This window comes from Streptomyces sp. NPDC006385 (assembly GCF_040612485.1).
GTDB lineage: Bacteria > Actinomycetota > Actinomycetes > Streptomycetales > Streptomycetaceae > Streptomyces.
On record NZ_JBEXQG010000016.1, the window covers coordinates 57,672 to 112,989 of the forward strand.

A 55,318-nucleotide genomic window follows, 5' to 3' on the forward strand; every position below is an offset into this window, starting at 1 on the left:
GGCGACGAGCTGGACGAGCGTCGACAGCCCGGCGGCCGTCGTGGTCACCGGCGCGTCCTCGCGCCCGGCCTCCCGGCAGATGTCGAGGGCCTGGTCGCGCAGGCAGTGCCCCTCGTCGAGGAGCAGCAGGTTGAGCTCCTTGAGGGCCTCGCGGGGGATGCCCTCACGGCCCCCGAGCCAGTGGTCGAGCGGGGTGACGAGCACGAAGTCCTCATCGAAGAGGGGGAGTTCGGCGACTCCGGGCACGCCGAGCGGAACAGCGAGCAGAAGCAGGTCCAGGCGGCCGCTGGTGAGTCCCTCGACGAGGTTGGCGGTCTGCTCCTCGTGCACCTGGAGGTCGAGGTGCGGGTACCGGTCGTGGACGAGCCGCAGCACGGTCGGCAGCAGATACGGCGCCACCGTCGGGATGACACCGAGCCGCAGCGCGCCGGTGAACGGCGCCCGGACCGCCTCCGCCTCCTCCATCAGCGCCCCGACCTCCGCCAGCACCGCCTTCGCCCGTACGGCGAGCCGCTCGCCGGCCGGCGAGAGCAGCACCTTGCGGGTCGTCCGCTCCAGCAGCGTGACCCCGAGGGTCTCCTCCAGGGCGGACACCGCACCCGAGAGCGCGGGCTGGCTCATGCCGATCGCGGCCGCGGCGTCCCGGAAGTGGAGGTGCTCGGCGACGGCGGTGAAGGCCCGGAGCTGGGCGAGGCTGGGCTGTCTCCGCTTACCCACGGTCATCAATAGGCACCTCCGATCAACCTGACGGAGTGTAGCCATTTCCCGTATCAATGCACCGGGGAGGGACGGATGGGAGCCGCTTTAAACGGCACCCCCAAGGCAGAGGGGGATCATGACGGTGAGGATGCAGTGGTCGGCGTCGGCGGGGCTGCTGATCGAGCTCGACTGACCAGCCACGGCCTGCGTGACGACGCGGGTGGCGGGGACCGCGGCCGCGGCGGATGCAGCTGTCGTCAGCCCTGTCGCAAGGGCGATGCCCAGGACAGCACTGACCGCGCGCATTCGGAGAACAGGTCTACTCTGTCGATCCACTCGGGTGTCCATAGGGACACAGTGCATGCCTTTGCGGCAAACCTCGCCCCGAGGAGAGCTGATCGGACGACTCATGGCTTCTCGCCGTGGACCGGCGGCCGGGTGCGGCTCACCGCGGCCCGCGTTCTCGAACCGCATGGTGAACTTCATGAAGTCGCCGCCCCTGATCACTTCGCGCACGTCCCGCAGCGTCAGATGGGCCTTGCCCTGCTCCAGCTCCACGAGCTCGTTCTCCGGCAGTTCCACCCCGTCCGTGAGCGGCTTGCCGTCCGAGTCGGCGAGGGCGAGAGCGGCGGCGGCGCGCTCTGGGGCACCGAGTGCCCCGCGTGACGCGTTCGTAGACTGACTTGCGAGAGCCCTTTCCCGCTGTGCGCAGCCAGGCGCCCGACCGGCGCCACACTGATCGGCTTCACTGATCACTTTGACCAGATTGATCGATTTTACCTGCGACAGGAGCGTCTGACAGGGTTACACCTGTCCAACCCAAGCACCACCTGAAGGGCCTGTACGTGCTCACTGTCGGTGACAAGTTCCCCGAGTTCGAACTGACCGCCTGCGTCTCGCTGGAGAAGGGCAAGGAGTTCGAGACGATCAACCACAAGACCTACGAGGGCAAGTGGAAGATCGTCTTCGCCTGGCCGAAGGATTTCACCTTCGTGTGCCCGACCGAGATCGCGGCCTTCGGCAAGCTGAACGAGGAGTTCGCCGATCGCGACGCCCAGATCCTCGGCTTCTCCGGTGACTCCGAGTTCGTCCACCACGCCTGGCGCAAGGACCACGACGACCTGCGCGACCTGCCGTTCCCGATGATGGCCGACTCCAAGCACGAGCTGATGCGCGACCTCGGCATCGAGGGCGAGGACGGCTTCGCCAAGCGCGCGGTGTTCATCGTCGACCAGAACAACGAGATCCAGTTCTCCATGGTGACCGCCGGCTCCGTCGGCCGTAACCCCAAGGAGGTCCTGCGGGTTCTGGACGCCCTCCAGACGGACGAGCTGTGCCCGTGCAACTGGACCAAGGGCGAGGACACCCTGGACCCGGTCAAGCTGCTGGCTGGAGAGTGACTGACATGTCACTCGACTCCCTCAAGTCCCGCATACCGGACTACGCCAAGGACCTGAAGCTCAACCTGGGCTCGGTCATCGGCAACTCGGACCTCCCGGCGCAGCGGCTGTGGGGCACGGTCCTCGCCACCGCGATCGCCGCGCGCTCCCCGATCGTGCTGCGCGAGCTGGAGCCGGAGGCGAAGGCGAACCTCACGCCGGAGGCGTACAACGCGGCGAAGTCCGCGGCCGCGGTGATGGCGATGAACAACGTCTTCTACCGCACCCGGCACCTGCTGTCCGACCACGAGTACGGCAACCTGCGCGCGGGTCTGCGGATGAACGTCATCGGCAACCCCGGTGTCGACAAGGCCGACTTCGAGCTGTGGTCGTTCGCGGTGTCCGCCATCAACGGCTGTGGCATGTGCCTCGACTCGCACGAGCAGGTGCTGCGCAAGGCGGGCGTGGACCGTGAGGTCGTCCAGGAGGCGTTCAAGATCGCGTCCGTGATCCAGGCGGTCGCTGTCACGCTGGATGCCGAGGCCGTGCTCTCCGAGTAGGCCGAGCTGCGCTCAGGGCCTCGCTCACCGTGGGTGGGCGAGGCCCTCGGCGTTTTCGCCCCCGTCGCTGAGCGCTGCGCCCCCGGACCCCCCTTCGGCCGCAACGGCCTCGCCCTCGATCGCCGGACGGGCTGGAGACGCTGGGGACGCTGAGGACGCGTACCTCAGGTCCTGCTCCCGCGAGTACGCTCGCAGATACCCCACGATCGTGTTCGACACCGCCACCAGCGGTACGGCCACCACCGCGCCGCCGATTCCCGCCACCATGCCGCCGGCCGCCACCGACAGCACCACCGCCAGCGGGTGGACGCGGACCGCGCGCCCGAGGATGAACGGCTGCAGCACGTGGCCCTCGATCTGCTGGACGGCCAGGACGACGGCGAGCGTCATGACCGCGGTGAACACGCCCTGCGTCACCAGGGCCACCACCACCGCCAGCGCGCCGGAGGCCACGGCGCCGACGAGCGGGATGAACGAGAACAGGAAGATGAAGACGGCCAGCGGGACGGCCATCGGCACGTCCAGGAAGTAGATGCCGATGCCGATGAAGACGGCGTCGATGAGGGCGACGAGGACCGTGCCGCGCACGTACGCCGTGAGCGTCGCCCACGCGCGCGGGCCGGCGCCGGCGACGCCCGGCCGGGCCGCGGCGGGCACCAGCTTCAGCGTCCACTCCCAGACGCGCTTGCCGTCGTAGAGCAGGAACAGGGTCGAGAAGGCGGCCAGCAGGATGCCGGTGAGGGCCTCGACGACGACCGTGACGCCTTCCAGACCGGCCGAGGTGATCGCGTCGGTGTTGGCGCCGATCGCTTCCCGGAGGTTCTCGGCGATCTCGTTGATCTGCTTGTCGGTGACGTGGAAGGGGCTGTTGAGCAGCCAGTTGCGCAGCTCGTCGATGCCGTCCTGGATCTGGTCGGAGAGGTTGTCGATGTTCTCCATGACCTGCCAGGTCACGAACCAGCCCATCAGCCCGATGACGACGAACCCGAGGATCGCGGTCAGGGCGGTGGCGGGCCCGCGCGGCACACCGCGCCGCCTCAGCCACGCCACCGAGGGCTGCATCAGCGCGGTGAGCAGCAGGGCGATGACGAACGCGAGCACGACGAGCTGTACGGCGCTGATGACCCGCATCAGCACCCAGACCGTGCCGGCGAGCACCAGCAGCCGCCAGCCGGCCTCCGCCGCGACGCGCATGCCCCACGGCACGACCTGCGCGGGGTCGGGGCGGGGCGGCGGAACCGCGGGCGCGTAGTCGGGGGGCCGGGGGACGTGGTCGGCGGGCGACGACGGGGCGTCGGCGGAGGAGGACCCGGACACGGCGGACCGCCGTACCGGCTGGAGCTCGGAGCTCTCCCGTTCCACCGCGGCGCGGCGCTCGTTCAACCGCTCGCTCATCTCCGTCAGTCCGGCGCCGAGCCGACCGAGCCACCCTGGCACTCGCGACATGATTCGTCCTCTTCCCCCGTCTCTCCCCACCACTCCCCCTGGAGTCGTCGCGTCCGACCGTACAGGGCGCTGGACGCGGACAAGCGAAAGCCCCTCACCCGAAGACGGTGAGGGGCTGCGCGAGGGTTGAGCGGCGGCTCAGTACCAGTGGTTCGCCTGCCAGAAGTTCCAGGCGTCGCACGGGCTGCCGTAGCGGTCGTTCATGTAGTTCAGGCCCCACTTGATCTGGGTGGCCGGGTTCGTCTGCCAGTCGGAGCCGACGGACGACATCTTGGAGCCGGGCAGGGCCTGGAAGAGGCCGTAGGCACCGGACGAGGGGTTGACCGCCTTGTAGTTCCAGTCGGACTCGTGGTCCACGATGTTGCTGAAGCACTGGAACTGGCCGCTCGGCACCATCTGGCGTGCCATCGCCTGGATCTGCGCGATGCTGTACGAGCCGTAGACCGGGAAGTCGGAGGCGTCCCTGGAGGCCTTCGCCTCGGCCTCTTCACGCTCCTTGGCCTCCTGGGCAGCCTTCGCCGCCTTCTCGGCGGCTTCCTTCTTCTTCTCGATCGCCGTCTGGGCGGCCGCCTTGCGGGCCGATTCCTCAGCGTCCTTCTTGGCGCTCACGTCCGCGGCGATCGCCTGGACATCGGCCTGGGCCGTCAGGGAATCGGTGTGTACCTGGGCCTGCTGGCCCGCGGGTATGTCCGCGAGGAGCGTCGAATCGGCTGCCGTCGCCTCGGCGTCGTTGTTCTGCGCGGTGCTGCCCGAGGCAACGCCGACGACGCTTCCGACAGCGGTGACCGCGGTGGCCGACGCCACTGCGAATCCCCTGACCGAAATCGGACTCACACGGTTTCCTTCCAGCATCGCCCGCTTCGGTGACCCTGGCGGACGCAATCGTGCCCCTGGCGCTGGCCTCCCAACTGCGGGGTCACGGGAGGCACGGACCCGGTGGGCAACTCCCGTGCGGGGAGCGCCGCGTGGTGAACTCGGGCGGCATACGACGGCGCTATGCAGTTTGTGGTGGTGTTGCTGTGGTTCCGTACCGCTGGGGGTACGGGTGTGTCGTATGCGGGGCCTGACAGGAGTGAGACTCTGCCGTACCCCGACGCCGCAAGGCAATTCTGCGTTGCGTGTGAAAGCTCACACCTCGTTTGTTCCAGGGGATTTGCGGAAAGTCGCAGACACCGAGGCGCCGCCCGACTAGGCTTTTCGCCTTTTCGGACGGCGCCAACTACTGCGTAACCGGGTCTGATTGGGCGGTGCTTCTCAGATCTGCCCGTCTTCGAGCATTTCGGTCACAAGGGCGGCGATCTGGGACCTCTCGGACCGCGTCAGCGTGACGTGGGCGAAGAGCGGATGCCCCTTCAGCTTCTCCACGACGGCGACGACACCGTCGTAGCGCCCGACCCTGAGGTTGTCCCGCTGGGCCACGTCATGGGTCAGAACCACCCGTGAGTCAGCCCCGATTCGGGACAGAACGGTCAGCAGGACATTCCTTTCCAGTGACTGCGCCTCGTCCACGATCACGAACGCGTCGTGCAGCGAACGGCCGCGGATGTGGGTGAGGGGCAGCACCTCCAGCATGCCGCGCGCGGTGACCTCCTCGATGACCTCGCGGCTGGTGACCGCCGACAGCGTGTCGAAGACCGCCTGCGCCCAGGGGCTCATCTTCTCGGCCTCGCTGCCGGGCAGATAGCCGAGCTCCTGCCCGCCCACCGCGTACAGCGGCCGGAAGACCATCACCTTCTGGTGCTGGCGGCGCTCCAGCACGGCCTCCAGACCCGCGCACAGCGCGAGCGCCGACTTGCCCGTGCCGGCCCGGCCGCCCATGGACACGATCCCGACGTCCGGGTCGAGCAGCAGGTCGAGCGCGATCCGCTGTTCCGCGCTGCGCCCCTTGATGCCGAAGGCCTCCCGATCGCCGCGCACGAGACGGACGTTGCCCTCGGGCGTGATCCGGCCCAGCGCCCTGCCGCGCTCGGAGTGGATCGTCAGTCCGGTGTGCACGGGCATGCCGGTGGCCTCGGGGACGTGGATGTGTCCTTCCTCGAAGAGGATGTCCACCTGCTCGCCCGACAGCGTCAGTTCGGACATTCCGGTCCAGCCGGAGGAGTCCGTGATGGCGAGTTCGGCGCGGTACTCCTCGGCGAGGAGACCGACGGACGAGGCCTTGATCCTGAGCGGCAGGTCCTTCGACACGACGGTGACGTCGAACCCCTCGGCCTGCAGATTGCGGGCGACCGCGAGGATACGGGAGTCGTTGTCCCCCAGGCGGTAGCCGGAAGGCAGCACGCTGGGGTCCGAGTGGTTGAGCTCGACACGCACGGTCCCGCCGAGGTCCCCGGTCGGGATGGGGGCGTCGAGACGGCCGTACCGCACCCGGAGGTCGTCGAGCAGGCGCAGTGCCTGCCGGGCGAAGTAGCCGAGTTCGGGATGGTGCCGCTTCGCCTCCAGTTCCGTCACCACAACGATGGGGAGCACCACCTCGTGCTCGTCGAAGCGGCTCAGGGCGTTCGGGTCGGCCAGCAGGACGCTGGTGTCGAGGACGTAGGTGCGCCGGTCTGGCTTGTGGCGCTTTGTGCTGGTCACCACGGAAGGACGTACCCCCTCGGATGAGGTCGGGGAGCGACGGAGTGGGAGCTGGGCCGGGAGGATGGGAATCCCGACCGGGCGGGTGGGAAGATCCCGACCGGTCGTCGGCCGCCCTGCACGGGCCGAAAACCGGCCCTCCACGTCTTCTTCCGTGCTGTGACCGCACGGTCGGGCTGGTGCAAAGGGCCTCCCGGGCGGACGACTCCGGCGCCGTCCGCTGAGATACGACACCCGTGGTTCGGGTGTCGACCTGCTTGGCTTATGCCCTCGAACATGCGGAGCCATGCCGACGCATATGACGGCGCGCTGGTGAACTCCTTGTTACTTCTGCCCCCGACCGCCCCCGTCGAGAGGTGTGTCAGCCGCCGTAACGCCGGTGCCGGGCCGCGTAGTCGCGCAGGGCCCGCAGGAAGTCGACCTTGCGGAAGGCCGGCCAGAAGACGTCACAGAAGTAGTACTCGGAGTGGGCCGTCTGCCAGAGCATGAATCCGGACAGCCGCTGCTCGCCGCTGGTACGGATCACGAGGTCCGGGTCGGGCTGGTCGCCGGTGTAGAGATGCCGGCCGATCATGTCGATGTCGACGGCCTCGGCGAGGTCCTCGAGCGAGGTGCCCTGGTCCTGGGCGTCGAGCAGCATCGAGCGCACCGCGTCGGCGATCTCCTGGCGGCCGCCGTAGCCGATGGCGACGTTGACCAGTATCCCGTCGACGTGCGCGGTGGCCTCCTCGGCCTCCTTGAGGGTGGTCTGCATCCCGGACGGCAGCAGGTCGGACGTGCCGACGTGGTGCACCCGCCAGCGGCCGTCGGCGGCCAGGGAGCGGACGACGTCCTCGATGATTCCGAGGAGCGGGACGAGTTCGTCCTGCGGCCGGTCGAAGTTGTCCGTCGACAGCAGCCAGAGGGTGACGACCTCGACGTCCGTCTCGCTGCACCAGCCGAGGAACTCCCCGATCTTCTCCGCGCCGGCCCGGTGACCGTGCACCGTGGAGGAGCCCGCCGCCTTCGCCCAGCGCCGGTTGCCGTCCATGATCACGCCGATGTGCTTGGGCACCTGAGCGTGGTCCAGGTGGCCCTCCACCCGGCGTGCGTACACCCTGACCAGCAGGTTACGCAGCATGTCGCGCAGGTTCACGTGATTGTCAGCCCCTCCGTACGGATCGGACAGGCGCGGCCCCGGCATGGTCGCGGTGGTCGCGGTGATCGGTGCGCGGCGGTGGTCGCGGCGCGGCGAGGGCGGTCCCTGTCCGTATGGCGGTCCCCGGAGGCGAAGCCTACCCCTGCGGGGCTCGGGCCGTGTTGTGGGGTGCGCGGAGTCGGGCGGGCGCCTTGTGCGGACGACGCCTGGTGCGCGTCGGCGCCTGCGCGTGGTTCGCGGCTCGGTGCGGGCAAAAAAACGGGCCGGTCCGTGGGGGGGAGACGGACCGGCCCGAGGGGGGGTTTCCACCATAACCCTTCGTAAGTGATGCTGCGCGCATCGGCGTGCCACAACTACTCTCCGAAACCGTCCGACGACGACGCGGTGACCGTCGGAGGGTCGGCTCGTGGCGCATTCATGGCCAGGTGGCGGCCGATTTCCAGGGGAATCGCGGGGGATGCGGCCGGATCCAGCCGGTTTGCCGCAGCTTGCGGGCTGCTCGGTGACTTGTCCGCGCGTCCCTCCCCCGGGTGACCCGGACCGCGAACGTCCACTTGACGCCGCTCATGACTTCGCGGAGCGGATGCGCTTTCGACGCGACGCGCGTCCAGCAGGGGGCCGCATGAGGGAACGGCACCGCGCAGTCCCCTCCACCGCGCGGTGCCACCGCGCAGCTTTGCGTACGCGAATTACCTTGGTCTGAACTTACGTGAGGGTCGGAAGGAAATCGAGTCGGCCGCCATAACAATGTGGAAAAGCCGAGTGGTCCTTTGATGCGCAGGGCGTGGCGGCCCTGCGCGGACGGAAGCACGGTTTGCACCATGCGGTATGACAGCGCCGGTCAGCGGACAGCATCTGACCTATATCCCGTCTACCGTCGCCGTATGAACAGGGCGACGACGACGTGGGACGAGACCAGTGCGCGGCGACTCCGGCGGCAGTTCCTGGACCGGCCCGCGGAGCGCGGCTCGCCGGTCGCCGAGGTGGTCGGGGCGATGCTGGGCGCGCATGCGCAGGTGCTGTCCGCGGCGGAGGTGTCGGTGGGGGTGCGGGCCGCCGGGGTGACACGGGCGGACGTACGGGCGGCGCTCTGGGACGACCGCTCGCTGGTGAAGACGTTCGGGCCGCGCGGGACGGTGCATCTGCTGCCCGCCGCCGAACTGCCCCTGTGGTGCGGTGCGCTGACGGCGATTCCGACGGGCCCGAGCCCGTTCCCGCCGGACGTCCGGGTGACGGAGGAACAGGCGGAGCGGATCGTGGCGGCGATCGGCGACGCGCTCGACGGGGTGTGCCTGACGGTGGAGGAGCTCGGCGAGGAGGTCGTGGCGCGCACCGGTCCGTGGGCCGGGGACCGGGTGATGGAGGCGTTCCAGGACCTGTGGCCGCGCTGGCGGCAGGTGATGCACCGGGCCGGCCAGTCGGGCGCGCTGTGCTTCGGCCCGAACCGGGGACGGAGAGTGACGTACACACGGCCGCCGTCCTTCGATCCGCTGCCGGGGCAGGCGGCCCTGCGCGAACTCGTACGACGGTATCTGCGCGCGTACGGTCCGGCGACGCCGCGGCACTTCGCCAAGTGGCTGGCGGCGCCGGCGGGGTGGGCGGTGGAGCTGTTCCGGGAGCTGGCGGAGGGCGGGGAGATCGAGGAGGTCGCCTTCGAGGGGGCGGGGGCGGCCTGGGTGGTGGCGGGTGACACGGAGTTCCCGGGCGGGCCGGTGCGCGGGGTGCGGTTGCTGCCCTACTTCGACGCGTACGCCATCGCCGCGCAGCCGCGGGAGTCGCTGTTCCCCGGGGAGGCGTACCGGCGGGCTCTGGCGGGTGGGCAGGCGGGGAACTACCCGGTGCTGCTGGTGGACGGTGTGGTGGCCGGGGTCTGGCACCAGCGGCGCCGGGGCCGTCGTACGACTGTGACGGTGGAGCTGATCGGACGACGCCTGACGGCGCGGCAGGGACGGGAGCTGGGCGAGCAGGTGGAGCGGGTGGGGGAAGTGCTGGAGGCGAAGGCGGAGTTGGTGGTCGGTGAGGTGACGGTCGGCCCGCACGCGTGAGGGGGCCGGGCGGCGGCGAGGGTGGCGGCTCAGGAGCCGGGCTTGCGGGCCTCGAACAGCTGGCGGGTGCTGTGCGCGACGAAGGGGCCCTCGGACCGGATCCGCTCGTGCAGGGCGCGGAGCCGGGGCCGGTACGCCTCGACGGTGAAGCCGGGGACCATCCACACCACCTTGCGCAGGAAGTGGACGACGGCCGCGATGTCGTGGAACTCGATGCGCAGCCGCTCGGCGCGCAGGTCGACGACCTTGAGCCCGGCGGCCTCGGCGGCGGCGCGCTCGCGGTCGGGGTGGCGTGCGTCGCGCTGCTCCTGCGAGAGGGGGCCGAGGAGGTACTCGACGAGCTCGAAGACGCTGCGGGGCCCGACGTGCTGGGCGAAGTAGGTGCCGCCGGGCTGGAGGACGCGGGCGATCTCGGCCCAGTGCGGGCTGACCGGGTGCCGGCTGCTGACGAGGTCGAAGGCGCCGTCGACGAAGGGCAGCGGGGCCTCGTCGGGGGCGGCGACGACGGCGACGCCGCGCGGGCGCAGTAGGGCGGTGGCCTTGGCGGCGTTCGGCGGCCAGCCCTCGGTGGCGGCGGTGAGGGTGGGTGCCTCGGGGGCGGCGCGGCTCAGGGCGAAGTCGAGTACCTCGCCTCCCCCGGTCTGGATGTCGAGGGCGGCACTCGCACGGGCGAGCCGCTCGGCGAGGGACGTGGCGTATCCCCAGGACGGCCGGGCCTCGGTGGCCCGCCCCTCGAACCAGGAGAAGTCCCAGCCCTCGGTGGGGACGGCGGCGCCTTCGGCGACGAGTTCCTCGAAGGTGCGAGTGTGCTGCGGATGCGGCACGGGCTGGGGACGGGACCGGGGCCGGTGCCGCTGGGGCTGGGTCTCCTTCATACGGTGGATCTCCCTGGGGGGGTTGTCAGTGGGCGCTGCTAGTTTCCGGCGGTATGACGCCATCTGAGGGAACGGGCATGCCGTATGCGGGGACCGAGAAGGAGACACTGCACGCGAGCCTGAACCGGCTGCGGGACGCGGTGCTGTGGAAGCTGGAGGAGCTGGACGACGAACAGCTGCGCCGCCCGATGACCCCGTCGGGTTCGAGCCTGCTCGGTCTGGTGAAGCACCTGGCGTCGGTGGAGTACGGCTGGTTCGTGGAGAGCTTCGGCGGTGCGGTGGAGCCGCTGTGGTTCGACCCGTACAAGGGCGAGGACATGCGGGCGGGCGAGGGCGAGACGACGTCGCGGATCGTCGAGTTCTACGGCCGGGCCCGCGCCGCCGCCGATCGCATGATCACCGAGCTGCCGCTCGACGCCGTCGGCCGGCCGCCGTGGCGGGACCATTCCGTCACCCTGCGCTGGGTCCTCGTCGACATGATCGAGGAGACGGCACGGCACGCCGGGCACATGGACATCCTGCGAGAGCTGATCGACGGGGCTACGGGGGATCACCGGCGGGGGTGAGGCCCCGCCTCAGGGAACCAGCGGCCGTACGTCCTCGGCCACGAACCGCACGAACCCCTCCGGGTCGGGTTCGTCCCCCGTCGGCTGAAGGACCACGGTGTCGGCACCGGCGTCCGCGAGCCGCTGGACCGCCTTCGCGACGGCGCCCGCGTCCCCGGCGACACCGAGGTCCGGGACGGATCCGAGTCCCTCCGCGGCGAGCTCGGCCTTGAGGCGGGCGGGCCCGTCGGCCCCGGTGGCGGTGAGCAGATAGACGACGACACGGTGCCGCTCGGCACCGCCACGTCCGGCCGACTGCCGCCCTTCGTCGATGAGTTGCCGTGCCCGCCGCACGTCCTCGGCCGCGCTGGACGCGGTGAGCAGCGTCCCGTCGGCGGCCTCCCCGGCGAGCCGCAGCGAGCGGGGCCCGGTGACTCCGGCGAGGACGGGCACCGGCTCGGCGGGCGGCCAGTCCAGGGCCACGTCGTCGAGCTTGACGTACCGCCCCTCGACGGTCACCCGCTCCCCCCGCAGCAGGGCCCGCAGTACGTCGAGATGCTCCCGCAGCAAGGTCACCGGCGACTCGACCCGGGCCCCGACCTGCCCCATCCAGTCCTGCACCCCGTGCCCTACGGCGAGGATCGGACGCCCCGGGAACATGCGGTGCAGGGTGGCGGCCTCCATGGCGGTGATGGCGACGTTCCGCAACGGCACGGGCAGCAGACCGACCCCGACCTTGACCCGCTCGGTCCAGGCGAGGGCGGCCGCCGCGGTGGAGATCCCGCCCTCCCGGAAGCAGTCCTCCCAGAGCCAGAGTTCCTCAAGACCCGCCTCGTCGGCGAGGCGGGCGACTGATCGGAGGCGTTCGGGGGCGAGTTGGGGGCGGAATACCGCGCCGAGTCCGGTCATGGGAGTCTTCCTACCCGGCCAGGACAGGGCGGACAACTTCTTTTGTACGGAGGTGCCGGGGATGGGGCAGCGGTGGCGTGACGGGCGGGGGACGCTGACCGTTCACGGCGAGCGAGGTGCTGTCCGCGTGCCACTGGAGATCGCCTCGTCGTATCGGGCTCGTACCCGTGGGCTGCTGGGACGTGACGCCGTCGACGGGGCGATCCTGCTCTGCCCCGCCAACAGCGTGCACACCTTCGGCATGCGCATCCCCATCGACGTCGCCTATCTCGATCGGGGCCTTGAGGTCATCGCCGTACGCACCATGAAACCGGGGCGACTGGGACTGCCCCGGCTCCGCTCGCGGTGTGTGCTGGAGGCGGAGGCCGGCGTGATGGCGGGGTGGGGGGTGCGGGTCGGGGGGCGGGTGGCTGTGGAGGTGGCCTGACCTGGTCCCCTCCTGCATGCCCCGCCCGCCCCGCCCGCTGGGCTCGCTGGGCTCGCTGTGTGGGTCGACGCTCAGAGGGCGATGTCGATGACCTGGCCGTCGGTGTCGACGCGGGTGCCGCCGATGCTGATGCTGTCGTAGCAGTCGTGGCTGTTGAAGACCTGTATCCACTGGCCGGCGGGCACGGTGACCTTGATGTCCTTCGCCTTGCCGACGGTGAAGTTCTCGTGGCAGGTGTACGAGCCGTTGATCTGCGTGTAGACGGAGTTGCCCTCGGCGATCTTGACACGCAGGGTGGCCGTGACGTTCTGCTCGGCCGCCGGGGCCGGTGACGCGAGTGCCAGTGTGCCTGCCGCGGCCAGGCCTGCCGCCAGGGCGGAGAAAGCGGTGCGGCGGAGGAGGGGACGAGTGCGCATGGCGAATGAACTCCCTGGTTCTCGGCTCCGTGCGCGGGTGCGCCGGAGTGGGGGTGCCGTGAATCTCGAGGTTCATTGAAACCTCAACAGTGCCTCCGCGGCAAGATCTTGCGCTTCCCGTCTCCGTCAGCTCTCCGAGCGCGGGAACGAGACCTCCACCCGTCGGTTCTTCTTGCGGCCCTCCTCCGTCGCGTTCGAGGAGATCGGGTACTGCTCGCCGTAGCCCCGTACCTCGTACGTGACCGTGGAGTCGTTCAGCTCCGATTCCAGGACTCCCTGGACGGCGTTGGCGCGCTTCCTGGACAGGACGTCGCCGTGGGCGGAGGAGCCGAGGTTGTCGGTGAAGCCGAAGACGCGGATGCGGGTGGCGTTCTGGGTCTTGATCTCCTCGGCGATCTCCGCGATACGGGCCTTCGCCTCGCCGGTCAGCTTCGCGCTGTCCTTGGGGAAGAGGACCTCGGCCTGGAGCGCGAACTTCACGTCCGCGTTGGTGTCCTCGCGGCGTTCCTCACCGGCCTGGTCCTCGACCACCTGCTTGATGTCCAGCACCTTGGCCTCGGCGAGCGTCGCGCCTTCGGGGAGCTTGAGGTCGGGGTCGTTGGCGTCCACCTCGACGGGGGCGGAGGCGGTCGCTTCGGTGCCGGGGGGCACGCCGGGGTCGTCGGCCGCGTCGGCTGTGGTGGCGCCGAGCAGGTTGGTGGTGAGCAGGAGGGTGGCTGCGGTGAGGGTGAGGGGGAGGCGGGGGGTGCGGGTGCGGGTCATGGGGGCCTCACCCGGAGATCTGAATGCCGGCTGCGGCGAACGACGGGAGCTGGAAGGTGACCTCAGTAGTACTGGTCGGCGGCGAAGGGAACTGCATGAAGACAGGTACGGATTCACCGGACTTGATCGAGGTGAGATCGGTCGTGGTCAGGGGACGCCCATCCGTGTCCCGCAAGACGTAGTACCGCTTCTTGCTCTTCGAGTCGACGAGTGTGGCGCCTCCGAGGGACCTGCCGTGCCTGACGATCTCGGTCTCGTCTCCCCGGAGCACAGCGGGGACGACGACAGTCTTGGCACCGTCGTTCTTCATGGTGCCGTTCACGGTGACGAAGCCACCTGAATCACGCACAGCCGAGGTGATCTGGAGAACGAGACCGTCAGGACCCTTCATCTCCGCCAGGGGCGTCTCCGCCTGTCCCTCCTGAGTACTCGGGTCAGACCCGCTCTCCTTGGAGGAGGAAGCCGACGACTCCGGCTTCTTGTCGTCGCCTCCACCGCCGCAGCCGGCCACGCCGAGGGCCAGCCCGGCCGCAATAGTCATCGCGACCATCCCCTTGCGGGCCTTCGTAGTGAACCGAATACTCATGCCTCTGCTTCCTTCGTCACTCGTCGTTCGCTTGTGAGTCGGCCAGGTGGACGTCGAAGAGATCCTTGGGCTCCGGAAGAGTGGTCGGGTCGTCCGGGTCCGGGTCCCAGTTCCCGTCGTCGCAGGTGAGTTGCGGCAGTGGCAGTACGTCTGCACCGTCATCGCCCCCTGCGTCCTCGCCGGGTGGTTCGAACGTGCAGAGTGGCTCGATCACCGCTGTCGCGGACGCCACCGCGTGCATGCTCTCCGTGCCGGGGACGATCGAGTCGCCGACGGACGTCGTGGATGCGACGACCACTGTGTAGGCCAGCGGCTCCGTCGGATCACAGTCGTTGACAGTGGCGTCGTTCTGCGCAGCGAGTTCGTACGCCCGCCAGCAACCGTTCAGCACGGCCCCGCTGCCGTCGAGAATGTCCCGCCACTTCTCCGGATCGAGAACGACCTCCAACCACTCCCCCGCGAGTTGGTCCCGAGTGTCCTGTGCCGCCGCAAGTGCCGCCGCATCCGCAGCCGTTTGGGCTCCATTCCGCTTCACACCGGCTTGGCCGACCGCCAGGTAAGCGAACGCGAGAAAAAGCAGGCCCGCCACCACCGTGATGTAGATGGGGAAGGCCTGCCCTGCGTCGCCGAGCCTGGATCGCCGCATCAGCCGCCGGTCACTTCGGCGATCTGCTCCGTGATCGCGTCGTAGATCGTGCTGCCGATGTCCGTCCCCGTGATCGCCAGCACGATCGCCACCACCACCGCGATGATCCCCAGGTACTCCACCGCCGTCTGCCCTTCGTCGTTGCGAGCAGCGCGGGAGCGGAGGCGTGCGACGGTGGTGTTGATCCAGTTGCTCATGGTGGTCCCCTCTGGTGTCCGGCGTTCGTTGAGCGCTGGGCTCGCAAGCGTTGTGAGAAGTCTTGCGAGAAACGTAAGCGCGAACACCCGAAACACCAGAGGGTCCCAGGACCCAATTCCGAGCCCAGGCCGAAAACCATCGCTCCGTCATCACCACTGCACTCCCCCCGGATGCGAACCCGGCGCCGTGCCCAGCCACTTGGCGGCGGCCTCGCCGCGGCTGGTGCTGTGGAGTTTGGCGAAGATTCGGTTGATGTGGTTCTTGACCGTCTTCTCGCTGATGAAGCAGGCGGCGGCGATCTGCTGGTTGTTCATCCCCGATGCGATGAGGTCCATGATCTCCGCCTCCCTCCTGCTCAGCCGGAACCGTGACCTGTACGACGTCGACTGTCCCATATCTGGTTGCACTTGCGAAAGCGATTCCGGGGAATTGCTTGCGGCGGTTGGGAGTTCGGCGTTTGCTCGCGCGAGGGCTGCCGTCGCTGTCGGGGTGAGTGGAGGTCGGCCGCCCCGCTCGATGTCCCGTACGGCCGCCACCAGTTCGTCCGTCGTGAACTCGCCGTGGACCAGGTAGCCCGCGGCCCCGCGGCACAGGGCCTCCCGGACCGTCGCCGACTCCCCGCTGTACGTCAGCATCAGCACCGGGGCGATGCGGACGAGGTGGGGCAGCGCCGTGATGCCGTCCGTGCCCGGCATGCGTACGTCCAGGAGGATCACGTCGGGGCGGTGGCGGCGGGCCGCCTCGTGGGCCTCCTGGCCGTTCGTCGCCTCGGCCACGACCGCGAGGTCGGCGTGGGTGGAGAGCAGGGCCGTCAGGCCCGCCCGGACCACCGGGTTGTCGTCGGCCACCACGATCCGCAGGGGCGCGGCGGTGGGGGGCGGCTCGTTCATGCGGTCGTCGCCTTCGTCGTCGTCAGTGCTGCCAGCGGGAGGTCGAGACGGACCTCCATGCCGCGCGCGTTCCCGCCCTCGCCTAGGTGGAGACGGGCGCCGATCGAGGTAGCTCGCTCGGACATGCCGATCAGGCCGAAGTGGCCTGTGCGGCGGAGGCGTTCGAGGGTCGTGCCCGGCGGGAGGCCGCGGCCGTCGTCCTGGACCGTCAGACGGAGCACCTCGTCCTCGACGCCCACCCGAACCTCGACCCGGGTCGCGTGCGCGTGGCGGTGGGCGTTCTCCATGGCCTCCTCGGTGATGGTGAGGAGCTGACGGGCCACGGCCGGCGGGACCGACGGCACGGGCACGGCGGGCTCGCCCTCCGTCGTCGCGTACGTGGCCCGCATACCGGTGCGGGTCCCGAACGCCTCGGTGCGCGCCGCCAGTTCCGCCGCGAGATCCGTCGCCCGGTCCGGGTCGGACTCGCGGCGCAGGTCCGCCAGGAGCTCCCGGGACTCGGCCGCGGCCCGGCGCGCCGCGCGGGAGACCAGTTCCGCCTGGTGCCGGATGCGGGACGGGTCCATCGAGGCCGACCCCGCGGAGCGGGCCAGCCCGTCCGCCGCCAGCGCCACGCCGTGCAGCGTCTTCGCCACCGAGTCGTGCATCTCGCGGGCCAGACGGGCCCGTTCCGCGCTCACCGCCTCCGTCACCGCCAGACGGGCCCGGACCGCCGTCAGGGCCTCGGTGGCCGTGCCGAAGCGGAGCATGAGGGTGCGCAGGGACGAGCCGAGGGCGCCCGTGATGACACAGAAGCCCGGGAGGAGGAGTTTCTCCGCCAGGCCGCTGCCCTGCTGTGCCTCCTGGTTGATCGCGTACGCCAGCAGCAGGATCAGGGACTGCGCGCTGGCGAACACCGCCGCGCCTCGGTAGCCGTAGACGAGGCCGGCCAGCAGCGGGGTGCAGACGCTGACGTAGGCGAGGGTGGTGTCCGGGCCGGCCGAGACGAGGAGGAGGGAGATGAAGAGGGTGTCCGCGGCCAGGAGGGTGGGGTGGCGCAGGAGGAGGGGGCCGAAGCGCTCCCAGTCGCGGAAGAGGACGTAGGAGCCCATGAACGTGATCACGACCGACGCCCCCACCAGACGGGTGCCGAAGCCCGGCGCCGCGTTGAGCAGGGCCGCGGGGGCCGCGAGCGCGATCATGGCGAGACGGAAGCCGAAGACCTGGCGGCACATCGCCTGGAGGGCGTTTATCTGCAACGGGATCGCCGCGGAGCGCTCGGGCTCCCCGGCGGCCCGGGACGACCAGCGGCCGCGCGGCAGAAGCGCACGGCCGAACGCCCACAGCGCCCCGGCCCCTGCCCCTGCCTCTCCCCCCGTACCCATCCGCACCGGCATGCCTGCCATGCTCCCTCCCCCTACTCCCCCGTGAGCGACCCGAAGTCCGTCCCCGAGCCCAGCAGCAGCCCCGCCCCCAGCAGGAGCATCGTCGCCGGGACCATGAACGTCGTGATCATCACCGTGGCCTTGGGCACCGCGCGGGCCGCCTTGCGGCGGGCGTTCTGCGCGTCGGTCCGGCGCATGTCCTTCGCCAGGGCCACCAGCGTGTCGACGATCGGGGCGCCCAGCTCCTCGCCCTGCTGCAACGCCGTCACGAACATGGCCACCTGCTCGGAGTCGTTCCTCCGCCTCAGCTCCGCGAAGGCCTGGCGGCGGCTCATGCCGAGGTCCATCTGGCGCAGGGTGATGCGCAGTTCGTCCGCCCACGGGCCCTCGTACTTCGAGGAGACCCGGTCGAGTGCCTGGCGGAAGCCGAGGCCCGCGCTGACCACGACCGCCAGGACGTCGAGGAAGTCCGGCAGGGTGCGTTCGATCTCGTCCTTCCTGATCCGGATCGCCGACCAGAGGCCGACCTCCGTCCAGAAGGCGCCGAAGGCGAGCAGCAGCAGCGCCGGCAGCACCTGGCCCCGGAGCAGGAACACCAGGAAGCCGACCGCGCCCAGGAAGCCGTAGACCGCCCGCCTCGCGGCGTAGCGGTCGATGGTCAGGCCGCCGGGGTTGCCCGCGAGGTCGATCTTGCGGCGGTACTTGGCCACCAGCTTGGGGCCCATCAGGCGCAGCACGGCGGGGGCGTAGCGCATGCCCATGCGGTCGATGACCGAGTCCACGGCGCCGGTGCGGGTAGCGCCGACCTCCAGGGCGAGCGCCAGGTCGCTCGGCAGTTTCACGTCCGCCCGGTACATGCGGATGCCCGCGAAGACGCCCCCCACGCTCAGGCCCGTCAGCAGGGCCAGGAGCAGGCCCAGTTGTCCCAGTCCCATTGTCCCGTCTCCTCCCTTCCGCGCCTCAGACGTCGATCCGCGACAGACGGCGGATCATGATGAAGCCGACCGCGTACAGCCCGAACGCGATCAGCACCGCCGCCTGGCCCAGCGGCGAACCCGTCATGCGGTCCAGGGCGCCGTCCTTCACCCCGTTCATCAGGAACAACGAGCCCACGCCCAGGACGGGGACGGCGTACGAGGTCATGCTCACCTGCGAGAGCTGGGTGCGGACCTCGCGTCGGGTCTCCTTGCGTTCCTCCAGCGTCTCCGTCAGATTCCGCAGCGCGCTCACCACCTGGCCGCCGGCCCGGTTGGACAGCACCAGGGTGGTGACGAGGACGACCAGTTCGCGCGACGGGAGGCGTTCCGTGAGCTCGCCCAGGGCGTCGTCCATGGAGGCGCCCAGCGCCAGCTGGTGGGAGACCTTCGCCAGTTCCTCGCCCGCGGGCGCCTCCAGTTCCTCCGCCGCCAGGCCGATGGCCGTGCGCAGGGCGAGGCCGGCGTGGGCGGCGTTGGCGAGGATGCGGGCGAGTTCGGGGAGCTGGTTGATGAACCGCTCGATGCGCTTGTGGCGTTGCCAGTTGAGGAACTGGACCGCCGCCCACACGCCCAGCAGGCCCGCGATCGGGCCGAAGAAGGGCGCGAGGGCCGCCTGGCCGGCCAGCCACAGGCCCGCCACCGTCGCCAGCATGTAGACGAAGAACTCGCCCGGCGTGACGTCCAGGCCCGTCGCCGCCAGCCGCAGTTCGAGCTGCTTGCCCAGTCTTGTACGGCGCAGTCGGCGGTCCAGGTCGGCGAAGCGGCGTCGGCGGCCGCCGGCGCCGGTGAGCTGGCCGGTGGCCGTCAGGCGGTCGACCAGGGCCTGGCGCCGGGCCCGGCCGGAGGCGTACGCGTGGACGCCGAGCACGGCGAGGGTGCAGGTCAGCAGGGCGACGCCGGTCGTGAGCGTGATGCGGGTCTGGAGGTCCATGGGCGGGTCCTACCTGGCTTCTCGGGTGGCGAGCTCGAGCGGGGACTGGGCGACGCCGAAGGCCTGGGGTATCGGCTGGCTCGCCATGTAGAGGCGGTCCGCGGTGCGGCGCGGGAGGGGGTGGTACTCGAAGGCGCCGTGGACGCGGCCGTCCGGCGTCATGGGCTGGGCCCGGAAGCGCGCCGCGGTCGCCACGCGGTACGGCTCCGCCCCGTGGCTGTCCAGGATGGCGATCTCGGTGATCCTGCGGGCGCCGTCGGGGAAGCGGGTGAGCTGGATGATCACGTCCACCGCGCTGTTGATCTGGTCGTGCAGCGCCTCGAAGGGGACCGCCACGTCGGACATGGACGCCAGGGTCTTCAGCCGCATCAGGGCGTCCTCGGTGCTGTTGGCGTGCACGGTGGCGAGGGAGCCGTCGTGGCCGGTCGACATCGCCTGCAGCATGTCCAGGGACTCGCCGCCGCGGACCTCACCGACGACGATCCGGTCGGGGCGCATCCGCAGGGAGTTGCGGACCAGGTCGCGGATGGTGACCTGGCCCTTGCCCTCGACGTTCGGCGGGCGGGACTCCAGGCGGATCACATGGGTCTGCTGGAGCTGGAGTTCGGCCGAGTCCTCGATGGTGATGATGCGCTCGTGCTCGGGGATCAGGCCCGACAGGGCGTTGAGCAGGGTCGTCTTGCCGGTGCCGGTCGCGCCCGAGACGATGATGTTGAACTTCGCCTGCACCAGCCCGGCCAGCAGGTACACCATGGGCTCGTCGAGGGAGCCGAGGCCGATCATCTCGTGCAGGGTGAAGGAGCGGGGGAAGCGGCGGATCGTCAGGGTCGCGCCGGTCAGGGACAGCGGCGGGATGATGACGTTCACACGCTCGCCGGACGGCAGGCGGGCGTCCACCATCGGGTTCGACTCGTCCACGCGCCGGTTCACCGTCGAGACGATCCGCTCGATCGTCTGCATCAACTGGTCGTGGGAGGGGAAGCGGAGCGGCAACTGCTCGACGCGGCCCCCTCGTTCGACGAAGATCGCGTCCGGACCGTTCACCATGATCTCGGTGATCGAGGCGTCCTCCAGGAGCGGCTCCAGGATGCCGAGGCCGAGTGCCTCGTCGACGACTCGCCGGATCAGCTGCGAGCGCTCGACCGTCGACAGCACCGGTCCCTCGCGGCTGATGATGTGCCCGAGGACCCGCTCCAGGCGGGCCCTGCGCTCGGCCGCCGCCAGCGAGCTCATCTCCGCGAGGTCGATCTCCTCCAGGAGCTTGGCCCGGTACGAGGCGACCAGGTGGCCGTCCTCGCCCCGGCCGCCGGGCTCCTCGGGGGTGGTGATGCGTGACCTCAGGCTCATGTGGATCCTCGTTCAGTGGTCGAGCGGCATGGTCGCGGTCTTGCGGGCGGGGTCGAAGTCCCAGCCGGGGACGATGGACGGGATCTGGACGACGGCGGTGACGGTGACCTCGTCGCCGCCGGGCGCCTCGGTGCAGTCGGTCCCGTCGGCCAGCCAGTCGCTGACCGCGACCTGACACCCCTCATCGGCGGCCCCCTCGTCGAGCGAGGCGGCGCGTGCCCCCGCCCGGGCCGCCGTGCCGGCCTGCTGGGCGGCGTAGGCGATCAGGCCGAGCTGTACGCAGGCCATGGCGACGAGGATCAGGATCGGGACGAACCCGAGGTACTCGATGGCGACCTGGCCGCGGTCACGGGATTTCGCTTCGTTCGCCATCTCAGTCCTTCTCCTCCTGAACGGCCCCCGCGTGCCCGTCGACGGTGAACGGGAAGCCGATCGAGCCGGGGAAGAGGACGGGCACCTCCAGGTGCACATCGGCCGTGACATACCCGCCGCTCGCCTCGCACTCCACGCGCGCACCGCCCTGCCACGCGCCCGGCAGATGCCGCAGCCCGGCCTCCTCGCAGCCCGCCTGCCCTTCGGAGGCCGTCCCGGCCCGCACCGCCTCGTCCGCGGCGTTCCCGGCCAGCGAGTACGTGTATCCGAGCAGCACGAACTGCCACATCAGCACCAGCGTGATGACGATCAGCGGCGTCATGCCCAGGAACTCGATCGTGACCTGCCCCTTGTCCCCCCGCCTCCTCACCGCCCCAGCTCCTTCCGCCGCCGGAACGTCAGCGCCGCCCGGTCCCCGCCCCGCGCCCTGCCACCCCGCCGCTGGGCCGCGCCCTCGGTGCCCTTGACCAGCCCCAGCTCCCCCGCGAGCGCCCACAGGGCCTGCCGGACCGCCCCCTTGCCGTCCAGCTCGTGCACCCGTCCGGCGTCGATCGCGCCTTGGAGTTCCTTGAAGTTGGCGGGGATCACGGTGCCGGCGATGCCGGTGCCGGTGATCTTCTGGATCAGGGCGGGCTGGATCTCCGTACCGCGCGAGTGGCGGTTGACGACGATCGTGGTCTCCTCCGCCTTGCGGATCTGGAGGCGGTCCCACATCCGTACGGTGCGTTTGGCGCCGCGGACGGCGACCACGTCCGGGGTGGTGACGAGGAGCGCGGTGTCGGCCATCTCCACGGCTGTCGCGTTCGCGCCGGTCAGCTGGGCGCCGCAGTCGACGACGACGACCTCGTAGCGGGAGCGCAGCGCGCCGACGATGTGGCGGGCGGCGCGGTCGGTGACCTCCTCGCCGCGCTCGCCGTCGCCGGGGGCGAGGAGCAGGGCGACCCCCGTGTCGTGCCGGAACACCGCGTCCGCGAGCACGCGCGGCGAGATGTCGTTGATCGCGGCGAGGTCGACGACCGAGCGGCGGAACTGGACGTCCAGGTAGGCGGCGATGTCCCCGGTCTGCAGGTCCATGTCGAGCAGGGCGGTGCCGCGGCCCGACGCCTGGGCCGCGAGGGCCAGTTGGATGGCCGTGAGGGTCGTCCCCACGCCTCCCTTGGCGCCGCTCACCGTGACGAGGGTGCCGCCGACGCCGCTGAACACGTCGCCGCCGGCGCCCAGATGCCGTCGTACGCCCACCGACCACTGGGCCACCGCGTTGACCCGGCTGGCCAGTTCCTCGTAGCTCAGTGGCAGGGCGACGAGTCCGCGCGCGCCGTAGTCCATGGCCGCCTGGAAGAGGCCGGGGCCGGCGTCGGAGGTCACGAGGATGACGCCCACCGCCGGGAAGCGCAGGGCGACCTCGCGGATGAGTTCCAGGGCCGGGACGGGGCCGATGCGTTCGTGGACGACGACGACCTCGGGCAGTTCGTCGACGGACTCGGCGGCCAGGCGCGCGAGGGTGTCGACGAGTTGGGTGGAGTCGGTCACCGGGGCCACCGGCTCGGCGTCGGGGAGCTGGCTGAGCAGCGTGGTGAGGGACCGGACCGCGTCCGCGTCGCCGACGGCCGGGAGGATCCTCGTGGGCATGCGGGCCTCTCACTTGTCCTTGGCGAGTTCGTAGGTACGGTCCGTCGCGTCGACGTCGGAGTCGCCGCCGGGCGCCACCAGGGCGAGCCGGACCTCCTCCGCGAACGACTCGGCGTACGTGATGCGCTGGGCGTCGATGGTCTTCAGGGCGAAGGTGATCGGGACGGCGTCGGTGGGCTCGCGTCGGCGGTCGTCGCCGTCGGGCCGGAGGGCGGTCTGCTCGCCCACGTGGATGACCCTGGCGTTCTCCACGATGAGCTTGGACTGGTCGGGGTCGCCGTCGCGCTGCCCCTCGAAGGTGGCGTAGACGTTGACCGTGGCGCCCGGGGTGATCTTGCCGGCCACGCCGGTCGCCGCGTCGATCAGGATGGCGACCTCCTGCTCCCCGGTCCGCAGGGCGGGCTGGTCGACGATCATGTCGCTCTGGAGCAGGGAGCCCTCGCGCAGGGTCGTGACGGCGATCTTGCCCCGGATCTCACGCAGGTCGGTGACGGCGTTCTCCGACAGCCACCGCTCGGGCATCTCGATCTTCTCGAACTGGCTCGCGCCGAGCTGTGTGTAGGGGGCGACGCTCGACTTGACCCGGTAGGCGGTGACCTCGGGACCCACCTTGGACTTCACGTCGCTGATGACGGAGAGGACCCCGGCGAAGGCGCCGAGGGCGCAGACGACCGACAGGAGCAGGAGTATCACGCCGCGGCGCTGACGGGAGTTCATGAACCGTACAACCTCATTGGGGGAATCGGTCGGGTGGGGTCGGGGCGGCCTGTGCGGCCGGGGGCCGGTCAGCCCGCGCGGGCCGGTTGCTCGTGGGCGGGCGGGACGGCGGAGCAGAAGACGCAGCGGTCGCCGATGACGTCGATGCCGCACCAGTGACAGGAGTTCTGCCGTACCGAGGTGACGAGCTGGTAAAGCACCGAGAGGTCGGGCAGATAGGCGCAGAACTCGATCAGCTTGGGCGTTCCCCACCAGGCCGCCGACTCGGCGGGCAGCACCGCCTCGCGCAGGCCCTGCGCCCTCCAGGACGGGACCAGGGTGGAGGTGACCCAGTCGGACTGGAGCTGGCCTTTGGCGACCAGCATCGACGTGCCGAACTCCGGGCCGGCGAGGGTGGCTCCGGGGCCCATCCGGACCAGTTGCGGCGTCGGGTGGGCGAGGACGCCGAACTGGCTGCCGGGCACCCAAGACTTGGCGTGCGACTTGAGGTCGACGGGGACGCGGTCCAGTTTGGCGACGGAGCCGAGGAGCGCCCCGGCGTGGATGTAGTGGGTGAGCAGCCGGCCGGCCGAGGCGAGGACGCCGGGGCCGAGGTCGCAGGAGGCGAGCTGCCGCAACTGGCGGGCGAGGACGGCGAGTCCGAGCGGGGGCAGCTCCGGGCTGAACAGGGCGATCCGGTCGGTCTCCAGGAGGGACCGTACGATGCGCAGCCGCTGCACCACCTCACGCGGGGCGGCCTGTGAGCAGACGACGACCACATGGCCGTGCTGCTCGATCAGCGTCTGCATGTCCGCCAACGACAGGTCCAGCGGCTCGCGGCCGAGGTCCCCGAGCACGACGGCGGGCACGGTTCGCTCGTCATGTGCCGGCAGCGCCATGTCGGCACTGGTCACGGCAATGGCAGTTGGCACGCGCAGCTCCCCGTTCCCACCCGGACCGGTGACCGGGGTTACTCCGGTGCACCGAGATGACTTCATTGCGTGACTATGGGAGCACTGTATCCACGGCTCGATGACCGGAGAACAGCGTTTCTGTAGCCGGGAAGGAACTCTCCTCGCACAACTCACGCCAAAACGGGGCAGGGTGTGCACACCAATTCTCCACTACCGGAATCCCTTGACAGTTGAATTGGTCTGGACCAACTTATTGTCATGTCCATAAACAGCCGACGTCCGCGGTCCTCCGGGCCGACACGCCTCTGGGCGGGAGCGCTCACCGCGGCCCTCGCCCTCGCCTTCCTCCCCACGGGTCATGCCTCCGCGGCGGACCTCAACAACGCCAGGAACGCCGGCTTCGAGTCGGGCCTGAGCAACTGGACCTGTTCCGCGAACAGCGGGACGACCGTCTCCTCCCCGGCGCACGGCGGCACCGCCGCACTCAGGGCGACACCGGCCGGGCAGGACAACGCCCGGTGCGCCCAGACGGTGGCCGTCCGCCCGAACTCGACGTACACGCTGAGCGCCTGGGTGCGGGGCGGCTACACGTACCTGGGTGTGACGGGCACGGGCACCACCGACGTCTCCACCTGGACGCCGGACTCGGCTGCCTGGAAGCAACTGTCGACCACCTTCACCACCGGCGCCGCCACGACCTCCGTCACGGTGTACACGCACGGCTGGTACGGGCAGGCGGCCTACCACGCGGACGACGTGTCGGTGTACGGCCCCGACGGCGGCGGGGGCACCGACCCCTCCCCCACGGTCCCCGGGGCGCCGAGCGGGCTCACCGTCTCGGGCACGACCTCCTCGTCCGTCTCCCTGGCCTGGAACACCGTCTCGGGAGCGACCGGCTACCACGTCTATCGCGACGGCACGAAGGTGACCGCGGTGACCGGCACCTCGGCGACCGTCACCGGGCTCGCGGCCTCGACGTCGTACTCCTTCCAGGTCACGGCGACCAACGCGGCAGGTGAGTCACCGAAGTCGGCGGCGGTGACGGGCACGACGAACAAGCCGACCGGCCCCGGCCCCGCCCTGCCGAAGCACGCGGTCACCGGCTACTGGCAGAACTTCGACAACGGCGCGACGGTCCAGAAGCTCTCCGACGTCCAGTCCGCGTACGACATCATCGCCGTCGCCTTCGCGGACGCGACCTCGACGCCGGGCGCGGTGACCTTCAACCTGGACTCGGCCGGGCTGGGCGGCTACACCGTCGACCAGTTCAAGGCCGACATCAGGGCCAAGCAGGCCGCCGGGAAGAAGGTCGTCATCTCGGTCGGCGGCGAGCGCGGCACGGTGGCGGTGAACGACGCGGCGTCGGCGGCGAACTTCGCGGACTCGGTGTACTCGCTCATGCAGACGTACGGCTTCGACGGCGTCGACATCGACCTGGAGAACGGCCTCGACGCGACCTACATGACGCAGGCGCTGCGCTCCCTGTCGGCGAAGGCGGGCTCGTCGCTGATCATCACGATGGCGCCGCAGACCATCGACATGCAGTCGACGTCGAACTCCTACTTCCGGACCGCGCTGAACATCAAGGACATCCTCACGGTCGTCAACATGCAGTACTACAACAGCGGTTCGATGCTGGGCTGCGACGGCAAGGTCTACAGCCAGGGCTCGGTGGACTTCCTGACCGCCCTGGCCTGCATCCAGTTGGAGGGCGGCCTCGCCCCGTCCCAGGTGGGGCTGGGGCTGCCGGCCTCGACGCGGGGCGCGGGCAGCGGGTACGTGGCGCCGGCCGTGGTGAACGCCGCCCTGGACTGCCTGACCAAGGGGACGGGGTGCGGCTCCTTCAAGCCGTCGCGGACCTATCCCGACCTGCGCGGCGCGATGACCTGGTCGACGAACTGGGACGCGACCGCGGGCAACGCGTGGTCGAACGCGGTGGGGCCGCACGTGCACGCGCTGCCGTAGGACCCGTCGACGCCGCCGACGGTCCTACGCCCGCCCCTCACCCCGTCGGCCGGTAGTGGCCGAGCACCCAGGCCAGCTGCGCGAACCACTCCTGCAGCCGCGGCCTGGGCTTGGCCACGACCACGCACTCGTAGAACCGGCCGTCCATGTGGACCACGGCGACCATCAGCGCCTTGCCGTCGGGGCTCGCCTTGTAGTGGACGCCGCGGATCTCGGGCCAGCGGAACTCGATCGAGAGGCCGGACATCTCGAAGGCGACACCGGAGGCGTCGACGACGACCGCGTTGTGTTTGTCCAGGGCCAGGAACTCCGGGCCCGCCGGCGCCGGCTGGGGCGGGACCGGGGCGTACGAGGGCTGCGCGGGCGTGTGCTGCGGCGCGTGCTGGGGCGGCGCGTGCGGGGGCGGCGCGTGCGGGGGCGCGTACTGCGGTGGGGGCGGGCCGAAGCCCGGGCCCGGTGGGGGGCCGAAGCCCGGGCCAGGAGACAGTGGCTGCTCGGTCATCCGTCGGATCCTCGGTCCTCGCGCTCGCTGTGGGTTTTCCGGTGCTGCGGTGAAACATTCTCCCTGCCCCACCGCATCAGTGAGGTGAGGACCTCACCCACAGCCCGCACAGCAGGGAGAACGCATGAGACAGGCCCACGCGGACGAGTACGCGGAGTTCGCGGTGGCCAGGGCCGGGCATCTGTACCGGTCCGCCTGTCTGCTGACCGCCGGGGACACCCACCTCGCCGAGGATCTCGTCCAGGAGACCCTCGGCCGGATCTACCTCCGCTGGGGGCGGGTGTCCCGGGTCGGGAACCCCGCCGGGTACGCGCAGACGGTCCTCACCCGCGCCTTCCTCGCCCACCAGCGGCGGCGCAGCAGCACCGAGCGGGCCACGGACGCGATTCCCGACCGGGCGGCGCACGACAGCGGGCACGGTGACCTGTCGCTGCGGCTGACCCTGCTCCAGGCGCTCGCCCGGCTGCCGGTCAAGGACCGGGCCGTGATCGTCCTGCGGTACTGGGAGGACCGGTCCGTCGAGGAGACCGCCGACGCGATGAACGTGAGCTCGGCGGCGGTGCGCACACGGTGCACGCGTGCGCTCGGCCGGCTGCGGGAGCTGCTCGGTGAGGACATCGGCGAGTACGCGAAGCCCTGACTCTCGTCCCCCCTTCTTGAGAAACGGTGGTGTGTCATGCCCGTTGAGCACGACGACATGCAATTCGAGGGGCGCCTCAGTGACGCCCTGCACGACATCGGCGGCGGCTTCGACGCCGACCGGACCGCGCTCGTCGCCGCCGGCCAGGCACGCGGGCGGCGGCTGCGGCTCAGGCGGCGGGCCGCCGTGGTGGGGGGCGCCGCCGGGATCGCGCTGGTCGGGTTGGGCGGGGCACTGCTGGTGCCCCGGGGCGACACGCCCGCCCCGCCGCCGTCCGGCTCCGGCGTCGCCGTGCGGCCGCCCGCCACGACGCCCTCCGCGCCTCCCGTGACGGGGCCCGAGCTCATCAGGACGCTCCAGGAGCTGCTCCCCGAGGGCGAGGTCAGCGGGCAGGAGGCACGGGGCGCCGATGACGACTCCATGCCGCTGCCCTCCGTCCACCTCGTGTACGACGACGGCAAGGGCCCCGGGGCCATCGGCGTCAGCCTCGACTGGGTCGAACCCGGCGGCGACCAGGCCCGTCAGACGACCGACTGCCCGGACAAGGCGCTGGTCCCGCACGACACCTGCGTGACCAGCCGGCTGCCCGACGGCTCACTGCTCAAGCTGTTCCAGGGCTACGAGTATCCGGACCGGCGCGTCGACACCAAGCTGTGGTCCGCCGACCTGGTCACCCCGGCCGGACACCACGTGTCCGTCATGGAATGGAACGCCGCCGCCCAGAAGGACGCGCCCATCAGCAGGCCGGAACCGCCCCTCTCCACGGCCCAGTTGAAGGAACTGGTGACGGCGCGGGTGTGGCGCGGGTACGTCGACTCCATCCCCGAGGATCCCCGGAATCCGACGGCGACGGCGACGGCGGAGGCGCCCGGTACCCCTGCCGCGCCGAGCGTCGAGGCGGTCCTGGGCACCCTCGTGCCGCTCCTCCCCAAGGGCGTCGAGGTCGCCGAGAAGGGCAACGACTACACCTACCTGGTCCTCGACGACGGCAAGGGCAGGAGCTACATGCAGATCGACGTCCAGCACGGCATGGGGGACGTCGCCGCAGAGATCTTCGGCGCCGACGCCGAGACACTGCCCGACGGCACCCTGGTCACCTCCCGGGAGAGCGGCGGCGACAAGGGCGTCGCGGGGGCCGTGATGTGGACCGTCGACACCCTGCGCACCGACGGCTTCCGTGTCGTCGTCAGCGCCTTCAACGCCGGCACCCAGCACCAGGCCCCGACCCGCGCGACGCCCGCCCTGACCATGAAGCAGCTCCGGGAGATCGCCCTCAGCCCGAAGTGGGACCAGTACCGCTAGAAGAACTCCGACCAGGGCTGGTCCCAGATCTGCTTCACGCACAGCGCCAGGAACAGCAGGCCCGCGACCGCCAGCATCACGTTGCTGATGGGTCCGTTGCGCCATTCCCGGGGGGTGCGTGAGGAGTTGAGGAGCCAGATCAGGGTGCCGGCCAGGAACGGCAGGAACGCCGCGCCCAGGACGCCGTAGATGATGATCAGGCGGAAGGGCTCGCCCTGGAAGAGCAGGACGATGGGCGGGAAGGTCAGCCACAGCAGGTAGGCGCGGAAGGGCCAGGAGCGCTCCCGCTCGCCCGAGGCGACCTCCTCGCCCTTCAGCTCGCCGCGCTTGCGGTAACGCGCCACGAAGTCCGCGAACATCAGGCTCACGCCGTGCCAGACGCCGATCAGGGAGGTGAAGGAGGTGGCGAAGAAGCCGATCAGGAAGAACTTCGCCGTCGCCGTGCCGTACTCGTCCGCCAGGATGTCGCCCAGCTGGATCAGGCCCTTGTCGCCCTTGGCGATGGCGATGTTCGCGGAGTGCAGCAGCTCGGCTCCGACGAACAGCATGGCGATGACGAAGACACCGGTGGTGGCGTACGCGACCCGGTTGTCCAGGCGCATCACCTTCATCCAGCCGGTGTTCGTCCAGCCCTTGGCGTTGACCCAGTAGCCGTACGCGGCCAGCGTGATGGTGCCGCCGACGCCGCCGATCAGGCCGAGGGTGTTGAGGATCGAGTCCTTCTCGTCGGGCAGGACCGGCAGGAGACCCGCGAACGCGTCCGCGAGGTTCGGGGTGACGCGGATCGCCAGGTACACCGTCACCACGAACATGACGCCGACCAGGAGCGTCATGACCTTCTCGAAGACGGCGTACTTGTTGAACCACACGAAGACCAGGCCGACCAGACCGCAGGCCACGCCCCACCATTCGAGGTCCATGACGTTCGGGAACAGCGCCTGGAGCGGCAGCGCGCTCGACGACATCGCCGCCGCGCCGTAGACGAAGCCCCAGATCACGGCGTAGACCACGAAGAAGTACGTGGTCCAGCGGCCGATGCTCGCCCAGCCGTCGAAGAGGGTGCGGCCGGTGGACAGGTGCCAGCGGCCCGCCGCCTCGGCGAGGGAGATCTTGACCAGGCAGCCGATGATCGCCGCCCAGAGCAGGGTGTAGCCGAAGTTGCTGCCCGCGATGAGGGTCGCGACGAGGTCGCCGGCGCCGACGCCGGTCGCGGCCACGACGATGCCGGGGCCGATGTAGCGCCAACTGGACTTGCGAGGCGGGGCGTCCGACTCCCCCGCCTGTGGTGCCGCTGTGTTTCCCGTGGTGTCCGCCATGTGGGTCAAGAAAGCCCAAACGCGCCGGTGGGACAAGAGGGCGTGCGCGATCTCCACCCAATGTGCTCACGGGGGTCTGGCACCGGGGATGCGCTCCGCCGGCGAGCGGGCCCCGGCGACTGGGCGTGCCGCCGGGGCCCGGGCTGTGGTTCCGGGGCGCGGAGGTGGCGCCCGGAACTCGCGGGCGCTACGACCGTCGCCGACCGCAGTCGTCGGACCCGCACGTGCCGAGCTCGAACCACACGGTCTTGCCCGACGCGTCCTGGTGGCAGCCCCAACGCCGGGCGAGCGCATCCACCAGGAACATCCCTCGGCCGCTCTCCGAGGCGCCCGCGTCCAGCACGGTCGGAACGCGCCGGCCGGCATCCCTGACCTCGCAGCGCAGGAGCCCGTGCGCGGCGGAGAGAGTGAGCCGGAAGCGGCTCGCGGAGTGCAGCAGGGCGTTGGTGGCCAGCTCGCTGACCAGCAGCTCGGCCACGTCCGCCAGGTCGCCCAGGTCCGCGAGCCCCCATCCCTCAAGCTGCCGGCGGACCTCCGCGCGGGCCTCGCGGACCGCGGAGGGACGGGGGTCGTACTCGACGCTCAGGTGGCCGGCCCCCATGGGCGGCTGGGGATACGAGCCGTACTGGGGACCGGGATCCGGGAAGCGCGCCCCGTAGAGGTGCAGCATGGGTCCAGGGTGGCGTGCGCGGGGGTGCGGCGCATGGGGAGGAATACCTGATTCCATACCTGCGCCGGCCCTGCGCTACCCGTACTGCAGCCGTACGCTCGCGCGCTCCCCCTCGTCACGGACGTCGACGTACGCGCACACCTGCCGGGCGAACCACAGTCCCTGCCCGGGTTCGAGTTCCGCGCTCGGCGGCGGTACGAACCCGGCGAGCGGGTCGTCGACGCGGCGCAGGGTGCGCAGTTCGCACACGCACGCCGGGGCGTCGCCCCACAGCAGGGCGCCGTCGAGCGGGCCGAGGGCGGCGGCCGCCTCGGTGACGGCCGTGGCGAACAACTCCGCGTCCGAGCCGGGCAGTCCATGAGCGGTCGCCCAGGTGCGTACGGCGTCGGCGGCGGGGGCCGGGCCGGGGAGACGGTCGGCGTCGGCGGGCGGCGGTGGCAGCGGTACGGCGTCGAGCTCGGCGGCGAGGCGGATCGGGTCCTCGTACACGCCGGTGTCGGGATGGGCGCGGCGGGCGGCGGCGACGATCGCGGGGCCCGCGACGCGGGAGTCGTACGCGCACAGGGCCGTCGTCGCGAGCGGGGCGAAGAGGAGGTTGGCGAGCGCCTCGTAGCGGATCCACTCGGCGGTCTCCCGCGGCGAGCGTCCCGCGCGGCCGCCCCAGACGGGCTCCATGAGCAGATGGATACGGCCGCCGGGGCCGGCGTGCGCGGCGAGGTGCCCGGCGCCCTGGGCGATCGCGTTGGCGGCGGAGCCGGTGTACCACTCGGTGTGCGGGACGAGCCCGACACCCTTCACGTCCCCACCGAGCGCGTCCCGCAGGAGGTCCAGGTTCCCGGGCGCGGCGATGACCAAGGGCGGGGGTTCGTCGGGAGCGTCGAGCGCCTCGGCGAGGAAGGGCAGGGCCCCGGCAAGGAACTCACTCTCGCTGGCGAAGACGGCCATGCGGTGGTCGAAGGGGGTGTGGGGTGGGGCGGAGGGGGTGGTCATGGGTTCGGGGTCTCCTCGGGGGTGGGGCGGGCGGGTCGGTACCGGTCGATGGTTCGGGTCTGGGTCAGCGGCTCGGGGGCGGTCGGGTGAGGGGTTCATGGGTCGGGGGTGGCTGTGTCGTGGGGCGGGTTGGTGGACGGGGGTCTCAGCGTTGGGCTGCCATCCAGGCCGCGATCTGGCTGCGGTTGCTGAAGCCGAGCTTGCCGAGGATGCGTTCGACATGGCCCTCGGCGGTGCGGCGGGCGATGATCAGGCGGTCGGCGATCTGTTGGTTGGCGAGGCCCTGGGCGACGAGTTCGGCGACCTCGGTCTCGCGGCGGGTGAGGTGGACGCCGGTCGGAGGGCGGGGGGACGTCGGGCGGGCGGGGCGTCCGTCGTCGGCCGCGTAGTCGACGGTCTCCGCGAGGGCGAGTCCGGCGCCGCGTTCGTACGCCCGCTGGAACTCGGGGCTGCCGAGGGCCCCGCGGGCGCGTGCCTCGCAGTCCTCGCGGGCCGAGTTGAGGGTGGCCGACCCCCAGCGGTCGCGGTCGATGCCGGCCCAGGTGCGGTCGGCGGCGCCGAGCAGGACGGCCGCGCGTTCGTGGGCGCCGGTCTCCGTGGCGACGCGGGCCAGGAGGTCGAGGGTGAGGGCGATGCCGATGACGTCGTGGACGGCGAGTTTGAGACGCAGGGCCCGGCGGGCGTGGTGTTCGGCCCGGCGCCAGTCGCGCCGCACGGTGTGGGCGAGGGCGAGTATCCGCAGGACGTACGAGCGCACCCACTCCTCGCCGTGCCGTTCGCACATCCGCAGCGCACGCTCGCAGACCTCCACCGCGCGGTCGGCCTCGCCCAGGAACCCCAGGGCGCAGGCGAGTTCGACCTGGTCGAGGCCGTGCAGGCTGAGGTGCTGGCCGGGGACGGGGCCGCGGGCGACGCTGGATTCGAAGTGGGCGAGCGCGGTCGGCAGGTCGTCCATGAACAGGGTGATGACACCGATGACGTACTCGGCGTGCGCCGCCTCGGCCGCGTCGTCGAGGACACGGGCCAGGGCGTGGGCCTCCCGGGCGAGGGCGAGGCCGGCGGTGAGGTCGTGGGTGGCGGCGGCGAGGAGCCCGGCGATCCACAGGCCGCGGGCCCGTTCCGGGGTCGGCTCCGGGTTCGCGGCCAGGGCGCGGTCGAGCCAGTGGCGGCCCTCCCGGGGGGCGCCGCAGGCATGCCAGTAGAACCACAGGGTGCCGGCGAGACGCAGTCCGGGCAGGCGTTCGCCCGGGGTGGTGAGGCTGAAGTCGAGGGCGGCGCGGAGATTGTCCTGGTCGGCGCGCAGCCGGGCGACGATCTCGCGCTGGCCCGGGCCGAACCAGGCGTTCTCGCAGGTGGCGGCGCGGCGCAGCATCCAGTCGCGTTGGCGGCGGCGGGCGGCGGGTTCCTCGCCGGGCAGTCGGCGCAGGCGGTCCAGGCCGTAGTGGCGGAGGGTGTCCAGGAGGCGGTAGCGGATGCCGTCGGGGCCGGACTCCCGTGCCAGTACGGACTTGTCGACCAAGCCGGTGACGGCGTCGAGGACGTCATCACTCCGCAGTGGCGCCACGTCTCCCGGGGCAGCCCGCTCCTTCGGGGGAGCCCCCTGCGCGCACACCGCCTCCGCCGTCTCCAGATCGAAGCTCCCCGCCAGCACCGACAGCCGAGCCCACACCAGCTGCTCGCGCTCGGTGCACAGTTCGTGGCTCCAGTCGACCGCGGCCCGCAGGGTCTGGTGGCGGGGCAGGGCGGCGGGGCTGCCGCCGGTGAGGAGGCGGTAGCGGTCGTCCAGGCGGTCGAGGAGCTGGTCGACGTCGAGGACGCGCATGCGGACGGCGGCGAGCTCGATGGCGAGGGGGAGGCCGTCCAGGCGGTGGCAGAGCCGGGCGACGGCCGCGCGGTTGGCGGCGGTCAGGCGGAAGCCGGGGACCACGGCCGCGGCCCGGTCGGCGAAGAGGGCGAGGGCGGGGTAGCCCTCGGGAGCGGAGAGGTCGCCGTCGGGGTCGGGAACCGGCAGGGGCCGTACTTCGAGGAGGTGTTCCTCGGTGAGGCCCAGGCGGTGGCGGCTGGTGGCGAGGATCCGTACGCCCGTCGTGCCGTGCAGCAGGGCCGCGGCGAGTTCGGCGCAGGCCGGCAGCAGGTGTTCGCAGTTGTCGATCAGCAGGAGCAGCCGGCGGTCCCGTACCCACTCCACCAGTGCCTGCAGCGGCGGTCGCGCGGAGTGGTCGTGCAGGTCGAGCGCGTCGGCGGCGGCGAGCGGGACGAGCGCCGGGTCGTCCAGGCCGGAGAGGTGCACGAAACGCACGCCGTCCGGGAAGGTACGCCGTACGCCGGCCGCGATGCGTGCGGCGAGGCGGGTCTTGCCGACGCCGCCGGGACCGGTGAGGGTGACCAGCCGGGTCCTGGCCAACAGCTCGCGCCCGGTGGCGAGTTCGCCGCGCCGGTCGACGAAGCTGGTCGTCTCGACCGGCAGCTGATGGCCCGGTCGTGGCGCTGATCCGCCCATGATCAGCCGTTCCTGTGCGGGTGGTGTTCGACCTCTGAGGTGGTGTCGACCGCTGAGTGCCGTCGGCCTCGGGGTGCCGTCGGCCTCGGGGTGCCGTCGGCCTCGGGGTGCCGTCGACCTCGGGGTGCTGCCGATACGGAGCGGGGAGCCGGGGGAGCCGGAGGGTGCGCCGTTCCCCGCCACGTCCGCCGCTCCCGCCGCTCCCACTGCTCCCCTTGCGCGGACCCTCACCCTCCCCCGACCCCGCGCGGACCCGCATGTCCGGGTCACACCCCCGGGTGGACTTCACCCGGGACCGCTCGACGGTCGGTGCGCGCGCGTACACTGCGCGGCTGAATTTCGAATGGTTCACGCCATCAATCACCGCGTCACCCTTGACCTGTCCATGCCACCGACCCACGATGAGCGCCGCACCCGCATCACGCAGTACGTCGCACTGAACCCCACCCCCCACTCCCACAAGGAGAATTCATGCGACTCCGCACACGCGGCTCAGGCGGCCGCGGCGGCAGACGTACCGCCGCGCTCGCCGCGCTGCTCGCCCTCGCGCTCGCGGCGCCCCTGTCCACGAACGTGTCCGCGAACGCCGACAGCGCCACCAAGGCGGCCTCCCCGACCGACGACGCCCGGCAGTACGAGGTGCACATGCACTCGACCGCCGAGGACCGCACCGCACTTCAGCGGACGGGTGTGACCGTGGACGAGGTCCACGGCCACGGCGTCGTCGTCTCCGGCCGCGCGGACCAGATCAAGAAGCTGCGCGACCTCGGCTACGACGTCACCCCGCTCGGCGCGGTCCCCGACCGCTCCTCCGGCAAGGACGACGTCCGGCTCCACGACTTCCCGTCCGGCGACTCGCGTTACCACAACTACGCGGAGATGACGAGCGAGATCAACTCGGTCGTCTCGGCCAACTCGTCCATCGCGAGTCAGCGCGTGATCGGGCGGTCGTACCAGGGCCGGAACATCGTCGCCATCAAGATCAGCGACAACGTGGCGACGGACGAGTCCGAGCCCGAGGTCCTCTTCACCCACCACCAGCACGCCCGTGAGCACCTCACCGTCGAGATGGCGCTCTATCTGCTGCGCGAGCTGACCTCCGACTACGGCAGCGACTCGCGGGTCACCAGCATGGTGAACAACCGCGAGATCTGGATCGTGCCCGACATGAACCCGGACGGCGGCGAGTACGACATCGCCACCGGCTCCTACCGGTCGTGGCGCAAGAACCGGCAGCCCAACTCCGGTTCGTCGTACGTCGGGACCGACCTCAACCGGAACTGGAACTACCGGTGGGGCTGCTGCGGCGGTTCGTCGGGGTCGCCGTCCTCGGACACGTACCGGGGTCCGTCCGCCGAGTCCGCGCCCGAGGTGAAGGTGGTCGCGAACTTCGTGCGCAGCCGGGTCGTGGGCGGCGTGCAGCAGATCAAGGCCGGGATCGACTTCCACACGTACAGCGAGCTGGTGTTGTGGCCGTTCGGGTACACGTACTCCGACACCACGACCGGCATGACCGCCGACGACCGCAACGCCTTCGCGACCGTCGGCCAGAAGATGGCCGCGAGCAACGGCTACACGGCGGAGCAGTCCAGCGACCTGTACATCACCGACGGCTCGATCGACGACTGGCTGTGGGGCAGCCAGAAGATCTTCGGGTACACCTTCGAGATGTACCCGAGGTCCAGTTCGGGCGGGGGCTTCTACCCGCCCGACGAGGTGATCGAGCGGGAGACGTCCCGGAACCGGGACGCGGTGCTGCAGTTGCTGGAGAACGCGGACTGTATGTACCGGTCGATCGGCAAGGAAAGCCAGTACTGCGGCTAGCTACTCGGCGTCGGCTTCCTCGGCGTCCGCTTCCTTGACGTCCGCGTCGTCGGCACCGTCCTCGAAGTAGGCGTCGAGGACCGCGTCCAGTTGCTCGTCCCACTCCTTGAAGCGGCTCCTGGCCGTCGCCTCGATCTCGATCGGGTACCAGCGGCGGTCAGGAGTGTGCACGGTGACGGTGAAACGCTTCCCGAAGCGCGGGAACTCGATCTCGACCGCGCCGATCTCGTCCCAACGGAACTCGCACTCCTGGTCGTCGAGTGCGAGCCGGACGCCCCGGTGGTCGGCGACGACACGGGCCCTCCGGTCGGCGGCCTCGAAGACGGGCCCGTCGACGGGCGCCTCTTCCTCGGCCTCTTCCTCGGCCTCTTCCTCCACCTCGTCGACGGCTTCGGGATCCGTCTCCTCGGAGTCGGCGTCCTCGGTCACGTCCTCGTCCTTCACGTCCTCCGGCTCGGCGGACGCGGGCGGGGTGAGCCCGGGAATGAAGGCCGGATCGAACCCGGCACCTTCCAGGGGCTGGCTGCCTGAACCTATGCGCTGCTCCACAGCGGAGCAGTATGGTCGACGACCCTGTGTCCCGCGCAACCAGCCCCCGCATCGTTACACGAACAAACCCCCGTACCGGTTACGCGTGCGGGAGTTGGAGGGGTCAGCCCAGGACGGCCAGCGCGTCGATCTCGATGAGCAGGCCCGCCGGCAGGCCGACGTACACGGTCGTGCGGGCGGCGGGCGGCTGGGTCAGCCCCTGCTCCTCGAAGTAGCTGTTGTAGATCTCGTTCATCTCGGCGAAGTGGGCGACGTCCGTCAGATAGACGCGGATCATCAGCACGTCGTCCCAGGAGGCGCCGCCCTCCTCCAGGATCGCCTTGACGTTGGCGAGGGTCTGGAGCGTCTGCTCGCGCAGGGTGGGCCCGGCGGGCGTCGGGGGCCGGCCCTCGACCGCGGGGAGGAAGCCGACCTGCCCGGCGACCTGGAGGATGTTCCCCTTCCTCACGCCGTGCGAGAACTTGGCAGGCGGAGTGGTGTGGGTCTTCGGGGTGAGCGCGATCTTCTCGGTCATACGGTGTCCTTCGTCGCGGTTGTGCCGGAGTACTCGCCGCTGATGTCGTCCGCCGTGCGGCGCACCAGCGGGAGCAGGGTGAGGAGTTCGTCGGCGGTGACGACGACGTTCGGCGCGGAGACCGACAGGGCGGCGACGACCCGGCCGTCCGCACCGCGGATCGGCGCGGCGACGCAGTTGACGGACTCCTCGTGGCCGCCGAGGTCGGTGGCCCAGCCCTGTTCGCGCACCTTGTCCAACTCCCGCAGGAACGCGGGTGCGTCGGGAGTGGAGCGGGCTGTGTACGTCGGGTAGTCGAGCTTGTCGGCGAGGGCCCGGCGTTCGTGCTCGGGCAGATCGGCGAGGAGCAGCTTGGCGACGGCGGCGACGGTGATGGCGACGGGCTTGCCGATCCGCGAGTACATCCGCACCGGGTACCGGCTCTCGACCTTGTCGATGTACAGCACCTCGTCCTCCTCGTGGACGGCGAGGTGCACGGTGTGCCCGCACTGTTCGTTGAGGCGTACGAGGTGGGGGTGGGCGATCTCGCGGATGTCGAGGTTCTCCATGGCCTCCTGGGCGAGGGCGATGAGGCGGGCGCCGAGGCGGTAGCGCTGGTCGGACTGGCGGTAGACCATGCCGTGCTCGTGCAGCGTGCGCAGCAGGCGCAGGGCGGTGGACTTGTGCACGCCCAGCCGGTCGGCGACCTGGCCCAGGTCGGCGGGGCCCTCGGCGAGCAGCGGCAGGATGCTGAGCGCGCGGTCGACGGTCTGGCTCATGGCGTAGGCACCTCCTCCTCGGCCCGTTCTGCGGCTTGCGTCCAGCCGGGGCCGAGTCGAAGTCTCTCCCACCCGGCGTCGTCGAGGGTGGCGGAGAGGAAGCCCGCCGCGAAGGCGTCGCCCGCGCCCACTGCCGCCGCGACGTCGACGTGGGGGGCGGGGACCGATGCCGACGGGGTGCCACCCCGCTGTGGGACGGGAACCGCCCTGGGCGTGCCCTCAGGTACGTGTGCGAAGAATGTCGCGCCCCTCGCCCCCTGCTTCACCACCAGCATGCGCGGCTCCGGCAACAGCGCGCGGATCGCCTCCGACCCCCCGGCGACGCCCCAGGCCGCCTCGGCCTCGTCGGCGCCCACGAACACCAGATCGCAGGCGCGAGCCAACTCCAGCAGCACGCCGGGCCCGTCGGTGTCCCGCCACAGTCCCGGCCGGTGGTTGACGTCGAAGGAGACGAGGGGACGACCGGGCCGCCGTACGACCAGCTCCCGCATCAACCCCAGGCACCCACCGGACAGCGCCGCCGTGATCCCCGACAGATGCGGCACCCGCCCGGCCCGCACCGTCTCCAGGTCCACGTTCTCCACGGACATCGCCGACGCCGCGGAGCCCGCCCGGTAGTACGCCACCTCGTGCGCGTCGGTGGCCCGGTCGCGGGCGGTGCGGAAGTAGATGCCGGTCGGGCGGTCGGGGTCCACGCGCACGGCGTCGGTGTCGACCCCGTACGAGGCGATCAGGAACGTGACCATGGACTCGCCGAGCGCGAAGACGTCCACGACGTCGGGGGCGTCGCGGGGTCCGGTGTCAGTCACGATCGTCGTAGCTCCTCGGCGGTTTCGCGGGACCCGGTTCGTTGACCCGTGTCGGCCGAGATGTTAGACAGCCGTGAGCGATATACGCAATGGATGTTGCAGATACTGCAACAGCACAGATCAGGGAGGTTCCATGAGCTCCGAGGCGCTCGCCCGCCTGGCCGAGGAACGCGTCGACCACCGCTTCAAGGGCCTCCCCCCGGACGCCGACGGCCTGACCGTCGCCGAGCTGGCCGCCCAGCGCCGCAACCTCTTCACCGGCGGTTTCGCCACCCCCGTCCTCGCGCTCTCCGCCGAGCGCCTGGAGCACAACCTCGACCTCATGGAGACCTACGCCGCCCGCCACGGCCTCGCCTTCGCCCCGCACGGCAAGACCTCCATGGCCCCCCAGCTGTTCCAGCGGCAGATCGAGCACGGGGCCTGGGGCATCACCCTCGCGGTGCCGCACCAGGTGCGGGTGGCGCGGGCGTACGGCATCGAGCGGGTCTTCCTCGCCAACGAGCTGGTGGATCCCGCGGCCCTGCGCTGGATCGCCGGCGAGCTGACGGCCGACCCCGCCTTCCGCCTCGTCTGCTACGTCGACTCCGTGCGCGGCGTGGAGCAGATGGACGCGGCGCTGCGGAACGCCGGGGCCCCGCGCCCGCTGGACGTCGTGGTCGAGTCGGCGGCCGGCGAGGGCGCCCGCACCGGGGTCCGTACGGAGGCGGAGTGCGCGGCGGTCGCGGACGCGGTGGCGGCCGTGCCGACGCTGCGGCTGGTCGGCGTCGCGGGGTACGAGGGCGAGGTGCCGCAGGCGACCCCGGAGCGGGTGCGCGCATGGCTGCGCCGACTGGTCTCGCTGGCCGCCGACTTCGACAAGGCGGGCCGTTTCGAGGGGCTTGAGGAGATCGTGGTCAGCGCGGGCGGCAGCGCGTGGTTCGACGCGGTGGCGGAGGTGTTCGCGGAGATCCCCGAACTCTCCGTCCCCGTACTGAAGTTGCTGCGCTCGGGCGCGTACGTCTCGCACGACGACGGCCACTACCGCAAGCTGACCCCGTTCAACCGGGTCCCGGACGAGGGCGCCCTCGAACCCGCCTTCCGCCTGTGGGCCCAGGTCGTCTCCCGCCCCTCCCCCGACCAGGCCTTCGTCAACGCGGGCAAGCGGGACGCGGCGTACGACCTCGACCTGCCGTTCGCCCAGGTGGTCCGCCGGGAAGGGCTGGAACGCCCGGCGACCGGTATCTCGGTGACCGCCCTGTCCGACCAGCACGCGTGGCTGCGGACGACCGAGGAGGCGGACCTGCAGGTCGGGGACTGGGTCGGCATGGGGCTGTCCCATCCGTGCACGTCGTTCGACAAGTGGCAGTTGATCCCGGTCGCGGAGGCGGACGGGACGGTCGTCGACTACATCCGCACGTTCTTCTAGGAGCACCGGAGAACAAGGGCGGCGTGGAGGGAACGGGAACGTCATGGACGAGCTCGTGATACGGGACGCGGAGGTCGTGGACGGCAGCGGCGGTCCCTCCTACCGTGCCGATGTGGTCGTGGACGGCGGCCGGATCGTGTCGATCGTCCAGGAGGCGGCCGCGGCGGGCTGTCAACGCCCCAGGGCACGCCGGGAGCTGGACGCGGAGGGCCTCGTCCTCTCCCCCGGCTTCATCGACATGCACGCCCACAGCGACCTGGCGCTGCTGCGGGACCCCGACCACAGCGCGAAGGCCGCGCAGGGCGTGACCCTGGAGGTGATCGGCCAGGACGGCCTGTCGTACGCCCCCGTCGACGACCGTACGCTCGCGGAGGTGCGCCGGGCCGTCACCGGCTGGAACGGCTCCGGCGACGACATCGACTTCGACTGGCGCACGGTGGGCGAGTACCTGGACCGCCTCGACGCCGGTTTCGAAGGCCGGGGCATCGCCGTCAACGCGGCCTACCTCGTCCCGCAGGGGACGGTCCGCGCGCTCGCCGTCGACTGGGAGGACCGGGAGGCGACGCCGGCCGAGCTCGACCGGATGCGGCGGTTGGTCGCGGAGGGCATGGAGCAGGGCGCGGTCGGCATGTCGTCCGGGCTGACGTACACGCCCGGCATGTACGCCAAGGACGCCGAGCTGACGCAGCTGTGCCGGGTGGTGGCCTCGTACGGCGGCTACTACTGCCCGCACCACCGCTCGTACGGGGCCGGGGCCCTGGAGGCGTACGCGGAGATGGTGGCCCTGACGAGGGCGGCGGGCTGCTCCCTCCACCTGGCCCACGCCACCATGAACTTCGGCGTGAACAAGGGCCGGGCGCCGGAGCTGCTGGCCCTGCTCGACGAGGCGCTGGCGTCGGGGGCCGACATCACCCTCGACACCTACCCCTACACACCGGGATGCACCACCCTCGTGGCGCTGCTGCCGAGTTGGGCGAACGAGGGCGGCCCCGACGCGGTCCTGGCCCGGCTGTCGGACGACTCGACGGCCGAACGCGTCCGCCACGACATGGAGGTCGTCGGAGCGGACGGCTGCCACGGCATGCCCGTCGAGTGGGACACGATCGAGATCTCAGGGGTGGGCGATCCGGCGCTCGGGGAGTTCGTCGGCCGTACGGTCCAGCAGGCCGCGGACGCCCGCGGCGAGACCCCCTGGACGACCGCCCGGGGTCTGCTCCTCGCCGACGGGCTGGGCTCGACGATCCTCCAGCATGTCGGGCACGAGGAGAACGTCCGGGCGATCATGCGGCACCGCGTCCACACGGGTGGTTCGGACGGCATCCTGCGGGGCGAGAAGCCGCATCCGCGCGCGTACGGCACGTTCCCGCGCTACCTCGGCCGGTACGTACGGGAGTTGGGCGTCCTGTCCCTGGAGGAGTGCGTGGCCCATCTGACCGCGCGCCCGGCGGCGCGGCTGCGGCTGCCGGACCGCGGGCTGGTCCGCGAGGGCTACCGGGCGGACCTGGTGCTGTTCGACCCGGAGACGGTAGCGGCGGGCTCCACGTTCGAGGAGCCGCGCACGCTACCGACGGGCATCCCGCATGTCCTGATCGACGGCCGTTTCGTGATCGAGGACGGCCACCGGACGGACGTGCTGGCGGGACGGGCGGTCCGCAGAACCGCGTAGCCGGTTACGGCTGTGACCGGTTACGGCTTGGGCAGCACGCAGCCGCTCGCGCTCAGGTCGAGCTTGTTGTCGACGCCGAAGCAGGCGGGGATCTGGTACGTCTGCTGGGCGTAGTTGATGCCCTGGCGGACGGTGACGTTGCCGCTCTCGTCCACCTCGCACGGGTTGTTGACCGTGCAGCGCTGGCCGTCCTCGTTGCCCGTGTTGTTGACGGCGACGACCTTGTTGGTGGCCTGGTCGATGACCGGGGAGCCGGAGGTGCCGCCGATGGTGTTGCAGGCGGAGGTGTAGCGGACGGAGTCCTTGAAGGTCCAGTTGCCTTCCTTGAGGCGGTAGGCGAACCCGTCGATGTTGCAGTTGTACAGCCGCTTCCAGTAGCCGGAGGCGACGGTGATGGCGGTGCCGGCGACCGGGTGGGTGTCGGCCATGGTCAGGGCGTTGATGCCGTACGAGCTCTTGATCTGCGCGTATGTGGTGGTGAGCTGATAGATCGCCACGTCCGTGTCGGTCATCGTGCCGTAGGCGATCTTGCTGGCGCGCAGGGTGCCGACCCGGTTGCCGGAGGCGTTGAGCAGACCGAAGGTCCGGCTGGAGGCCCGGTCGACGACGACCTGGCCGGGTCCCGGCATGCCGGTCTCCAGACAGTGGCCGTTGGACATGACCAGCGCCGGGTCGTTGTCCTCGGAGTCCGGGAAGCGGACGACCGAGCCGGAGCAGTTGCTGAGCGAGACGGTTCCCGCGAAGTTGACCGCCCGAACCGAGGGGTTCAGGACCTGGTCGAGGCTCGCCGCGGTGGAGGTGACGGCGTCCGTGACGGTGGACAGCGCCGTGTCCGTGTCCACGCTCTTGCCGAACGACCCGGCAGGCTCCACGGGAGCCGCGACCGCGGGTGCGGCGCCGGCCCCGGCTATCGCCAGGGCGAGGAGGGCGGCGCCGAGAGGTTTTCTCATGTGGGGGTCCCCTCATACGAGGAGGGTGACCGAAGAATCTCCGGTCACCCGCACTTTTGTCATGCGCATTCTCACGCACGAGGGGGATGCGGACAAGGAGTTGATTACCGGCGAGTTCAGGCCGTAGGGCTTTCCCTATCACGGAGGGTGAGAGGCACCGGGGCGTCGGCGCAGGACGTTCACGGGAGAGGGATGGGATCACCACAGGCACTCCCTTCGGGCGGGACAGACGAGACCCAAGGGGCCACTCGGGCGACAACGGCGCAAACCAGTGCGTCTCACGTGGCGGAAAACACGACCCGCCGCGCGTTACGCGGCCGTAAGCTCCTTGACATGCAGGTGATCCAGTCGACCAAGCTCGCCAACGTCTGTTACGAGATCCGGGGCCCGGTGCTCGAGGAGGCGATGCGGCTCGAGTCGGCGGGGCATCGGATCCTCAAGCTGAACACCGGCAATCCGGCCGCGTTCGGCTTCGAGTGTCCGCCCGAGATCCTGGAGGACATCCTCCGGAACGTGTCCACGGCGCATGGGTACGGCGACGCGAAGGGGCTGCTCGCGGCACGCCGGGCCGTCGTCATGCACAACCAGACCCTGGGCATCGAGACCGACGTCGAGCACGTCTTCATCGGCAACGGCGTCTCCGAGCTGATCGTCATGGCGATGCAGGGGCTGCTCGACGACGGGGACGAGGTGCTGGTCCCCACCCCGGACTATCCGCTGTGGACCGCCGCCGTCTCCCTCTCCGGCGGCACCGCCGTGCACTACCGGTGCGACGAGCAGTCCGACTGGATGCCCGACCTCGCCGACATCGAGCGCAAGGTCACCGACCGCACCAAGGCCATCGTCATCATCAACCCCAACAACCCGACGGGGGCCGTGTACGACGAGGCCATGCTGCGGGGGCTGACGGACATCGCCCGGCGGCACAACCTCCTCGTCTGCTCGGACGAGATCTACGACAAGATCCTGTACGACGGCGCCACGCACACCCCCACCGCCGCGATCGCCCCCGATCTGCTCACCCTCACCTTCAACGGCATGTCCAAGGCCTACCGGGTCGCCGGCTACCGGGTGGGCTGGATGTCGATCTCGGGCCCCCGCGCCCACGCCGACTCCTACATCGAGGGCCTCACCATCCTCGCGAACATGCGGCTGTGCGCGAACATGCCCGGTCAGCACGGTGTCGTGGCGGCGCTGAGCGGACGGCAGTCCATCAACGACCTCGTACTGCCCGGCGGGCGGCTGAAGGAGCAGATGGACACCGCGTACGAACTGCTGACGCAGATCCCGGGCGTGAGCTGCGTACGGCCGAAGGGGGCGCTGTATCTCTTCCCGCGCCTCGACCCCAAGGCGTTCAAGATCAAGGACGACCGGCAGCTCGTCCTGGACCTGCTGCGGCGCGAGAAGATCATGGTCGTCCAGGGCACCGGGTTCAACTGGACCGAGCCCGACCACTTCCGCGTGGTGACCCTGCCGACGGTCACGGACCTGCGGGACGCGATGGGACGGATCGGGCGGTTCCTCGACGGGTACAGCCAGCCCTGACCAACCCACCCCGGCGGTCGGCCCGGCACTCACCCTGCGTGTGCGGTCAGTCCTGTCTTGTGAACGGCTCAACTTTAGACGAAATCTAAGCTAGGATGGCTTCCTGTCAGCGCACAGGAGGCCATCCCCATGTACGAACCGATCCGCACCAAGTCGGTCCACAGCACGATGGCCGGCACCACCCCCGACTTCCCCCACCGGTCGCGCGAGGAGGAGCTGGACATCCAGCTCGCGGGCCACCTCGCGGCACTGCTGGCCGTCACGGACGAGCTGCGCGCGGCGGCGCCCTCCGAGGACCTGGACACCGCGGCCGAACGGCTCGCCGCCCAGGTGGCCCGGCTGCGGGGAGGACGTACGCCCGCCCGCGCGGTGGTCTCCGGCGGCCGGCCGAAGCTCTCGGCACTGCATCACCGGGCGCATGCCCTCGCGGGGCGGGCTCTGGTGGTCGCGGCGTCGCGTGCGGACACCGCCGTGGCGATCCTCGCCGCCGAGCGCATGGACGCGCACGCCGCCGCGCAGGCCGAGCCGCAGGAACTGACCGGCGTCGGCTGACAGCGGCCGACTCCCCCTGAACGGCCCCGGTCCGCGTGCACCCGCAGCGACGCGCGGACCGGGCGCCACAGCACCGCGCCGGCTTGAGCCGAGGGCGGGTGCAGGTCGACTGTCTGTGGCTGGTCACGCTCGGCACAGGCGAGGGCCTGTCGCCGCGGCCACCGTCGGGGCGGACGGGGCGCGGCGACAGGCCCACAGCTCCGCACGCCGTTGTACGGAACCTCGCCGGTCTGTGGTGCGGTCACCGCGGCCGGCCGTGACGATGTTGCTGGTCAGGGCACTCTCGGAGCCGGCCGCGGCGTCTTGGGGGGCGGTGCTCAGCCCAGGCGCTGCACCAGTGCGCGGTACTCGTCCCACAGCTCCTTGGGCGTGTGGTCGCCGAAGGTGTTGAGGTGCTCGGGGACGAGCGCGGCCTCCTCGCGCCAGACCTCCTTGTCGACGGTGAGGAGGAAGCCCAACTCGGACTCCGACAGTTCGAGGCCGTCGGTGTCGAGGGCCTCCTTGGTCGGCAGGATGCCGATCGGGGTCTCGACGCCCTCCGCCTTGCCCTCCAGCCGCTCGACGATCCACTTCAGGACGCGGCTGTTCTCGCCGAAGCCGGGCCAGACGAACGTGCCCTCGTCGTTCTTGCGGAACCAGTTGACGTAGTAGATCTTCGGGAGCTTCGCCTGGTCCTTGCCCTTGGCGACGTCGACCCAGTGGCCCATGTAGTCGCCCATGTTGTAGCCGCAGAACGGCAGCATCGCGAACGGGTCGCGGCGCAGCTCGCCGACCTTGCCCTCGGCGGCGGCGGTCTTCTCGCTCGCCACGTTGGCGCCGAGGAACACGCCGTGGTTCCAGTCGAAGGACTCCGTCACCAGCGGTACGGCGGTGGCGCGGCGCCCGCCGAACAGGATCGCCGAGATCGGCACGCCCTTGGGGTCCTCCCACTCGGGCGCGATGATCGGGCACTGCGCGGCGGGGACGGTGAAGCGGGCGTTGGGGTGGGCGGCCGGGGTCTCGCTGTCCGGCGTCCAGTCGTTGCCCTTCCAGTCCGTCAGGTGGGCCGGGGTCTCCTCCGTCATGCCCTCCCACCAGACGTCGTTGTCGTCGGTCAGCGCCACGTTGGTGAAGACCGAGTTGCCCCACAGCGTCTTCATCGCGTTGGCGTTGGTGTGCTCACCGGTGCCGGGCGCGACGCCGAAGAAGCCGGCCTCGGGGTTGATGGCGTACAGGCGGCCGTCCTCGCCGAAGCGCATCCAGGCGATGTCGTCGCCGATCGTCTCCACCGTCCAGCCGGAGATCGTCGGCTCCAGCATGGCGAGGTTGGTCTTGCCGCAGGCGGAGGGGAAGGCCGCGGCGACGTACTTGGACTCACCCTGCGGCGGGGTGAGCTTGAGGATCAGCATGTGCTCGGCGAGCCAGCCCTCGTCGCGGGCCATGACGGAGGCGATGCGCAGGGCGTAGCACTTCTTGCCGAGCAGGGCGTTGCCGCCGTAGCCGGAGCCGTAGGACCAGATCTCGCGGGTCTCCGGGAAGTGGGAGATGTACTTGGTCTGGTTGCAGGGCCAGGGGACGTCCTCCTGGCCCTCCTCCAGTGGGGCGCCGACGGAGTGCACGGCCTTCACGAAGAAGCCGTCCTCGCCGAGCTCGTCGAGGACGGCCTGGCCCATACGGGTCATCGTGCGCATGGAGACCGCGACGTAGGCGGAGTCGGTGATCTCGACGCCGATCGCGGAGAGTTTCGAGCCGAGCGGGCCCATGCAGAACGGGACGACGTACATGGTCCGGCCGCGCATCGAGCCGCGGAAGACGCCCTTCTCGCCGGAGAAGACCTCGCGCATCTCGGCGGGGTCCATCCAGTGGTTCGTCGGGCCGGCGTCCTCCTCCTTCTCGGAGCAGATGAAGGTCCGGTCCTCGACGCGCGCGACGTCGGTCGGGTCGGAGGCCGCGTAGTACGAGTTGGGGCGCTTGATCGGGTCGAGCTTGCGGAAGGTGCCCTTCGCGACGAGCTCCTCGCACAGACGCTCGTACTCGGCCTCGGATCCGTCACACCAGACCACGTTGTCCGGCTGGGTCAGTTCGGCGATCTCGTTCACCCACGAGACGAGTGCCCGGTGGTTTGTGGGAACGACGGGGGGAGCCGCGATGTCGCGCGCCACGGTTGCTCCTAAGTGAGGGATTTTGTCCTGAATATGCCCTTGTATGCCCCGTGGGGGCCGCGACCCGGATGCCGCGCTGACTGGATCTTCCCGCGCTCATCCGGTGCCGACCGCACTCATTTGATCATCCGACGCCTCTGCGCATATGTCCAGAGGGCGTCACAGGTGAGCGGCGTGAGCATCGCCACTCATCCTGATGTTTTCGATGCGTCACCAGGGGTTCACCCGGGGTGTGCCGCTTCCGAGTACCCCGTGAGACGATGGCCACTTCCATGCGTTCATCTGGCCACTCTGATACGTAACTTACTGCTCCGTAGGTACGATGCCTGACATGACTGCGCCCGTCCCCGACGCGCCCTCGGACACGCCGGCCGCCGGCCGCGGTTCCGCCGCGCCCTCCCTGCCTCACCAGATCGCGCACCACGCCCACCACCTCACCGAGGAGATCAAGCCCAAGCTCCGGGGCTGGCTGCATCTGGGCATGTTCCCGGCCGTACTCGTCGCGGGCCTGGTGCTCACCGCACTCGCGGACTCGCCGCGAGGCCGTCTCGCCTGCGGGATCTTCGCTCTCACGGCCTGTCTGCTGTTCGGCGTGAGCGCGCTCTACCACCGGGGCAACTGGAGCCCGCGCATGGACGGCGTCCTGCGCCGCCTGGACCACGCCAACATCTTCCTGATCATCGCGGGCACGTACACGCCGCTGACGATGCTGCTCCTGCCGGGGGCCAAGGGCCAGTGGCTGCTGTGGGGCATCTGGGCCGCGGCCGCCGCGGGGATCGTCTTCCGGGTGTTCTGGGTGGGCGCCCCGCGCTGGCTGTACACCCCCTGCTACATCGCGATGGGCTGGGCGGCCGTCTTCTTCCTGCCGGACTTCATGCGCACCGGCGGCATCGCGGTCCTGGTCCTGGTGATCGTCGGCGGCGTTCTCTACAGCGCGGGCGGCGTCATCTACGGCATCAAGCGTCCGAACCCGTCACCGCGCTGGTTCGGCTTCCATGAGGTCTTCCACTCCTTGACGCTGGCGGCCTTCATCACGCACTACGTCGGGATCTCGCTGGTGGCGTACCAGCACGCGTAGCCGCTCCAGCACACCGAAGGGCCACGGCTTCCGAGCCGTGGCCCTTTCGCGTACGCCGACGTTCCTGCGCCGACTTCCATGCGCCGCCCTCCATGCGCCAACCGATTGACAGCGCCACTCTTTTGGGAGTTACTCTCATTTCATGGTTACTGTCACTCAGCGGGACGCGCTCCGCACCGACCCTCGCCGCTGGTGGGCCCTCGGCGCCCTGGTCGCGAGCATGCTCACGCTCGGCTTCGACCTGACGATCCTGAACGTGGCGCTGCCCACGATGGCCGGACAGCTTCAGGCCAGCAGCGGCGAGCTGCAGTGGATCGTCGACTCGTACGTCGTCGTGTTCGCGGCGCTGATGCTCCCCGCCGGCCTGCTCGGCGACCGCTTCGGGCGGCGCCGGATGCTGATCGCGGGGCTGCTCGTCTTCCTCGCCGGCTCCGTGTTCGGCACCCTCGTCGACACCCCGGGGCTGGTCATCGCGGCCCGCTCCGTGATGGGGCTCGGGGCGGCGCTGATCATCCCGCTCGGCCTGTCCGTGCTGCCGTCGATGTTCGGCGAGGAGGAGCGCGGCAAGGCGGTCGCCGCGGTGACCGCCTCCATGGCCGCGGGGATGCCGCTCGGGCCGCTCGTCGGCGGGCTGCTGCTCGACCACTACTGGTGGGGCTCGATCTTCCTGATCAACGTCCCGATGGCCGCCGTGGGCATCCTCGCCTGCCTCTTCCTGCTGCCCGAGTCCCGCGACCCCTCCTCGCCCCGGGTCGACGCGCTGTCCACCGCGTTCAGCGCGCTGGGGCTGGGCGCCCTGGTCTTCGGCATCATCGAGGCGCCCGAGCACGGCTGGGGCAGTGCCGTGGTGGTGGGCTCGTTCGCGGTGGCCGTGGTGCTGCTCGCCGGGCTGGTGCTGCGGGAGCGGCGGGCCGTACGCCCCATGCTCGACCTGGAACTGCTCGCGCACCGCGGGTTCCTGTTCAACAGCCTGGCCGCGACGCTCGGCACCTTCGTCTTCGCCGGGCTGCTGTTCATGCTGCCGGCGTATCTCCAGGAGGTCGTCGGCGGCGACGCGTTCGGCACCGGGCTCAGACTGCTGCCGATGATGGGCGGGCTCATGGTGTCCGCGCGGCTGAGCACCGCTCTCGTCCACCGCGTGGGGCCGCGCCCGGTGGTCACCACCGGCCTGGTGGTGCTGTGCTTCGCCGCCCTGCTCGGCTCGCGCACCGAGACCGGCAGCGGCTACGGCTTCACCGCGCTGTGGCTGACGATCGCGGGCCTGGGCTTCGGACTGGCGATGGTGCCGGCGATGGACGCGGCGCTCGGCGGCATCCCGGCCGAGCGGGCGGGCAGCGGCTCGGGGTTGCTGATGACCCTGCGCCAGGTCGGCGGCGCCGTGGGCATCGCGCTGCTGGGGAGCCTGGTCGCGGACGCCTACAGGGACCGGATCGACACCGGTGGCCTGCCGGGGGCGGCCGCGGAGGCGGCGCGTGACTCGCTCAGCGGCGCCCATGCCGTCGCCGAGCAGCTCGGCCTGCCCGCGCTCGCCCGCTCCGCCGACGCCGCGTACGTGGACGGCATGGCCACGGTCCTCGTCGTCTGCGGCATCGCCGCCCTGGTGACGGCGGCGCTGACGGCACTGCTGCTGCCGAACACGCGGCCCACCGAGCGGCAAGGGGACGCCGCCGCGGCCGTGGCCGCCCAGGAGGCCCATGGCCGACAATGAGCGACATGACCACGGCACCAACCCCTGTTCCACAGGCCGCACGCCATCTCAGCCTGCGGGAGCGCAAGAAGATCAAGACCCGGATCGCCATCCGGGACGCGACCTACGCCCTGATCGAGGAGCAGGGGTACGAGGCCACCACGGTCGAGCAGATCGCGGAGCGTGCCGAGGTCTCCCCGAGCACCGTCTTCCGCTACTTCCCCACCAAGGAGGACATCGTCCTGACGGACGAGCACGACCCGATCCTGATGGAGGAACTACGCAAGCGGCCGGCGGACGAGCCGTGGCCGGAGTCCTTGCGGTACGTCATGAAACTGGCCATCAGCGCCGGAATGCGGGAGGAGCCCGAGATCACCCGGCTGCGGTCGCACCTGCTGGCCCAGGTCCCGGCGGTGCGTGCCCGGATGATGGAGAGCATGTCCGTCACCGGCCGGATGCTCGCCGACGCCGTCGCCGCGCGCACCGGCCTGGAACCGGACAGCCTGGAGGCGCGGGTCTACACGATGTCCCTCGTCGGCGGCCTCACGGAGATCTCCCTGTACTGGGCCGAGAACGACTTCCAGGACGACCTCCACGACCTCCTCGACCGCGCCCTGGGCGTCATCGCACACGGCCTTCCCGAGAAGAACACCTGAGGCGCGAACCCCGGGCCGTGACATGCTGGCCGGGTGAACGGTCCCGAGATCCACGTCGAGTTCGCCCCCGAGCTGCACCTGTTCGTCCCCGACGCGAGGCGCTCGGGCGCCACTCCGCTCGCCACCGACGGCGTCTCCACCCTCGGCCATGTCGTCGAGTCCCTCGGCGTCCCCCTGACCGAGGTCGGCACCCTGGTCGTGGACGGCCGCCGGGTGCCGGTGTCACACGTCCCGGCGGCGGGCGAGTCCGTGACGGTACGGCCCGTCGAGCGCCCCCAGCGGGTGCCCGGCGCTCCCCTGCGCTTCCTGCTCGACGTCCACCTGGGCACCCTCGCCCGCCGCCTGCGCCTGCTCGGCGTGGACACGGCGTACGAGTCGACGGACATCGGCGACCCGGCGCTCGCCGCCCGCTCGGCCGCCGAGAAGCGGGTCATGCTCAGCCGCGACCGGGGCCTGCTGCGCCGCCGCGAACTGTGGGCCGGCGCCTACGTCTACAGCACCCGCCCCGAGGACCAACTGCGCGACGTCCTCGACCGGTTCCGCCCCGAGCTGCGCCCCTGGACCCGGTGCAGCGCCTGCAACGGCCTGCTCAAGGACGCCACCAAGGACGAGGTGGCGGACCAGTTGGAGGGCGGCACGCAGCGGTCGTACGACGTCTTCGCGCAGTGCACCCGGTGCGGGCGCGCGTACTGGAAGGGCGCGCACCACGAACAGCTGGTGGCCATCGTGGAGCGCGCCCTCGCCGACTACGCGGGCTGAGGCTATCGCTTCGTCACCTCACCCTTCCCGCAGGCGATTCCGTCCCTGTTCGTGTCCAGCCGCAGCGGGTCGTCCTTGCCGTTGACCTTCAGACGGCCGTAGTCGTTCTGCTTCAGCCAGTCGCAGCGGGCCTTCGTCGTCGCCTTCACGCCCGGCGGGAAGTCGGTCGGCACGCAGACGTTGGCGGAGCCGTAGTGGCGGTCGCAGCCGGAGACGGTCGGGCTGACCTTCTGGGACGTGCGCTTCTTGCCGGGTCCCGTGACCTTGCCCTTGAGGTCGTCGGCGAAGTCATGGACGTGCGGTGAGGCGTCCGTGGCGGACAGGGCCTGCGGGCCTTGGAGGTGCACCCACTCGGCGACCGACGGGACCCCGTTGGCGTCGACCGCGAACAGCATGTACCAGCCGGGCGGGGCCAGATTGGGGTTGCTCGTCACGTTCAGGTCGACGTTGTTCCCGTCCACCGACAGCGGCAGGTCGACGAAGCGCTGGTTGGGGTCGGAGGAGTGGGTGACGGCGGCCGGGCGGATCAGCTCGGCCTTGGCGATGGGCCGGTCGACGGTGATCCGCTGGGTGTCGCCGTACGTCCACTCGGTGTCGATGAGCGACGTGATCTTCGGGCGCTCGCCCTTGAGGAGATAGGGCGGGGTGTAGACCGACACGTCGTGGTTCCAGGAACCGTTGCCCGGGTTGTCGCCGGTGGTCATGACGCGGCCGTCGGGCAGGAGGAAGGCGGAGGAGTGGTAGCCGCGCTCCTCCGGGTCGGGCGTCACCGGGTCGAAGGTGTTGGTCGCCGGGTCGTACAGCGACGTCTCGTAGACCGGGTCGGCCCGGTTGTGCAGCGCGCCGCCCGTCTCCAGGACCTTGCCGTCGGGCAGCAGCACCACGGAGGGGTACATCTTGCCCTGGGCGCCGGTCTGGGGAACCTTGCCGTTGCCGAAATCGACCTGGCCCTGCGGAAGCGGCGGTCCGGCCACGTAGGACGGGTTGGGCTGCTTGAGGTCGATGACGTCGGTGAGGCGGTTCGCGTCCGGGTTGGAGTCGATGTTGCCGCCGCCGATCGTGAGGACCTTCTGGTCCTGGGCCGGGGGCAGCAGCACGCTCGCGGACTGGTCGCGCTCGTCCTTCTTCTGGAGCCCGGGGACCTGGGTGACGGTGTTGGCGTCGTAGTCGTAGATCGCCGACCCGGTGCCGGGGATGTTGTTGCCGAAGACATGGCTGCCCGAGTAGAAGAGGCGGCCGTCCTGCATCAGGATCATCGACGGGTACAGGCCCCAGTACGACCAGGTCTGCTTGACCTTCCACAGTTCGAGCCACTTCTGCTCGGCGTCCGACCACAGTTCGGCGGCCACCGAACCGGTCGAGTCCTCCTTCAGCCCGCCGAAGGAGATCACGTCACCGTTGCCGAGGATCGTGGCCGACGGGTACCAGTGGCCGTCGTTCATGTCGTTCGTCTTGCTGTAGGTCTCGGTGACCGGGTCGAAGACGTACGAGTCCTTGTAGCCCTGGTAGCCGATCGTGCCGTCCGCCGACGGATAGCCCTTGTTGCCGCTCATCACGAGCACCCGCCCGTCGTCGAGCTGGACGTGCCCGGCGCAGAACATGTCCTTGGGCGTGGGGATCTGCTTGTACGTGCCGTTCTGCGGGTCGTAGACCGCGCTGGTGAACGTGCCCGCCGCGAACTTCTCCGGGTCGTTGCCGGAGCCGGCGATCAGCAGCACCTTGCCGTTGTGCAGGACGACGGAGTGCATGGAGCGGACGGGGTTCTTCGTGGGCAGGACGTCCCACTTGCCGTTGGCGCACTCGTCCGCCGTGCCGGTGCACACCGGGGGCGGGACCGGGTCGGCGACCTGTTCCATGGTGTAGTCGTCGGTGGTGGCCGAGCCGGTGCCGTAGACGGAGACGCCCCAGCTGATGCGGTCGGTGCCGGGCGGGATCTCGGGGGTTCGGACGGACGCCTGGGTCCATGTCCCCGCCATCTCCAGCGTCTTGAGGTCGGTCCAGTACTGCCAGCCCTTCGTGGTGTCGTGCCGGAAGAGGGTGACGTTGGCGTCCGGTGTGGTCGTCTTGTACCAGAGGGACAGGTCGTACTGCTTGCCGACGGTCACCACGGGCGCGCAGTCGGCAGACTCGGTGATCAGTGCCTTGCGGTCGCCGTCGACGCGGCGGGTCAGCTCGACCTTCATCGCCTTGCCGCCGGAGTGGGCGTCGGCGGTCGTGGTGAAGGTGAAGTCGTTGTCGCCCCAGCCGGACTTCTGCCAGCAGTACGGCATGTCACCGGTGCCCTCCGTCTCGAACCCGGGGTTCTTGATGAGGTTGGCGGCGGAGGCGGATTGAGGTGAGGTGAGGACCAGGGCCCCGGTGAGGCTCATGACGGCCAGGAGGGCCGTTCTCCGTCCGGATCTCATGCGGTACTCCTTGCTGTACGGCTCCTGCGCGGCAGATAGACCAGCGCTTCCGTACCGACGAAGCGCAGGACGAAGGTGATGACGAGGGCCAGCGCGGTCGCGGGCAGCACGGCCAGCCCGAACTGCCCCACCAGCAGCGCGATCAACGGGATGCGCAGCACCAGGTCGGCGTTGGCGAGCAGCGCGAACCGGGCGGTGCGGTCGGCCCAGTGGCGGTGCCGGCGACGGTGACGGAACAGCAGCTTCTCGATGAGCAGGAAGTTCCAGGCCACGCCGAACTGGTTGGCGACGATCTCCGCGGGCAGGTAGTGCAGGCCCGCCTGCGTCATCGCCCACAGGGCGGCCAGGTTCGGCACGAAGCCCGTGAGCCCGATCAGCCCGAACACCACCATCCGGGCCAGCGGGTCGGCCGTACGCAGCCCGGCGAGGTGCCGCAGGAAGCGCCGCCCCTCCGCCGCCGTGGACTTGGACTCCCCCGCGAACCGCTCCTGGAACACGAACGGCACCTCGGTGACCGCCCGCGGGCGGCTCCGCACGGCCAGCTCCAGCAGGATCTTGTAGCCCAGCGGCTTGAGCGCCTCGGCGGTGATGTCGCTGCGGCGGATCGCGAAGAAGCCGCTCATCGGGTCGCTGATGCCGTTCAGCCGGCGCGGGAACAGGGACTTGGTCAGCCAGGTCGCCGCCCGCGACACGGCCACGCGGTAGCTGCCCGCGAGTCCGGCCCGGCTGCCGCCCTTGATGTACCGGGAGGCGACGACGAGCCCGGCGTTCGCGCGCTCGCCGGTGGCGACCAACTCCGGGACGAGGGACGGCGGATGCTGGCAGTCGCCGTCCATGACGACGATCCAGTCCGACCCGGCCGCCTTCATGCCCTCGACGACCGCGCCGCCGAGCCCGCCGACGGGTTCGTCCCGGTGGATGACGGTGACCGGGAACGGGCAGTCCTGCGCGGCCTCCTTGATGACCTGCGGGGTGTCGTCGGTGGAGTCGTCCACGAAGACGACCTCGCAGGGCAGCCGGGACGGCACCGACTCGGTGATCTGCTGCAGCAACCGCCGTACGTTCGCCGACTCGTTGAAGGTCGGTACGACGATGGTGACGGCGCCCGGCTCGGGTACCTCCACGGCCTCTACGGACGGATCACCCAGCTCGCCGGGGGCGGTGTATTCCTGGCTCATCGCACGCCTCCGGGGGCTGTCTGGATCTGCCGGATCTCGATCCGGTCCTCGCCGCGGCCGAACACGGCGACCGGCTTCGAGTGCTCCATGGCCGCCTTGACACCCGGCAGGTCGACCGCGTCCCGCCGTACCGTCGGCGAGGCGACGACGTAGTCCAGGTCCTTCCAGCCGCGCGGCATCGTCTTCGTCACGGCCGGGTCGAGGTCGGCCTTGTAGAACCAGATGGCGCCGAGCCCGGGCTTGTACCCGGCGTGCACCAGGTCCAGCCACAGCGCGTCGTCGACGAGCACCCGGGTGTCCTTCGGGTCCTCCACCTCGGTGGCCAGCCACTTCGAGGCGGCCCGGTAGGGCGCGTTGGCGTCGGTGGTCACGGCGGTGCGGGCGCCCTCGTACCAACGCGGGACGACATAGGCGCCGGCGGCGATCGCGAGGACGGCCGCGAGCGCGTACCGGCCGCCGGTGACATACCGCTGCTCGGCTTCGGAGCGCCGTCGCCGCAGGACGGCGTGGGCGACGGAGGCCGCTCCTCCGGCGAGGACGAGAGCGAGGAACGGCAGCGCCTGGATGACGTACATCGCGGGCAGGTAGCCGCTGGGGCGCATGGCCACCAGGGCGAGGATCGCCACCGC

54 protein-coding genes (2 of these 54 only partly in view) are annotated in these 55,318 nt (G+C 70.7%); 17 read left to right on the plus strand and 37 right to left on the minus strand.

All coding sequences use genetic code 11. From position 1 onward, the window contains the following. A protein-coding gene (locus ABZ078_RS15255; RefSeq protein WP_356575341.1) for a LysR substrate-binding domain-containing protein crosses the window boundary here: on the minus strand, positions 1–723 show its 5' portion. It extends 240 nt beyond the left edge of the window; the window shows 723 of its 963 coding nt (coding positions 1–723); the start codon lies at positions 721–723; the stop codon falls past the left edge of the window. A gap of 81 nt (positions 724–804) precedes the next feature. Continuing rightward, positions 805–1,281, minus strand: coding sequence for a hypothetical protein (locus tag ABZ078_RS15260; protein WP_356575343.1), 477 nt, complete (start codon positions 1,279–1,281; stop codon positions 805–807). Positions 1,282–1,544: 263 nt separating this feature from the next. Here ABZ078_RS15260 and ABZ078_RS15265 point away from each other — a divergent pair, with 263 nt between their 5' ends. After that, positions 1,545–2,099: a peroxiredoxin gene (locus ABZ078_RS15265; protein ID WP_356575344.1), complete on the plus strand. Its 555-nt coding sequence runs from the start codon at positions 1,545–1,547 to the stop codon at positions 2,097–2,099. A 5-nt stretch (positions 2,100–2,104) separates the two neighbouring features. Then, on the plus strand, positions 2,105–2,638 hold the full coding sequence (locus ABZ078_RS15270; RefSeq protein WP_356575346.1) for an alkyl hydroperoxide reductase: 534 nt from the start codon (positions 2,105–2,107) through the stop codon (positions 2,636–2,638). 24 nt (positions 2,639–2,662) lie between these two features. Here the strand turns inward: ABZ078_RS15270 and ABZ078_RS15275 are convergent, their stop codons facing one another. The 4 genes from ABZ078_RS15275 to ABZ078_RS15290 form a co-directional block, all read right to left on the minus strand. Then, positions 2,663–4,084 carry an AI-2E family transporter gene (locus tag ABZ078_RS15275; RefSeq protein WP_356575348.1) on the minus strand — a complete coding sequence of 474 codons (1,422 nt, stop codon included), beginning with the start codon at positions 4,082–4,084 and terminating at the stop codon, positions 2,663–2,665. A gap of 138 nt (positions 4,085–4,222) precedes the next feature. Further along, entirely contained in the window at positions 4,223–4,936 is a 714-nt protein-coding gene (locus ABZ078_RS15280) for a transglycosylase SLT domain-containing protein (protein ID WP_356575349.1), read from the minus strand. Between the two features lie 402 nt (positions 4,937–5,338). Then, positions 5,339–6,664: a PhoH family protein gene (locus ABZ078_RS15285; protein ID WP_356575351.1), complete on the minus strand. Its 1,326-nt coding sequence runs from the start codon at positions 6,662–6,664 to the stop codon at positions 5,339–5,341. A gap of 358 nt (positions 6,665–7,022) precedes the next feature. Beyond that, positions 7,023–7,796 (minus strand): isoprenyl transferase, encoded by a 774-nt coding sequence (locus ABZ078_RS15290; protein ID WP_356575353.1) that lies wholly within the window; start codon positions 7,794–7,796, stop codon positions 7,023–7,025. Positions 7,797–8,683: 887 nt separating this feature from the next. Here ABZ078_RS15290 and ABZ078_RS15295 point away from each other — a divergent pair. After that, positions 8,684–9,844, plus strand: coding sequence for a winged helix DNA-binding domain-containing protein (locus ABZ078_RS15295; RefSeq protein ID WP_356575355.1), 1,161 nt, complete (start codon positions 8,684–8,686; stop codon positions 9,842–9,844). 29 nt (positions 9,845–9,873) lie between these two features. Here ABZ078_RS15295 and ABZ078_RS15300 read toward each other — a convergent pair whose 3' ends face one another. Beyond that, on the minus strand, positions 9,874–10,719 hold the full coding sequence (locus tag ABZ078_RS15300; RefSeq protein WP_356575356.1) for a methyltransferase domain-containing protein: 846 nt from the start codon (positions 10,717–10,719) through the stop codon (positions 9,874–9,876). Between the two features lie 77 nt (positions 10,720–10,796). Between ABZ078_RS15300 and ABZ078_RS15305 the strand changes: the two genes are divergently transcribed. Continuing rightward, positions 10,797–11,285, plus strand: coding sequence for a DinB family protein (locus tag ABZ078_RS15305; protein ID WP_356575358.1), 489 nt, complete (start codon positions 10,797–10,799; stop codon positions 11,283–11,285). A gap of 9 nt (positions 11,286–11,294) precedes the next feature. Here the strand turns inward: ABZ078_RS15305 and ABZ078_RS15310 are convergent, their stop codons facing one another. Continuing rightward, complete coding sequence (locus ABZ078_RS15310; RefSeq protein WP_356575360.1) at positions 11,295–12,173, minus strand: LLM class flavin-dependent oxidoreductase; 879 nt, start codon at positions 12,171–12,173, stop codon at positions 11,295–11,297. A 61-nt stretch (positions 12,174–12,234) separates the two neighbouring features. Here ABZ078_RS15310 and ABZ078_RS15315 point away from each other — a divergent pair, with 61 nt between their 5' ends. Continuing rightward, positions 12,235–12,600, plus strand: a complete 366-nt coding sequence (locus ABZ078_RS15315; protein ID WP_356575361.1) for a DUF192 domain-containing protein — start codon at positions 12,235–12,237, stop codon at positions 12,598–12,600. Between the two features lie 71 nt (positions 12,601–12,671). Here ABZ078_RS15315 and ABZ078_RS15320 read toward each other — a convergent pair whose 3' ends face one another. The 15 genes from ABZ078_RS15320 to ABZ078_RS15390 all read right to left on the minus strand — a co-directional run bounded on the left by ABZ078_RS15320 (position 12,672) and on the right by ABZ078_RS15390 (position 24,313). Beyond that, entirely contained in the window at positions 12,672–13,016 is a 345-nt protein-coding gene (locus tag ABZ078_RS15320) for a hypothetical protein (RefSeq protein ID WP_356575363.1), read from the minus strand. 126 nt (positions 13,017–13,142) lie between these two features. Next, positions 13,143–13,778, minus strand: a complete 636-nt coding sequence (locus tag ABZ078_RS15325) for an OmpA family protein (RefSeq protein ID WP_356575364.1) — start codon at positions 13,776–13,778, stop codon at positions 13,143–13,145. Between the two features lie 7 nt (positions 13,779–13,785). Next, complete coding sequence (locus ABZ078_RS15330; protein WP_356575366.1) at positions 13,786–14,364, minus strand: hypothetical protein; 579 nt, start codon at positions 14,362–14,364, stop codon at positions 13,786–13,788. 16 nt (positions 14,365–14,380) lie between these two features. After that, positions 14,381–15,010: a pilus assembly protein TadG-related protein gene (locus ABZ078_RS15335; RefSeq protein ID WP_356575368.1), complete on the minus strand. Its 630-nt coding sequence runs from the start codon at positions 15,008–15,010 to the stop codon at positions 14,381–14,383. Beyond that, positions 15,010–15,207, minus strand: a complete 198-nt coding sequence (locus ABZ078_RS15340; RefSeq protein ID WP_356575370.1) for a hypothetical protein — start codon at positions 15,205–15,207, stop codon at positions 15,010–15,012. Before ABZ078_RS15340 ends, ABZ078_RS15335 begins: the two co-directional genes overlap by 1 nt. A 150-nt stretch (positions 15,208–15,357) precedes the next feature. Continuing rightward, positions 15,358–16,098, minus strand: a complete 741-nt coding sequence (locus tag ABZ078_RS15345) for a response regulator transcription factor (protein WP_356575372.1) — start codon at positions 16,096–16,098, stop codon at positions 15,358–15,360. Continuing rightward, on the minus strand, positions 16,095–17,312 hold the full coding sequence (locus tag ABZ078_RS15350; RefSeq protein WP_356575502.1) for a histidine kinase: 1,218 nt from the start codon (positions 17,310–17,312) through the stop codon (positions 16,095–16,097). Before ABZ078_RS15350 ends, ABZ078_RS15345 begins: the two co-directional genes overlap by 4 nt. 182 nt (positions 17,313–17,494) lie before the next feature. Then, on the minus strand, positions 17,495–18,397 hold the full coding sequence (locus ABZ078_RS15355) for a DUF5936 domain-containing protein (RefSeq protein ID WP_356575373.1): 903 nt from the start codon (positions 18,395–18,397) through the stop codon (positions 17,495–17,497). A gap of 25 nt (positions 18,398–18,422) precedes the next feature. Continuing rightward, positions 18,423–19,370, minus strand: coding sequence for a type II secretion system F family protein (locus tag ABZ078_RS15360; RefSeq protein WP_356575375.1), 948 nt, complete (start codon positions 19,368–19,370; stop codon positions 18,423–18,425). 9 nt (positions 19,371–19,379) lie between these two features. Then, positions 19,380–20,717: a CpaF family protein gene (locus ABZ078_RS15365; protein ID WP_356575377.1), complete on the minus strand. Its 1,338-nt coding sequence runs from the start codon at positions 20,715–20,717 to the stop codon at positions 19,380–19,382. Positions 20,718–20,729: 12 nt separating this feature from the next. Then, positions 20,730–21,089, minus strand: a complete 360-nt coding sequence (locus ABZ078_RS15370; RefSeq protein WP_356575379.1) for a TadE/TadG family type IV pilus assembly protein — start codon at positions 21,087–21,089, stop codon at positions 20,730–20,732. 1 nt (position 21,090) lies between these two features. Then, the gene (locus ABZ078_RS15375) at positions 21,091–21,459 is read right to left on the minus strand and encodes a TadE family protein (RefSeq protein WP_356575381.1); all 369 of its coding nucleotides are present in this window, start codon (positions 21,457–21,459) and stop codon (positions 21,091–21,093) included. Further along, complete coding sequence (locus ABZ078_RS15380; protein ID WP_356575383.1) at positions 21,456–22,718, minus strand: AAA family ATPase; 1,263 nt, start codon at positions 22,716–22,718, stop codon at positions 21,456–21,458. The genes ABZ078_RS15375 and ABZ078_RS15380 overlap by 4 nt, the downstream gene beginning before the upstream one ends. Positions 22,719–22,727: 9 nt before the next feature. Continuing rightward, positions 22,728–23,435: a Flp pilus assembly protein CpaB gene (gene cpaB / locus ABZ078_RS15385; RefSeq protein ID WP_356575385.1), complete on the minus strand. Its 708-nt coding sequence runs from the start codon at positions 23,433–23,435 to the stop codon at positions 22,728–22,730. 68 nt (positions 23,436–23,503) lie between these two features. Continuing rightward, the gene (locus ABZ078_RS15390) at positions 23,504–24,313 is read right to left on the minus strand and encodes a hypothetical protein (protein WP_356575504.1); all 810 of its coding nucleotides are present in this window, start codon (positions 24,311–24,313) and stop codon (positions 23,504–23,506) included. Between the two features lie 273 nt (positions 24,314–24,586). On the opposite strand from ABZ078_RS15390, the gene ABZ078_RS15395 reads away from it, so the two are divergent. After that, a complete protein-coding gene (locus tag ABZ078_RS15395; protein WP_356575387.1) occupies positions 24,587–26,293 on the plus strand; it encodes a glycoside hydrolase family 18 protein in 1,707 nt (568 codons plus the stop codon). A gap of 37 nt (positions 26,294–26,330) precedes the next feature. Here ABZ078_RS15395 and ABZ078_RS15400 read toward each other — a convergent pair whose 3' ends face one another. Continuing rightward, positions 26,331–26,795 (minus strand): hypothetical protein, encoded by a 465-nt coding sequence (locus tag ABZ078_RS15400; RefSeq protein WP_356575388.1) that lies wholly within the window; start codon positions 26,793–26,795, stop codon positions 26,331–26,333. A gap of 124 nt (positions 26,796–26,919) precedes the next feature. Between ABZ078_RS15400 and ABZ078_RS15405 the strand changes: the two genes are divergently transcribed. Together ABZ078_RS15405 and ABZ078_RS15410 are read left to right on the plus strand one after the other, a co-directional pair. Continuing rightward, on the plus strand, positions 26,920–27,435 hold the full coding sequence (locus tag ABZ078_RS15405; protein ID WP_356575390.1) for a SigE family RNA polymerase sigma factor: 516 nt from the start codon (positions 26,920–26,922) through the stop codon (positions 27,433–27,435). Between the two features lie 36 nt (positions 27,436–27,471). Next, on the plus strand, positions 27,472–28,737 hold the full coding sequence (locus ABZ078_RS15410) for a hypothetical protein (RefSeq protein ID WP_356575392.1): 1,266 nt from the start codon (positions 27,472–27,474) through the stop codon (positions 28,735–28,737). Here ABZ078_RS15410 and ABZ078_RS15415 read toward each other — a convergent pair. The 4 genes from ABZ078_RS15415 to ABZ078_RS15430 all read right to left on the minus strand — a co-directional run bounded on the left by ABZ078_RS15415 (position 28,734) and on the right by ABZ078_RS15430 (position 34,213). Continuing rightward, on the minus strand, positions 28,734–30,053 hold the full coding sequence (locus ABZ078_RS15415) for an Nramp family divalent metal transporter (RefSeq protein WP_356575394.1): 1,320 nt from the start codon (positions 30,051–30,053) through the stop codon (positions 28,734–28,736). The genes ABZ078_RS15410 and ABZ078_RS15415 overlap by 4 nt on opposite strands. Before the next feature lie 187 nt (positions 30,054–30,240). Next, a complete protein-coding gene (locus ABZ078_RS15420) occupies positions 30,241–30,654 on the minus strand; it encodes an ATP-binding protein (RefSeq protein ID WP_356575506.1) in 414 nt (137 codons plus the stop codon). A gap of 144 nt (positions 30,655–30,798) precedes the next feature. Further along, on the minus strand, positions 30,799–31,713 hold the full coding sequence (locus tag ABZ078_RS15425; RefSeq protein ID WP_356575395.1) for an MEDS domain-containing protein: 915 nt from the start codon (positions 31,711–31,713) through the stop codon (positions 30,799–30,801). A gap of 145 nt (positions 31,714–31,858) precedes the next feature. Further along, positions 31,859–34,213, minus strand: a complete 2,355-nt coding sequence (locus tag ABZ078_RS15430) for a LuxR C-terminal-related transcriptional regulator (protein WP_356575397.1) — start codon at positions 34,211–34,213, stop codon at positions 31,859–31,861. Between the two features lie 471 nt (positions 34,214–34,684). Here ABZ078_RS15430 and ABZ078_RS15435 point away from each other — a divergent pair, with 471 nt between their 5' ends. Beyond that, on the plus strand, positions 34,685–36,037 hold the full coding sequence (locus ABZ078_RS15435) for a M14 family metallopeptidase (protein ID WP_356575399.1): 1,353 nt from the start codon (positions 34,685–34,687) through the stop codon (positions 36,035–36,037). Here ABZ078_RS15435 and ABZ078_RS15440 read toward each other — a convergent pair whose 3' ends face one another. The 4 genes from ABZ078_RS15440 to ABZ078_RS15455 form a co-directional block, all read right to left on the minus strand. Next, a complete protein-coding gene (locus ABZ078_RS15440) occupies positions 36,038–36,586 on the minus strand; it encodes a hypothetical protein (RefSeq protein ID WP_356575401.1) in 549 nt (182 codons plus the stop codon). 103 nt (positions 36,587–36,689) lie between these two features. After that, entirely contained in the window at positions 36,690–37,100 is a 411-nt protein-coding gene (locus ABZ078_RS15445) for a RidA family protein (protein WP_356575403.1), read from the minus strand. After that, positions 37,097–37,858, minus strand: coding sequence for an IclR family transcriptional regulator (locus ABZ078_RS15450; RefSeq protein ID WP_356575405.1), 762 nt, complete (start codon positions 37,856–37,858; stop codon positions 37,097–37,099). The genes ABZ078_RS15445 and ABZ078_RS15450 overlap by 4 nt, the downstream gene beginning before the upstream one ends. After that, the gene (locus tag ABZ078_RS15455) at positions 37,855–38,667 is read right to left on the minus strand and encodes a PfkB family carbohydrate kinase (RefSeq protein ID WP_356575407.1); all 813 of its coding nucleotides are present in this window, start codon (positions 38,665–38,667) and stop codon (positions 37,855–37,857) included. The genes ABZ078_RS15450 and ABZ078_RS15455 overlap by 4 nt, the downstream gene beginning before the upstream one ends. A gap of 133 nt (positions 38,668–38,800) precedes the next feature. Between ABZ078_RS15455 and ABZ078_RS15460 the strand changes: the two genes are divergently transcribed. Next, positions 38,801–40,072 carry an amino acid deaminase gene (locus tag ABZ078_RS15460; protein WP_356575409.1) on the plus strand — a complete coding sequence of 424 codons (1,272 nt, stop codon included), beginning with the start codon at positions 38,801–38,803 and terminating at the stop codon, positions 40,070–40,072. 43 nt (positions 40,073–40,115) lie between these two features. Then, positions 40,116–41,738 (plus strand): D-aminoacylase, encoded by a 1,623-nt coding sequence (locus tag ABZ078_RS15465; protein ID WP_356575411.1) that lies wholly within the window; start codon positions 40,116–40,118, stop codon positions 41,736–41,738. A 20-nt stretch (positions 41,739–41,758) separates the two neighbouring features. On the opposite strand, the gene ABZ078_RS15470 is transcribed toward ABZ078_RS15465, so the two are convergent. Further along, positions 41,759–42,688, minus strand: a complete 930-nt coding sequence (locus ABZ078_RS15470; protein WP_356575413.1) for a serine protease — start codon at positions 42,686–42,688, stop codon at positions 41,759–41,761. A gap of 333 nt (positions 42,689–43,021) precedes the next feature. On the opposite strand from ABZ078_RS15470, the gene ABZ078_RS15475 reads away from it, so the two are divergent. Both ABZ078_RS15475 and ABZ078_RS15480 read left to right on the plus strand, forming a co-directional pair. Continuing rightward, complete coding sequence (locus tag ABZ078_RS15475; RefSeq protein ID WP_356575415.1) at positions 43,022–44,233, plus strand: pyridoxal phosphate-dependent aminotransferase; 1,212 nt, start codon at positions 43,022–43,024, stop codon at positions 44,231–44,233. 129 nt (positions 44,234–44,362) lie between these two features. Beyond that, on the plus strand, positions 44,363–44,785 hold the full coding sequence (locus ABZ078_RS15480; protein ID WP_356575417.1) for a hypothetical protein: 423 nt from the start codon (positions 44,363–44,365) through the stop codon (positions 44,783–44,785). A gap of 317 nt (positions 44,786–45,102) precedes the next feature. On the opposite strand, the gene ABZ078_RS15485 is transcribed toward ABZ078_RS15480, so the two are convergent. Then, positions 45,103–46,926, minus strand: a complete 1,824-nt coding sequence (locus tag ABZ078_RS15485; protein WP_356575419.1) for a phosphoenolpyruvate carboxykinase (GTP) — start codon at positions 46,924–46,926, stop codon at positions 45,103–45,105. Positions 46,927–47,257: 331 nt separating this feature from the next. On the opposite strand from ABZ078_RS15485, the gene ABZ078_RS15490 reads away from it, so the two are divergent. The 4 genes from ABZ078_RS15490 (at position 47,258) to ABZ078_RS15505 (ending at position 51,106) form a co-directional block, all read left to right on the plus strand. Beyond that, a complete protein-coding gene (locus ABZ078_RS15490) occupies positions 47,258–48,004 on the plus strand; it encodes a hemolysin III family protein (RefSeq protein ID WP_356575421.1) in 747 nt (248 codons plus the stop codon). A gap of 142 nt (positions 48,005–48,146) precedes the next feature. After that, entirely contained in the window at positions 48,147–49,712 is a 1,566-nt protein-coding gene (locus tag ABZ078_RS15495; protein ID WP_356575423.1) for a DHA2 family efflux MFS transporter permease subunit, read from the plus strand. Beyond that, positions 49,709–50,347: a TetR family transcriptional regulator gene (locus tag ABZ078_RS15500; protein ID WP_356575425.1), complete on the plus strand. Its 639-nt coding sequence runs from the start codon at positions 49,709–49,711 to the stop codon at positions 50,345–50,347. Before ABZ078_RS15495 ends, ABZ078_RS15500 begins: the two co-directional genes overlap by 4 nt. Positions 50,348–50,380: 33 nt before the next feature. Further along, a complete protein-coding gene (locus ABZ078_RS15505) occupies positions 50,381–51,106 on the plus strand; it encodes a Mut7-C RNAse domain-containing protein (protein WP_356575427.1) in 726 nt (241 codons plus the stop codon). Between the two features lie 2 nt (positions 51,107–51,108). Here the strand turns inward: ABZ078_RS15505 and ABZ078_RS15510 are convergent, their stop codons facing one another. The 3 genes in view from ABZ078_RS15510 to ABZ078_RS15520 are tightly spaced (each overlapping or abutting the next) and all read right to left on the minus strand, a layout consistent with a single transcriptional unit that may run on beyond the window. After that, entirely contained in the window at positions 51,109–53,511 is a 2,403-nt protein-coding gene (locus tag ABZ078_RS15510) for a galactose oxidase-like domain-containing protein (RefSeq protein WP_356575429.1), read from the minus strand. Further along, complete coding sequence (locus ABZ078_RS15515) at positions 53,508–54,689, minus strand: glycosyltransferase family 2 protein (RefSeq protein ID WP_356575431.1); 1,182 nt, start codon at positions 54,687–54,689, stop codon at positions 53,508–53,510. The genes ABZ078_RS15510 and ABZ078_RS15515 overlap by 4 nt, the downstream gene beginning before the upstream one ends. After that, on the minus strand, positions 54,686–55,318 hold the 3' portion of the coding sequence (locus ABZ078_RS15520) for a phospholipid carrier-dependent glycosyltransferase (protein WP_356575432.1). Its footprint extends 1,017 nt past the window's final position; 633 of the gene's 1,650 nt are visible here — the last part of the coding sequence; its start codon lies off the right edge, out of view; the stop codon is at positions 54,686–54,688. The genes ABZ078_RS15515 and ABZ078_RS15520 overlap by 4 nt, the downstream gene beginning before the upstream one ends.

Excerpts from the sequence above, each read along its gene's own strand:
- ABZ078_RS15330 (WP_356575366.1), bottom strand. The coding sequence starts at position 14,364 with ATGAGTATTCGGTTCACTACGAAGGCCCGCAAGGGGATGGTCGCGATG.
- ABZ078_RS15315 (WP_356575361.1), top strand. The coding sequence starts at position 12,235 with ATGGGGCAGCGGTGGCGTGACGGGCGGGGGACGCTGACCGTTCACGGC.
- ABZ078_RS15360 (WP_356575375.1), bottom strand. The coding sequence starts at position 19,370 with ATGGACCTCCAGACCCGCATCACGCTCACGACCGGCGTCGCCCTGCTG.
- ABZ078_RS15410 (WP_356575392.1), top strand. The coding sequence starts at position 27,472 with ATGCCCGTTGAGCACGACGACATGCAATTCGAGGGGCGCCTCAGTGAC.
- ABZ078_RS15365 (WP_356575377.1), bottom strand. The coding sequence starts at position 20,717 with ATGAGCCTGAGGTCACGCATCACCACCCCCGAGGAGCCCGGCGGCCGG.
- ABZ078_RS15480 (WP_356575417.1), top strand. The coding sequence starts at position 44,363 with ATGTACGAACCGATCCGCACCAAGTCGGTCCACAGCACGATGGCCGGC.
- ABZ078_RS15305 (WP_356575358.1), top strand. The coding sequence starts at position 10,797 with ATGCCGTATGCGGGGACCGAGAAGGAGACACTGCACGCGAGCCTGAAC.
- ABZ078_RS15295 (WP_356575355.1), top strand. The coding sequence starts at position 8,684 with ATGAACAGGGCGACGACGACGTGGGACGAGACCAGTGCGCGGCGACTC.
- ABZ078_RS15270 (WP_356575346.1), top strand. The coding sequence starts at position 2,105 with ATGTCACTCGACTCCCTCAAGTCCCGCATACCGGACTACGCCAAGGAC.
- ABZ078_RS15415 (WP_356575394.1), bottom strand. The coding sequence starts at position 30,053 with ATGGCGGACACCACGGGAAACACAGCGGCACCACAGGCGGGGGAGTCG.
- ABZ078_RS15475 (WP_356575415.1), top strand. The coding sequence starts at position 43,022 with ATGCAGGTGATCCAGTCGACCAAGCTCGCCAACGTCTGTTACGAGATC.
- ABZ078_RS15450 (WP_356575405.1), bottom strand. The coding sequence starts at position 37,858 with ATGAGCCAGACCGTCGACCGCGCGCTCAGCATCCTGCCGCTGCTCGCC.
- ABZ078_RS15320 (WP_356575363.1), bottom strand. The coding sequence starts at position 13,016 with ATGCGCACTCGTCCCCTCCTCCGCCGCACCGCTTTCTCCGCCCTGGCG.
- ABZ078_RS15510 (WP_356575429.1), bottom strand. The coding sequence starts at position 53,511 with ATGAGATCCGGACGGAGAACGGCCCTCCTGGCCGTCATGAGCCTCACC.
- ABZ078_RS15400 (WP_356575388.1), bottom strand. The coding sequence starts at position 26,795 with ATGACCGAGCAGCCACTGTCTCCTGGCCCGGGCTTCGGCCCCCCACCG.
- ABZ078_RS15430 (WP_356575397.1), bottom strand. The coding sequence starts at position 34,213 with ATGGGCGGATCAGCGCCACGACCGGGCCATCAGCTGCCGGTCGAGACG.
- ABZ078_RS15280 (WP_356575349.1), bottom strand. The coding sequence starts at position 4,936 with ATGCTGGAAGGAAACCGTGTGAGTCCGATTTCGGTCAGGGGATTCGCA.
- ABZ078_RS15515 (WP_356575431.1), bottom strand. The coding sequence starts at position 54,689 with ATGAGCCAGGAATACACCGCCCCCGGCGAGCTGGGTGATCCGTCCGTA.
- cpaB (WP_356575385.1), bottom strand. The coding sequence starts at position 23,435 with ATGAACTCCCGTCAGCGCCGCGGCGTGATACTCCTGCTCCTGTCGGTC.
- ABZ078_RS15370 (WP_356575379.1), bottom strand. The coding sequence starts at position 21,089 with ATGGCGAACGAAGCGAAATCCCGTGACCGCGGCCAGGTCGCCATCGAG.
- ABZ078_RS15490 (WP_356575421.1), top strand. The coding sequence starts at position 47,258 with ATGACTGCGCCCGTCCCCGACGCGCCCTCGGACACGCCGGCCGCCGGC.
- ABZ078_RS15380 (WP_356575383.1), bottom strand. The coding sequence starts at position 22,718 with ATGCCCACGAGGATCCTCCCGGCCGTCGGCGACGCGGACGCGGTCCGG.
- ABZ078_RS15395 (WP_356575387.1), top strand. The coding sequence starts at position 24,587 with ATGTCCATAAACAGCCGACGTCCGCGGTCCTCCGGGCCGACACGCCTC.
- ABZ078_RS15500 (WP_356575425.1), top strand. The coding sequence starts at position 49,709 with ATGAGCGACATGACCACGGCACCAACCCCTGTTCCACAGGCCGCACGC.
- ABZ078_RS15310 (WP_356575360.1), bottom strand. The coding sequence starts at position 12,173 with ATGACCGGACTCGGCGCGGTATTCCGCCCCCAACTCGCCCCCGAACGC.
- ABZ078_RS15425 (WP_356575395.1), bottom strand. The coding sequence starts at position 31,713 with ATGACCACCCCCTCCGCCCCACCCCACACCCCCTTCGACCACCGCATG.
- ABZ078_RS15460 (WP_356575409.1), top strand. The coding sequence starts at position 38,801 with ATGAGCTCCGAGGCGCTCGCCCGCCTGGCCGAGGAACGCGTCGACCAC.
- ABZ078_RS15470 (WP_356575413.1), bottom strand. The coding sequence starts at position 42,688 with ATGAGAAAACCTCTCGGCGCCGCCCTCCTCGCCCTGGCGATAGCCGGG.
- ABZ078_RS15300 (WP_356575356.1), bottom strand. The coding sequence starts at position 10,719 with ATGAAGGAGACCCAGCCCCAGCGGCACCGGCCCCGGTCCCGTCCCCAG.
- ABZ078_RS15405 (WP_356575390.1), top strand. The coding sequence starts at position 26,920 with ATGAGACAGGCCCACGCGGACGAGTACGCGGAGTTCGCGGTGGCCAGG.
- ABZ078_RS15275 (WP_356575348.1), bottom strand. The coding sequence starts at position 4,084 with ATGTCGCGAGTGCCAGGGTGGCTCGGTCGGCTCGGCGCCGGACTGACG.
- ABZ078_RS15495 (WP_356575423.1), top strand. The coding sequence starts at position 48,147 with ATGGTTACTGTCACTCAGCGGGACGCGCTCCGCACCGACCCTCGCCGC.
- ABZ078_RS15355 (WP_356575373.1), bottom strand. The coding sequence starts at position 18,397 with ATGGGACTGGGACAACTGGGCCTGCTCCTGGCCCTGCTGACGGGCCTG.
- ABZ078_RS15390 (WP_356575504.1), bottom strand. The coding sequence starts at position 24,313 with ATGGCGCTGCCGGCACATGACGAGCGAACCGTGCCCGCCGTCGTGCTC.
- ABZ078_RS15325 (WP_356575364.1), bottom strand. The coding sequence starts at position 13,778 with ATGACCCGCACCCGCACCCCCCGCCTCCCCCTCACCCTCACCGCAGCC.
- ABZ078_RS15345 (WP_356575372.1), bottom strand. The coding sequence starts at position 16,098 with ATGAACGAGCCGCCCCCCACCGCCGCGCCCCTGCGGATCGTGGTGGCC.
- ABZ078_RS15435 (WP_356575399.1), top strand. The coding sequence starts at position 34,685 with ATGCGACTCCGCACACGCGGCTCAGGCGGCCGCGGCGGCAGACGTACC.
- ABZ078_RS15340 (WP_356575370.1), bottom strand. The coding sequence starts at position 15,207 with ATGAGCAACTGGATCAACACCACCGTCGCACGCCTCCGCTCCCGCGCT.
- ABZ078_RS15350 (WP_356575502.1), bottom strand. The coding sequence starts at position 17,312 with ATGTGCCGCCAGGTCTTCGGCTTCCGTCTCGCCATGATCGCGCTCGCG.
- ABZ078_RS15335 (WP_356575368.1), bottom strand. The coding sequence starts at position 15,010 with ATGCGGCGATCCAGGCTCGGCGACGCAGGGCAGGCCTTCCCCATCTAC.
- ABZ078_RS15465 (WP_356575411.1), top strand. The coding sequence starts at position 40,116 with ATGGACGAGCTCGTGATACGGGACGCGGAGGTCGTGGACGGCAGCGGC.
- ABZ078_RS15420 (WP_356575506.1), bottom strand. The coding sequence starts at position 30,654 with ATGGGGGCCGGCCACCTGAGCGTCGAGTACGACCCCCGTCCCTCCGCG.
- ABZ078_RS15445 (WP_356575403.1), bottom strand. The coding sequence starts at position 37,100 with ATGACCGAGAAGATCGCGCTCACCCCGAAGACCCACACCACTCCGCCT.